The 56337-nt window shown below is 69.4% G+C and carries 53 protein-coding genes and 5 pseudogenes (1 of these 58 only partly in view); 20 read left to right on the forward strand and 38 right to left on the reverse strand.

The genetic code is table 11. The features are described 5' to 3' along the window. Window positions 1-34 precede the first annotated feature (34 nt). Window positions 35-457 carry an ATP-binding protein gene (locus RMT89_RS26465; protein WP_315886290.1) on the reverse strand — a complete coding sequence of 141 codons (423 nt, stop codon included), beginning with the start codon at window positions 455-457 and terminating at the stop codon, window positions 35-37. A 143-nt stretch (window positions 458-600) separates the two neighbouring features. Here RMT89_RS26465 and RMT89_RS26470 point away from each other — a divergent pair, with 143 nt between their 5' ends. Further along, on the forward strand, window positions 601-1404 hold the full coding sequence (locus RMT89_RS26470) for a helix-turn-helix transcriptional regulator (protein ID WP_315886291.1): 804 nt from the start codon (window positions 601-603) through the stop codon (window positions 1402-1404). After that, window positions 1401-1670, forward strand: coding sequence for a DUF397 domain-containing protein (locus tag RMT89_RS26475; protein WP_315886292.1), 270 nt, complete (start codon window positions 1401-1403; stop codon window positions 1668-1670). The genes RMT89_RS26470 and RMT89_RS26475 overlap by 4 nt, the downstream gene beginning before the upstream one ends. Here RMT89_RS26475 and RMT89_RS26480 read toward each other — a convergent pair. Genes RMT89_RS26480 through RMT89_RS26490 form a run of 3 tightly spaced genes read right to left on the reverse strand, consistent with a single transcriptional unit; the run spans window position 1634 to window position 4464 of the window. Beyond that, a complete protein-coding gene (locus RMT89_RS26480) occupies window positions 1634-2146 on the reverse strand; it encodes a VCBS repeat-containing protein (protein ID WP_315886293.1) in 513 nt (170 codons plus the stop codon). The two genes, RMT89_RS26475 and RMT89_RS26480, sit on opposite strands and share 37 nt — an antisense overlap. After that, the gene (locus tag RMT89_RS26485) at window positions 2089-2496 is read right to left on the reverse strand and encodes a hypothetical protein (RefSeq protein WP_315886294.1); all 408 of its coding nucleotides are present in this window, start codon (window positions 2494-2496) and stop codon (window positions 2089-2091) included. The genes RMT89_RS26480 and RMT89_RS26485 overlap by 58 nt, the downstream gene beginning before the upstream one ends. Window positions 2497-2535: 39 nt before the next feature. Continuing rightward, window positions 2536-4464: a long-chain fatty acid--CoA ligase gene (locus tag RMT89_RS26490; RefSeq protein ID WP_315886295.1), complete on the reverse strand. Its 1929-nt coding sequence runs from the start codon at window positions 4462-4464 to the stop codon at window positions 2536-2538. Window positions 4465-4708: 244 nt separating this feature from the next. Here RMT89_RS26490 and RMT89_RS26495 point away from each other — a divergent pair, with 244 nt between their 5' ends. Beyond that, window positions 4709-5500: a MaoC/PaaZ C-terminal domain-containing protein gene (locus RMT89_RS26495; protein ID WP_315886296.1), complete on the forward strand. Its 792-nt coding sequence runs from the start codon at window positions 4709-4711 to the stop codon at window positions 5498-5500. Here RMT89_RS26495 and RMT89_RS26500 read toward each other — a convergent pair. The 4 genes and pseudogenes from RMT89_RS26500 to RMT89_RS26515 form a co-directional block, all read right to left on the reverse strand. Then, entirely contained in the window at window positions 5474-6127 is a 654-nt protein-coding gene (locus tag RMT89_RS26500) for a TetR/AcrR family transcriptional regulator (protein WP_315886297.1), read from the reverse strand. The two genes, RMT89_RS26495 and RMT89_RS26500, sit on opposite strands and share 27 nt — an antisense overlap. A gap of 403 nt (window positions 6128-6530) precedes the next feature. Further along, on the reverse strand, window positions 6531-6830 hold the full coding sequence (locus tag RMT89_RS26505) for a DUF4229 domain-containing protein (RefSeq protein ID WP_315886298.1): 300 nt from the start codon (window positions 6828-6830) through the stop codon (window positions 6531-6533). Between the two features lie 86 nt (window positions 6831-6916). Beyond that, window positions 6917-7027: pseudogene (locus RMT89_RS26510) on the reverse strand (GNAT family N-acetyltransferase); the annotation flags it as partial. A 435-nt stretch (window positions 7028-7462) separates the two neighbouring features. Continuing rightward, entirely contained in the window at window positions 7463-8290 is an 828-nt protein-coding gene (locus tag RMT89_RS26515) for a glycoside hydrolase domain-containing protein (RefSeq protein ID WP_315886299.1), read from the reverse strand. 457 nt (window positions 8291-8747) lie between these two features. On the opposite strand from RMT89_RS26515, the gene RMT89_RS26520 reads away from it, so the two are divergent. The 3 genes from RMT89_RS26520 (at window position 8748) to RMT89_RS26530 (ending at window position 16125) form a co-directional block, all read left to right on the forward strand. Beyond that, window positions 8748-15002 carry a DNRLRE domain-containing protein gene (locus RMT89_RS26520; protein ID WP_399498488.1) on the forward strand — a complete coding sequence of 2085 codons (6255 nt, stop codon included), beginning with the start codon at window positions 8748-8750 and terminating at the stop codon, window positions 15000-15002. Window positions 15003-15034: 32 nt separating this feature from the next. Beyond that, window positions 15035-15349: a hypothetical protein gene (locus tag RMT89_RS26525; protein ID WP_315886300.1), complete on the forward strand. Its 315-nt coding sequence runs from the start codon at window positions 15035-15037 to the stop codon at window positions 15347-15349. Between the two features lie 65 nt (window positions 15350-15414). After that, the gene (locus tag RMT89_RS26530; RefSeq protein ID WP_315886301.1) at window positions 15415-16125 is read left to right on the forward strand and encodes a hypothetical protein; all 711 of its coding nucleotides are present in this window, start codon (window positions 15415-15417) and stop codon (window positions 16123-16125) included. A 45-nt stretch (window positions 16126-16170) separates the two neighbouring features. Here RMT89_RS26530 and RMT89_RS26535 read toward each other — a convergent pair. The 8 genes and pseudogenes from RMT89_RS26535 to RMT89_RS26570 form a co-directional block, all read right to left on the reverse strand. Continuing rightward, window positions 16171-16512, reverse strand: a pseudogene (locus tag RMT89_RS26535) (Tn3 family transposase); the annotation flags it as partial. Window positions 16513-16716: 204 nt separating this feature from the next. Next, a pseudogene (locus RMT89_RS26540) lies at window positions 16717-16869 on the reverse strand (GNAT family N-acetyltransferase); the annotation flags it as partial. Window positions 16870-16885: 16 nt separating this feature from the next. Continuing rightward, window positions 16886-17545, reverse strand: a complete 660-nt coding sequence (locus tag RMT89_RS26545) for a UdgX family uracil-DNA binding protein (protein WP_315886302.1) — start codon at window positions 17543-17545, stop codon at window positions 16886-16888. Between the two features lie 81 nt (window positions 17546-17626). Continuing rightward, window positions 17627-18790, reverse strand: a complete 1164-nt coding sequence (mqnE, locus tag RMT89_RS26550; protein WP_315886303.1) for an aminofutalosine synthase MqnE — start codon at window positions 18788-18790, stop codon at window positions 17627-17629. Window positions 18791-18870: 80 nt separating this feature from the next. Continuing rightward, window positions 18871-19326 (reverse strand): Lrp/AsnC family transcriptional regulator, encoded by a 456-nt coding sequence (locus RMT89_RS26555; RefSeq protein ID WP_315886304.1) that lies wholly within the window; start codon window positions 19324-19326, stop codon window positions 18871-18873. Window positions 19327-19385: 59 nt separating this feature from the next. Next, on the reverse strand, window positions 19386-20033 hold the full coding sequence (locus RMT89_RS26560) for a UbiX family flavin prenyltransferase (RefSeq protein ID WP_315886305.1): 648 nt from the start codon (window positions 20031-20033) through the stop codon (window positions 19386-19388). Between the two features lie 52 nt (window positions 20034-20085). After that, complete coding sequence (gene mqnP, locus RMT89_RS26565; RefSeq protein ID WP_315886306.1) at window positions 20086-20988, reverse strand: menaquinone biosynthesis prenyltransferase MqnP; 903 nt, start codon at window positions 20986-20988, stop codon at window positions 20086-20088. After that, window positions 20985-22442: a menaquinone biosynthesis decarboxylase gene (locus RMT89_RS26570; protein WP_315886307.1), complete on the reverse strand. Its 1458-nt coding sequence runs from the start codon at window positions 22440-22442 to the stop codon at window positions 20985-20987. The genes mqnP and RMT89_RS26570 overlap by 4 nt, the downstream gene beginning before the upstream one ends. Before the next feature lie 86 nt (window positions 22443-22528). Between RMT89_RS26570 and RMT89_RS26575 the strand changes: the two genes are divergently transcribed. After that, window positions 22529-22834 (forward strand): PLD nuclease N-terminal domain-containing protein, encoded by a 306-nt coding sequence (locus tag RMT89_RS26575; protein WP_315886308.1) that lies wholly within the window; start codon window positions 22529-22531, stop codon window positions 22832-22834. 1 nt (window position 22835) lies between these two features. Beyond that, window positions 22836-23342, forward strand: coding sequence for a LysR family transcriptional regulator (locus RMT89_RS26580; RefSeq protein WP_315886309.1), 507 nt, complete (start codon window positions 22836-22838; stop codon window positions 23340-23342). On the opposite strand, the gene RMT89_RS26585 is transcribed toward RMT89_RS26580, so the two are convergent. From RMT89_RS26585 to hemL, 11 genes are all read right to left on the reverse strand, one after another. Further along, complete coding sequence (locus tag RMT89_RS26585) at window positions 23272-23670, reverse strand: DUF6281 family protein (RefSeq protein WP_315886310.1); 399 nt, start codon at window positions 23668-23670, stop codon at window positions 23272-23274. The genes RMT89_RS26580 and RMT89_RS26585 overlap by 71 nt on opposite strands. 58 nt (window positions 23671-23728) lie before the next feature. Next, window positions 23729-24019, reverse strand: a complete 291-nt coding sequence (locus RMT89_RS26590; RefSeq protein WP_315886311.1) for an SCO0607 family lipoprotein — start codon at window positions 24017-24019, stop codon at window positions 23729-23731. A gap of 84 nt (window positions 24020-24103) precedes the next feature. Beyond that, entirely contained in the window at window positions 24104-24922 is an 819-nt protein-coding gene (locus RMT89_RS26595) for a hypothetical protein (protein ID WP_315886312.1), read from the reverse strand. Window positions 24923-25301: 379 nt separating this feature from the next. Then, window positions 25302-25703, reverse strand: a complete 402-nt coding sequence (locus RMT89_RS26600; protein ID WP_315886313.1) for an SRPBCC domain-containing protein — start codon at window positions 25701-25703, stop codon at window positions 25302-25304. 48 nt (window positions 25704-25751) lie between these two features. After that, window positions 25752-26861: a c-type cytochrome biogenesis protein CcsB gene (ccsB, locus tag RMT89_RS26605; protein WP_315886314.1), complete on the reverse strand. Its 1110-nt coding sequence runs from the start codon at window positions 26859-26861 to the stop codon at window positions 25752-25754. Further along, window positions 26858-28549, reverse strand: coding sequence for a cytochrome c biogenesis protein ResB (locus RMT89_RS26610; protein ID WP_315886315.1), 1692 nt, complete (start codon window positions 28547-28549; stop codon window positions 26858-26860). Before RMT89_RS26610 ends, ccsB begins: the two co-directional genes overlap by 4 nt. Before the next feature lie 3 nt (window positions 28550-28552). Further along, window positions 28553-29326: a cytochrome c biogenesis protein CcdA gene (locus tag RMT89_RS26615; RefSeq protein WP_315886316.1), complete on the reverse strand. Its 774-nt coding sequence runs from the start codon at window positions 29324-29326 to the stop codon at window positions 28553-28555. 1 nt (window position 29327) lies between these two features. Continuing rightward, window positions 29328-29918: a TlpA disulfide reductase family protein gene (locus RMT89_RS26620; RefSeq protein ID WP_315886317.1), complete on the reverse strand. Its 591-nt coding sequence runs from the start codon at window positions 29916-29918 to the stop codon at window positions 29328-29330. A 66-nt stretch (window positions 29919-29984) separates the two neighbouring features. After that, window positions 29985-31223: a hypothetical protein gene (locus RMT89_RS26625; RefSeq protein ID WP_315886318.1), complete on the reverse strand. Its 1239-nt coding sequence runs from the start codon at window positions 31221-31223 to the stop codon at window positions 29985-29987. Window positions 31224-31343: 120 nt separating this feature from the next. Further along, window positions 31344-32033 (reverse strand): histidine phosphatase family protein, encoded by a 690-nt coding sequence (locus tag RMT89_RS26630; RefSeq protein WP_315886319.1) that lies wholly within the window; start codon window positions 32031-32033, stop codon window positions 31344-31346. Beyond that, a complete protein-coding gene (gene hemL, locus RMT89_RS26635; RefSeq protein ID WP_315886320.1) occupies window positions 32030-33346 on the reverse strand; it encodes a glutamate-1-semialdehyde 2,1-aminomutase in 1317 nt (438 codons plus the stop codon). Before hemL ends, RMT89_RS26630 begins: the two co-directional genes overlap by 4 nt. 282 nt (window positions 33347-33628) lie before the next feature. On the opposite strand from hemL, the gene RMT89_RS26640 reads away from it, so the two are divergent. Continuing rightward, window positions 33629-34237, forward strand: a complete 609-nt coding sequence (locus RMT89_RS26640; protein WP_315886321.1) for a hypothetical protein — start codon at window positions 33629-33631, stop codon at window positions 34235-34237. A 17-nt stretch (window positions 34238-34254) separates the two neighbouring features. On the opposite strand, the gene RMT89_RS26645 is transcribed toward RMT89_RS26640, so the two are convergent. Continuing rightward, complete coding sequence (locus RMT89_RS26645; RefSeq protein ID WP_315886322.1) at window positions 34255-36075, reverse strand: glycoside hydrolase family 15 protein; 1821 nt, start codon at window positions 36073-36075, stop codon at window positions 34255-34257. Between the two features lie 212 nt (window positions 36076-36287). Here RMT89_RS26645 and RMT89_RS26650 point away from each other — a divergent pair, with 212 nt between their 5' ends. The 3 genes from RMT89_RS26650 to RMT89_RS26660 all read left to right on the forward strand — a co-directional run bounded on the left by RMT89_RS26650 (window position 36288) and on the right by RMT89_RS26660 (window position 39580). Beyond that, entirely contained in the window at window positions 36288-36773 is a 486-nt protein-coding gene (locus tag RMT89_RS26650; protein WP_315886323.1) for an FxLYD domain-containing protein, read from the forward strand. 51 nt (window positions 36774-36824) lie between these two features. Beyond that, on the forward strand, window positions 36825-37667 hold the full coding sequence (locus tag RMT89_RS26655; RefSeq protein WP_315886324.1) for a YhjD/YihY/BrkB family envelope integrity protein: 843 nt from the start codon (window positions 36825-36827) through the stop codon (window positions 37665-37667). A 347-nt stretch (window positions 37668-38014) separates the two neighbouring features. Next, window positions 38015-39580, forward strand: a complete 1566-nt coding sequence (locus RMT89_RS26660) for a carbohydrate-binding protein (RefSeq protein ID WP_315886325.1) — start codon at window positions 38015-38017, stop codon at window positions 39578-39580. Window positions 39581-39622: 42 nt separating this feature from the next. On the opposite strand, the gene RMT89_RS26665 is transcribed toward RMT89_RS26660, so the two are convergent. The 5 genes and pseudogenes from RMT89_RS26665 to RMT89_RS26685 all read right to left on the reverse strand — a co-directional run bounded on the left by RMT89_RS26665 (window position 39623) and on the right by RMT89_RS26685 (window position 44575). After that, complete coding sequence (locus RMT89_RS26665; protein ID WP_315886326.1) at window positions 39623-40885, reverse strand: ArgE/DapE family deacylase; 1263 nt, start codon at window positions 40883-40885, stop codon at window positions 39623-39625. 104 nt (window positions 40886-40989) lie between these two features. After that, entirely contained in the window at window positions 40990-42402 is a 1413-nt protein-coding gene (locus RMT89_RS26670; protein ID WP_315886327.1) for a HAMP domain-containing sensor histidine kinase, read from the reverse strand. Then, complete coding sequence (locus tag RMT89_RS26675) at window positions 42403-43128, reverse strand: response regulator transcription factor (RefSeq protein WP_315886328.1); 726 nt, start codon at window positions 43126-43128, stop codon at window positions 42403-42405. Window positions 43129-43270: 142 nt separating this feature from the next. Then, window positions 43271-43519 (reverse strand): annotated as a pseudogene (locus RMT89_RS26680) (oxidoreductase); the annotation flags it as partial. A gap of 171 nt (window positions 43520-43690) precedes the next feature. Further along, window positions 43691-44575 carry an NADP-dependent oxidoreductase gene (locus tag RMT89_RS26685; RefSeq protein ID WP_315886329.1) on the reverse strand — a complete coding sequence of 295 codons (885 nt, stop codon included), beginning with the start codon at window positions 44573-44575 and terminating at the stop codon, window positions 43691-43693. A 125-nt stretch (window positions 44576-44700) separates the two neighbouring features. Here RMT89_RS26685 and RMT89_RS26690 point away from each other — a divergent pair, with 125 nt between their 5' ends. Then, on the forward strand, window positions 44701-45099 hold the full coding sequence (locus tag RMT89_RS26690; RefSeq protein WP_315886330.1) for a helix-turn-helix domain-containing protein: 399 nt from the start codon (window positions 44701-44703) through the stop codon (window positions 45097-45099). Here the strand turns inward: RMT89_RS26690 and RMT89_RS26695 are convergent. Further along, window positions 45096-45575, reverse strand: coding sequence for a MarR family winged helix-turn-helix transcriptional regulator (locus RMT89_RS26695; protein WP_315886331.1), 480 nt, complete (start codon window positions 45573-45575; stop codon window positions 45096-45098). The genes RMT89_RS26690 and RMT89_RS26695 overlap by 4 nt on opposite strands. 218 nt (window positions 45576-45793) lie before the next feature. After that, on the reverse strand, window positions 45794-46264 hold the full coding sequence (locus RMT89_RS26700) for a hypothetical protein (RefSeq protein WP_315886332.1): 471 nt from the start codon (window positions 46262-46264) through the stop codon (window positions 45794-45796). A gap of 129 nt (window positions 46265-46393) precedes the next feature. Between RMT89_RS26700 and RMT89_RS26705 the strand changes: the two genes are divergently transcribed. Then, entirely contained in the window at window positions 46394-46726 is a 333-nt protein-coding gene (locus RMT89_RS26705; protein WP_315886359.1) for a YnfA family protein, read from the forward strand. A gap of 9 nt (window positions 46727-46735) precedes the next feature. Here the strand turns inward: RMT89_RS26705 and RMT89_RS26710 are convergent, their stop codons facing one another. Further along, on the reverse strand, window positions 46736-47164 hold the full coding sequence (locus tag RMT89_RS26710) for a nuclear transport factor 2 family protein (RefSeq protein WP_315886333.1): 429 nt from the start codon (window positions 47162-47164) through the stop codon (window positions 46736-46738). Window positions 47165-47672: 508 nt separating this feature from the next. Here RMT89_RS26710 and RMT89_RS26715 point away from each other — a divergent pair. Then, complete coding sequence (locus RMT89_RS26715; RefSeq protein WP_315886334.1) at window positions 47673-48449, forward strand: SDR family NAD(P)-dependent oxidoreductase; 777 nt, start codon at window positions 47673-47675, stop codon at window positions 48447-48449. Between the two features lie 142 nt (window positions 48450-48591). Beyond that, window positions 48592-49320, forward strand: a pseudogene (locus RMT89_RS26720) (tyrosine-protein phosphatase); the annotation flags it as partial. 45 nt (window positions 49321-49365) lie between these two features. On the opposite strand, the gene RMT89_RS26725 reads toward RMT89_RS26720, so the two are convergent. Next, window positions 49366-50559, reverse strand: a complete 1194-nt coding sequence (locus RMT89_RS26725) for an RtcB family protein (protein WP_315886360.1) — start codon at window positions 50557-50559, stop codon at window positions 49366-49368. A gap of 170 nt (window positions 50560-50729) precedes the next feature. Between RMT89_RS26725 and RMT89_RS26730 the strand changes: the two genes are divergently transcribed. From RMT89_RS26730 to RMT89_RS26740, 3 genes are all read left to right on the forward strand, one after another. Continuing rightward, entirely contained in the window at window positions 50730-51542 is an 813-nt protein-coding gene (locus RMT89_RS26730; RefSeq protein WP_315886335.1) for a DUF3558 domain-containing protein, read from the forward strand. A gap of 107 nt (window positions 51543-51649) precedes the next feature. Further along, window positions 51650-52501 carry a DUF3558 family protein gene (locus RMT89_RS26735; protein ID WP_315886336.1) on the forward strand — a complete coding sequence of 284 codons (852 nt, stop codon included), beginning with the start codon at window positions 51650-51652 and terminating at the stop codon, window positions 52499-52501. An 87-nt stretch (window positions 52502-52588) separates the two neighbouring features. Next, on the forward strand, window positions 52589-53827 hold the full coding sequence (locus tag RMT89_RS26740) for a DUF2637 domain-containing protein (RefSeq protein WP_315886337.1): 1239 nt from the start codon (window positions 52589-52591) through the stop codon (window positions 53825-53827). A gap of 60 nt (window positions 53828-53887) precedes the next feature. On the opposite strand, the gene lysS is transcribed toward RMT89_RS26740, so the two are convergent. Then, window positions 53888-55633 (reverse strand): lysine--tRNA ligase, encoded by a 1746-nt coding sequence (gene lysS, locus RMT89_RS26745; RefSeq protein WP_315886338.1) that lies wholly within the window; start codon window positions 55631-55633, stop codon window positions 53888-53890. Between the two features lie 127 nt (window positions 55634-55760). Here lysS and argS point away from each other — a divergent pair, with 127 nt between their 5' ends. Further along, window positions 55761-56337, forward strand: partial view of an arginine--tRNA ligase gene (gene argS / locus RMT89_RS26750; protein WP_315886339.1) — the start only. It continues 1178 nt past the right edge of the window; 577 of the gene's 1755 nt are visible here — the first part of the coding sequence; it begins with the start codon at window positions 55761-55763; its stop codon lies off the right edge, out of view.

The raw sequence follows: 56337 nt of genomic DNA on the forward strand, positions 1-56337 counted from the left end.
TCTCCGAATTCCTCCCGGCTCAGCCGGGAATACATCAAGGCGCCTCCATGGCGCACTCCGCCCACACCGTCTTGCCGACGTCCCGTTCGGCCACGCCCCACGTCTTCGCCAGCAAGGTCACCAGGATCAGGCCCCGGCCGCCCTCGCTCTCCGGCTCCGTCACGTACCGCAGTTTCCGGTCGCCTCGCGCATCGCTCACCTCGATACGGAGAGTGTCCTCCGGGAGCAGGAGCAGGCGGAGTTCGAAGGACCGGCCGGGGACGCGGCCGTGCGTGACGGCGTTGGCGGCCAGCTCCGCCACCAGGTGCTGCGCCGTCTCGCTGACCTCGCTGTCCTGGGGGTACCCCCAGACAGCCAGCTGTTGCGAGGCCAGATGACGGGCCAGCCGCGCTCCGCGCGGAGTGGCTCTGATGCGCTGGGCCAATTCAGCAGTGGGGGTGGTGATTTCGGCGTTCACGTCACCGAGAGTGGCGGGTTCTCTCTACCCTGACCAGGAGTGACAGGCCGACGCTGGGTATCTGTACGGCGACGCTGAGTTCGGCGTGCGGATCGTCGTGACGGGAGGGTGCGGGCGAGAGCGGGAACGAGGGCACGACGGGGTTGTTCATCGCACTCGGCAAGCAGGTGAAGCTCCTGCGGGAGCGGAAGGGGCTGACACAGAAGGAGTTCGGGGGGCTCGTCGGGTACGGCCCCGACGCCATCTCCGCGATGGAGCGCGGCGTACGCACGCCACAGCCCGAGCTGCTGGAGAAGGCCGACGAACTCCTGGATGCCGGGGGTCTGTTGAAGGATGTCATTCCCGAGGTCAGGGAGGCGATGTCGACGGCTCGGACGCGGCATCCGGAGTGGTACCGGAACTATGCGGGGTTGGAGGCGGAGGCGGTTGAGCTGCACTTCTACGCCAACCATGGCGTGCCGGGGCTGTTGCAGACCGAGGATCACGCACGGGCGGTGTTCGCCAAGAGGCGGCCGTTTCTCGACGAGGAGACGATCGAGAGGCGGGTGGCGGATCGCCTCTCCCGTCAGCAGGTCTTCGAGCGTTCGCCCTCTCCGATCGTGAGCTACGTCCTCGAAGAGGTCCTGCTGGACCGGCCGATCGGGGGCCGGCGCGTGCACGCGGACCAGCTTCGTCGCATGCTGCATGTGGGGCAGATGCAGAACGTCGAGATCCAGGTGATGCCGAGTCGTGTGGAGGAACACCCCAACCTGGGCAGCGCGTTCAATCTGCTGACACCCAAGGGCCACGGGCAGGTGGCGTACACGGAGGCGCAAGGGCACCCCCGGCTGATCACCGATCCTGAAGAGGTCCGGAAGATCGCAGATCGCTATGGGATCATGCGAGCAATGGCACTCTCCCCCGCGGAGTCCCGGAAGTTGATCGAGCAGAAGCTGGAGGAGCTATGAACAACGAGCAGCTCACCTGGTTCAAGTCCAGCTACAGCGACGGCGAAGGCGGCGAATGCCTGGAAGTTGCATACACCTGGCGTAAGTCCAGCTACAGCGACGGCGAGGGCGGCGATTGTCTGGAGGTAGCCGTAACCCCCTCCGACATCCGCCTCCGCGACTCCAAGAACCCCACCGGCCCTCAGGTCACCCTCGCCCCCGCCGCCTGGTCCGCCTTCCTCGCCTCGGACTACGTCGGGAACGCCGCCACGATGCCCAGTTCCTGAGCACCGGTCCCCGTAATGGCCGACCCCGTCCCCGGGAGCAGGACAGCCGGGCTGTAGTAGTCGCTCGACACCAGTACGTCCTTGTCCCCGTCGTCGGTCGCGCTGTCCTTGGTGACCTTGCCCGCGACCAGGCCGGCGGGTTCCAGCAGGGCGTTCGGGACGTGCTTGGTGACCGAACCCGTCGTACCGGTCTTGGAGAAGCCGCCGCGGTAGATGCGTACCGCCTCGATGCCGTCGGCGACGGCCAGGTCGGTCTTGCCGTCGCCGTTGAAGTCACCGGCCTCGATCTGCTTGCCGAAGCCGCGGTGGGAACTCGCGGTGATCTTCAGGCGGATGGCGCCCGTACCGGTGAGGCCGGACTGCGAGCCCCACACGAGCGTGACCGCGCCGGCGCTGGCCTTGTCGCCGGCCTTCTCGCTCAAGTCGGCGACGGCGAGGTCGGCGTAACCGTCACGGTTGAAGTCGGCGGCGGCCACGTCCTCGCCGAACGTGTCGGCGTACCCGCTCGCGTCACCGGCCGTGCCCGGGATGCCCGACGTGGACTGGGTGAAGGTCTTGGTGACGGTGCCGGTGCCGGGACCGTGGCCGTCCCGTACGTGACGGTGAACTGGCCGCCGAGTCCGGCGGCGGCGTAGTCGCGGTAGCCGTCGCCGTTGAAGTCGTCGGCGTACTTCGCCGGGGTGGCCGCGGTCGCGGCGCTCACGGAGAGGGTGAGCAGTCCGCCGGTGAGGGACACGGCCGTGGCCGTGGCGAGCGCACGGCGGAGGTGCTGCGCGTGGACATGGGTCTCCTGCGATGAGCCGGGATCAGCAAGCAGGAGACCCACGACAGTACTTGATGGTCGTACGCCTCTCCGGCCCTGTGTTCAGCGCTCGTACAACTCCTCGATCTCCCCCGCGAAGTCCTTCATGACCGCCGCCCGCCGCAGCTTCATCGACGGGGTCAGATGCCCGGCCGTCTCGGTGAAGTCGGTCGGCAGGATCGCGAAGCGGCGGATGGACTCGGGACGGGAGACCAGCTTGTTCGCGTCGTCCACCGCGCGCCGGATGATCGCCCGCAACTCCTCGTCGTGGACCAGGAGTTCGGCGGGTACCGGATGGCGGCCGTTCATCCGGCGCCAGTGGGTGATGCCGTCCATGTCGAGGGTGATCAGCGCGGTGACGTAGGGGCGGCGGTCGCCGAGGACCATGGCCTGGGAGATCAGCGGGTGGGAGCGGAGCCAGTTCTCCAGCGGCGCCGGGGCCACGCTCTTGCCGCCGGCCGTGATCAGCAGCTCCTTCTTGCGTCCGGTGATGGTCAGATAGCCCTCGTCGTCCAGCTCGCCGATGTCACCGGTGGCGAGCCAGCCGTCCACGGCCGCCGGGACCACTCCCCCGGCCGCCGGGTCCCAGTAGCCGCGCAGCACCTGCTCCCCGGCGATCAGGATCTCGCCGTCGGCGGCGATCCGGACCCGGGTGCCGGGCAGCGGCCAGCCCACGGTGCCCAGACGGGGTTTGAGCGGCGGGGTGACGGTGGCGGCGGCGGTCGTCTCGGTCAGGCCGTACCCCTCGTAGACCTCGATGCCGGCACCGGCGTAGAAGGCGGCGAGGCGGCGGCCGAGCGGTGAGCCGCCGCAGATCAGGTAGCGGACCCGGCCGCCCATGGCGTTGCGGATACGGCGGTAGACGAGCGGGTCGTAGAAGGCGCGGGCCATGCTCAGGGCGCGGCCGGGCCCGGATCCGGTGCCGTGCTGCCTGGCCTCCATGGCCTCGCCCCAGCGCCCGGCGACGGCGGCGGCCCGGTCGAACATGGTCAGCCGGCCGCCCTCCTCCGCCTTGGCGCGGGCGGAGTTGTAGACCTTCTCCAGCATGTAGGGGATGGCCAGCAGGCAGGTCGGGCGGAAGGCGGCGAGGTCGGCGAGGAGGTCCTCGGACTGGAGGCTGGGCGCGTGGCCGAGCCGGACCCGGGCGCGGACGCAGGCCACCGCCACCATGCGGCCGAAGACATGGGACATCGGCAGGAAGAGGAGGACCGAGACCTCCTCGCTCGACCTCGACTTGAAGACGGGGTAGAGGAGTTCGATGGCGTTGTCGACCTCGGCGAAGAAGTTGCCGTGGGTCAGCGCGCAGCCCTTGGGGCGTCCTGTGGTGCCCGAGGTGTAGATCAGCGTGGCCAGGGTGCTCGGGCCGAGCATGCCACGGCGGACCTCGACCTCCTGGTCCGGTATCGGGGCCCCGGCCTCCGCGAGCCGCTCCACATGGTCCTTCTCCATGACCCACAGGTGCCGCAGATCGGGGATGCGTTCGAGCTCGGGGCCGAGGGCGGCGGCCTGCGCGACGGTCTCGGTGACCAGGGCGACCGCGCCGGAGTCCTGGAGGATCCAGCGGGTCTGGAAGACGGAGGAGGTCGGATAGACCGGGACGGTCACCAGGCCCGCGGCCCAGGCGGCGAAGTCGAGGAGCGTCCACTCGTACGTGGTCCGCGCCATGACCGCGATCCGGTCGCCCGGCATCAGCCCCTCGGCGATCAGCCCCTTGGCCACGGCGAGCACCTGCGCGGCGAACCGCGTCGCGGTGACATCCGCCCAGCTCCCGTTCTCCGTCTTACGGCTGAGCAGCACCTTGTCCGGCACCGCGAGGGCGTTGTCGAACGGCAGATCGCCCAGCGAGCCGTGCGAGACGGGCGGCGCGAAGGGCGGGACGTACGCCTCCCGGACGACACCGTCAAGACGCCGGGTCTCGGGCTCCACCAGGGTGGGCGCGGGGGCGTCGTCGAAGGCGGCGGACGCGGCGAAGGAAGGGAGTGGCGTGGACACGGGCGGCTCCTGGCACGGCGTTCACGGACGGGTCCCCACGTGCGGAAAGGGGTTACCGCCGGTTAGGTAGGGGATCGTACGGGGCTTACGTGTGGGGGCTGTGCGTGTTCGGGGAGGGCTCGGGAGGGGGGCTGTGCAACCTCGGGGGTTACGTGAGGGTCACTCGGATTTCGTGCCGTACAGATGCGCTTACCTCCGGTAACCTTACTCCGAAGTAAGCAACTGTCACGAGGTGGAGGCTGCCATGACCGTCGCCCTCGGCGCCCTGCTGTCGCCGTTCAAACGGCCCCGCGCCGACGCGGACTTCCCCCGCACGCCCCTGGTCGTCCCCGGGGTGCGGGTGGACCTGGCGCGGCTCGCGGCCTACGAGCGGACATGCGGCTTCCCGACCGGGCAGGACGCGCTGCCGGTGACGTACCCGCATGTGCTGGGCTTCCCGTCGGCCATGCGGCTGATGAGCGCCCGGGACTTTCCGCTGCCGCTGCTCGGTCTGGTGCACACGTCGATCGAGATCACCCGGCGGGAGCGGCTCGGGGCGCTCGGGGAGTACGAACTCACCGTGTACGCCGACGGGTTGGCACCGCACCGGCGCGGCACGGAGGCGAGCGTCGTGACGGAACTCCGGGCCGGCGGGGACGTCGTATGGGAGTCGCGGAGCACGTATCTGGCGCGGCACGGGTCAGCGGGCGAGGGCGCTGCCCGGACGGTGGGGCAGCCGGCCCTTCCCACGGTCGCCGAGTGGCGGCTCGGTGGGGATGTCGGGCGGCGGTACGCGGCCGCGTCCGGGGACCGCAACCCGATCCACCTCCACCCGCTCACCGCCCGGCTGTTCGGCTTTCCTCGCGCCATCGCGCACGGCATGTGGACGGTGGCGCGCTGTCTCGCGGCGCACGGCGTGCCGGACGCGGCACGGGTGCGGGCGGAGTTCCGGGCGCCGGTGCTGCTGCCGGGGACGGTGACGTACGGGGCGGAGCGGGGGCGGTTCGAGCTGCGCGGCGGTGACGGTCGCCTACACCTGGCGGGGTCCGTCGGCTGACCAGGTCCGGCCCTCCATGAGGCTGCCGAGGCCTGCCCAGGCGAAGTTCATCATGGTCGCGGCGGCCTGGCGGGCGGTGACGGCAGGGGTGGCGTTGGCCCAGTCGGCGAGCGACTCGGCGGCGCCCACGAGGGCCTCGGCGAGCCCGGCGACCTCGTGCTCGGGGAGGTCGGGGTCGCGGTGGGCGGAGCGGGCGGCGGCGAGGATCAGCTGGGTGACGAACGCGACGATCTCCTCGCGCATCGCGGTCACCTCGGCGGCGAACGCGGGGCCGTGGGTGCGTGCCTGGAGATGCAGCACGGCCCAGCCGTCCGGGTGCTTGGCGGTGTGCGTGAAGAACGCCCCCAGGCCGTCCCAGAGTTGGCGGTCGGGGGGCGCGTCGGTCCGGACACCGGAGCGGACGGCGGCGGTGAGCGCCCGCGCCTCACGGCGTATGCAGGCGCTGAAGAGGTCTTCCTTGGAATTCAGGTACAGATAGACCAACGGCTTGGAGACACCGGCGAGTTCGGCGATCTCGTCCATCGAGGCGGCCATGTACCCACGGCGCCCGAAGGTCCGCACGGCAGCGTCCAGCATCTGCTGTTCACGGACGGCACGCGGCATCCGCTTGGTCTTCACGGCACCCATGGGGGCAAGACTAGGGGGTGTTTTGAAAGTCCTGTGCGGTGCCCGCGGTGTTCGGTGCGTGCCCTCGGCGTGCCGGACGAAGGCCCTCGTACTGGACGTACTTGGGTCTTTGGCCGGTGCGGCGAGGGTGCGTGCCGGGCGCCGTGGGTGCTGTGCGGGACTTTCAAAACACCCCCTAGGGCCTGTCTGACAATTCCCGTCGTCCGCCCGCAGGGCGGGCCGGGCGGCGGCGACGGGGGTGCCCCCGCGCGAGCGTGTTGAGCGTGGGGGAGCGTGCGATCGCAAGGCGCCGGAGCGCCCTCGTGGCGGAGCCACGTGGGTGGTTCGGCAACGCGGCTGGGGGTCCCCTCTGGGGGAGTGCGTGCCAGACGCCGCGCGGCAGACGGGAATTGTCAGACAGGCCCTACGACGTCTGCCCCTGTGCCCGTGCGGTGTCGTCGGCTACGTCTTCCTGGCCGCGGTTCGCCTCCAGGTTGGCCTTCACCTTGTCGACCTTCTCGACGATCTGCACGGAGGCGCGGTCGCGCTCCTTGCGCAGGACGACGAAGCTGATCGGGGCGGAGATCAGCAGGGCGAGCAGGACGACCCACATGCCGTTGGAGTCGCCGAGGCCGCGCGGGGCGAGACCGGAGTAGACGAGGCCCCAGACGACCACGAAGCAGCCCACGAAGATCCCGAGGCGCATCAGCGTGTAGCGGAGCATCTCAATCCAGTCTTCCGATTCCGACAAAGTCCCAAAGGTGCGACATCCAGTGAAGCATGCCCGCGAGGCGATCTTGAGGGCGGGGCTCAGTCGAGCGGCAGGAGCATGATCACGTCGTCGCGGAGGCCGTCGGGGGCGACCTGGATGGCGTCCGGTATCCGGCCGACCTCCTTGTAGCCGCAGGAGCCGTAGAAGCGCACGGCGGGTGGTGCGGCCCGAACAGGCGCAGGTCCTTCGTCCACCACTGCGGGCCACGCTCGTGGGGCTCCCCGAGCCGGGCTTCGGCTGTTTCGTCGCGGTGGTAGAGCGTCCAGGCCGGGGTGCCCTCGGCGAACAGCACGTGCGGGATGCGGGTGTCCGGGCGCATGAACCACACGTCGCGTACGCCGACGGCGGCGTAGTCGCGGTGCCGGGCCTGCCACAGTTCGTCGGTGATCAGCTCACGCTGGGCCTCCAGAGGATTGCAACGAGCACTGACAGTCCCTGCCCTGAGTGAGAACGGGTTCTGAGAACGAATCCGGGATCGGCGGGGGTCTCGCGGCCGGTGGTTGATCTTGCTCGCGCACAGGACCGTTTGTGAGAGTGGCCGCGCGTGCGGCGGAGGGGTTGAGCCTGCCTGCGGGAGGCGGCTCTTATCCGGTGATGGCGACCGGGGCGTCCCAGGCGTTGCGGTCGACGGTGATCGTGTGGCCGCCGCGGGTCTCCTTGCTGTTGACCATGTACTGGTGGGCGCGGCTGTGGTTGGTGTACAGCTTGGGGTCCCAGGGCCAGTCGGCGGTGGTGGTGTTCTTTTTGTTCCACAGCGCGTACCAGAGGTTGCCGGGGAGGTCGGTCCGGTCGGTGGCGGTGGCGATGGCCGTGGCGCTGGAGCCGGCGAAGCCGTAGTACCCGGCGCGGTATGTCTTGGCTCGCAGGGTCTTCGTGAAGGCGCGTACGTATGTGAGGGTGGCGTCGTTGCATGCCTTGTTCGTGATGTCGTACGACTCCATGTTGAGGTAGATGGGGCTGCCGGGCATGATGCCGAGTGCGGACGCCTTGGTGACGGCGTCGTTGGCGTTGCTCGCTCCGAGGGAGGCTGCCGTGGAGGCGGTGAACCTCTCCGGGTTCCTGCTGGTCTGGCAGGGCGGCTGGGCGCCGACGTAGAGGGGGATCAGCTTCCAGCCGGCGGTGCTGACGGACTTGACCCAGGAGGCGGTGAGGTTGGGCTGGGCGCAGCCGCGGTTCTTGCCGCCGATGTAGATCGCGGCGGCTCCGTAGAAGCCGGTGTTCCAGGCCTTCATCGCGGCGAGGGAGGGTGCCGTGCAGGTGTCGAACGCGCGGCCCGTGTACGTCTTCTGCGCCGGCCAGCTCGTGGCGGCCATGGAGGTCTGTGCCGCGATCCCGGCACCGGCGACCACGACGACACCTGTCGTGGCCCACGCGATGTAACGGCCTCTTCGGGACAGTCGGTGACTGGACATTTCCCACCCCATTTCGGATCGCGGCCTGCGGCCGCACTGGTGCACCGGCGAAGGCCAGCGAGCGCAGTGTCACACGACGGGACGAGCTGCAGCCCTCGGGGCTTTCCCTGGCGGCGCGGTTCAGCCCCGGCAGCGCCGGAGTGCTCCGCACCTTACCCAAGATCTACGGGCAGGTTCACGCCCCGGGGAGAGAACCGCACCCCGGTTTCAAACCCGTCCTGCCTGTGGCGCAGTTCACAGGCGGCAAGGAGACCCGGACTGCCGATCTTGCGTGGGCTCGCTGCGATTTTGGGTCTTTTCCTCCCGGCTACTTTCACGTCGGGATCACAAATGTGAGGCCTGAGGATGCGTCAGAAACCGAGGGACAACGGTGTTTGATAGACCCGCTCCTGAGGAGCGCGGGCAGATATGGTCGGGGAGGAGTCTCCGCTGCATAGCGGGAAGTCTCGTCCTGGCCTTGTCCGTCACCCTGATCGACGGGGTCGATCCGGCGTTCGCCGCCGATCGCGGCCAGCGGTCCGTCGAAGGTCCGAAGAAGGCGGCGGTCAGGCAGGCCGCCGACATTCCTTCCGCACGCGTAGCGGCCCGGTTGTCGGGCAAGCGTGTCGAGGCGTTGTCGGAGCGTACGGAGACGTCGACGACGTGGGTGAACAAGGACGGTTCGCTCACGACCGAGATGACCGCGGGCCCGGTCCGCTTCCGTGACGATGCCACGGGGAACTGGCGGGACGTCGATCTGGATCTTGTTGGCGGTAGCGGTGGCTCGGTGGAGCCGAAGGCGCACCCACGCGGTCTGAAGCTTGCTGGCAAGACCGGTGTCCCGGCCCGCTCGTTGAAGGCCGCGCAGGCCGCCAGGGCCACGGATCTGGTGACGCTCGGCGAGGGCGATCAGCAGATCACGCTGGGGTGGAAGGGCGGCCTGCCCGCCCCGAAGCTGGACGGCACCCGCGCCACCTACACCAACGCCGTGCCCGGCGCCGACGTGGTGGTCGAGGCGACCCGTACCGGCTTCGAGCAGTACGTCAGTATCAAGCAGCGTCCGACGGCCGGCGGCTACACCTACACGCTGCCGCTCAGCACCAAGGGCCTGAAGGTCAAGCAGCGGGCCGACGGCAGCCTGCTGTTCGCTGACAAGAAGAACAAGAACCGGGCGGTCATGCCGGCCCCGGTGATGTGGGACGCCACGGTCGACAAGGTCTCCGGTGAGAACACGAACCGGGCCAACGTGGCCATGAAGGTGGTCCAGCGCAAGGGCTCGGTCGACCTGGTCCTCAGCCCGGACGCGAAGTTCCTGGCCGACCCCAACACCAGGTATCCGGTCACCGTGGACCCGTCCACCGCCTCGCTGGGCAACGTCTTCGACACCTACGTCCAGCAGGGCGAGACCGTCGACTGGTCCGCCGACACCGAGCTCGACCTCGGCAACCCCGGCACCACCAACGCCGACGGCACCCCGCGTACCGCCAGGTCGTTCATCACGTGGAACACCGCGCCGATCTCCGACGCGCTCGTGTCCGACGCGAAGCTGAGCCTGTGGAACTTCCATTCCGGCAACACCGCGTGTACCGCCCAGCCCTGGGAAGTGTGGTCGGCCGGCAAGGCGTCCACCGCCTCGCGCTGGACCGCGCAGCCGGCCTGGACGGCGAAGAAGGCCACCTCCACCGAGACCAAGGGCAACCCGGCCTGCACCTCGGCTCCCGATGGCTGGATCAACGCCGATGTGACCACCCTGGTGCAGGAGTGGGCCTCGGCGAAGAACGCCACTTCCGGCATGGGCCTGCGCGCCACCAGCGAGACGGTGACCGCGCAGTGGAAGCGCGTCAACTCCGCCAACGCCGCCTCGAATCCGCCGAAGCTGGTCGTCACCTACAACTACCGGCCGCGCACCGGAACGAAGCAGGAAGCCGGTCCGCCGTACTTCTCCTACAGCGGCGCCTACACCGTGAACACCGTGACACCGACGCTGCGCGACACGTTCGTCGACGCCGACGGTGACAAGGTCAACGGCACCTTCCAGATCTTCGACAACGCCACCAACACCCAGGTCGGCGACGTCATCGTCTCGCCGTACGTGCCCTCCGGGCAGGTCGCCTCGGTCAAGGTCCCCGCCGGGGTCCTGGCCAACGGCAAGACGTACAAGTTCCGCACCTCGCCGTACGACGGGGCGAGCTACAACACCGGCTGGTCGGCGTGGAAGACCTTCACCGTCGACACAAGCGCCCCCTCCGCCCCCAGCAAGATCGTCTCCACGGACTACCCGAGCGGTCAGTGGGTCAAGGGCGCCGGGCAGGCCGGCACGTTCACCGTCACCCCGCCCGCAGCCGACCAGCAGTGGCTGGAGTGGTCGCTGGACGGCGTGACCTGGACCAAGGTCACCACCAACGGTGCCACCGCGGACAAGCCGATCTCCATCGCGCCCGCCCGCGACGGCACCCACACCCTGCAGGTGCGCTCGGTGGACAAGGCGGACAACAAGTCCGAGCCGATCGAGTACACGTTCAACGCCGGGCCCGGCGGCTTCATCCAGCCCTCCGAGGGCGAGCGCACCGCACGGCGCCTGCCGCTGATCGCTGAGGCCGACGCGGCCAAGTACGACAAGGTGTCCTTCTCCTGGCGGCGCTCCGAGGCCGACCCGTGGGTGCAGATCCCCGCCGGTGACGTCACCTCCGGCGGCACCCCGCTGACCGGCTGGCCCGTGCCGCTCACCGCCGGCAAGAACGCCGCCCTGGTCTGGAACGCCACCACCACCGTCGACCCCGACGGCACCGTCCAGATCAAGGCCGACTTCACCGGCCCCAACTCCGCCGTGGCCAGCACCCAGCCTCTTACGGTCGTTGTCGACCGTAAGGCCGACGGCGCGGCGTCCGAAGACATTGGCCCTGGCTCGCTCAACCTGCTCACAGGTGACTACACGCTCTCCGAGAGCGACGTTTCGTACCTCGGCCTCACCGTGAACCGTACGGCGTCCTCCAGGACCCCCGATGCCGGAGCGAAGCAGGAGGGGCAGGTCGCCATCTTTGGAAAGGAGTGGACGACCGGCACGGCGGCTGAACTGACCGACTCCGACTACAGCCACCTGCGCCAGGTGTCTGCGACTGCCGTCGCCGTGGTGACAGCCGACGGCAGCGAACTGTACTTCACGGCTAACGCCGCCAAGGCGGGGTGGATCCCCGAACCTGGCGCCGAGGACCTCACGCTCAAGGGCGATGTGGGAGGTACGTTCACGCTCTCCGACACCGACGGGGCGGTGACCACTTTCACCAAGCCAGACGACGCCGCCACCGCCTGGCAGGTCACCTCCACGCTGTTGGACGGTCTGGCCAACTCCACCACCACGGTGGTCTCTGAGGCCGTCAACGTCAACGGCAGAGTGCTGGCCCGTCCCAAGCGGGTCATCGCCCCGACGTCCGCTGCCACAGCCGCCGCCTGCACTGCAGATCCGGCCACGAGGGGTTGCCGTGCTCTGGAGTTCATCTACGCCACCGGGACCACCGCGACCAGCAGCGCCTTCGGCGACTTCACCGGACAGGTGAAGGAGATCCGGCTATGGTCCACCGCTCCCGGTGCGGCTACGGCGACCAGCAAAGCGGTCAGGGCATACCTCTACGACGAGTCGGGCCGACTCCGCCAGTCGTGGCATCCGCAGATCTCCCCTCCGCTGAAGACGGAGTACGCCTACGACGGTGCTGGCCGCGTCGCGCAGGTCACGGCTCCCGGTGAACTGCCGTGGAACTTCGCCTACGGCAAGGCCGGCTCCAGCAGCGCCGCCGGTGAGGGCATGCTCCTCAAAGCATCCCGCCCAGGTCTGAAGCAGGGCACCGCCGACGTCGTCGAGGGCGAGGGTGTCACCACAGTCGTCTACGACGTCCCGCTGACCGGAGCCAATGCCCCGTACCAGATGGGTGCTGCGACCGTTGCCACTTGGGGTCAGACGGATGTTCCCACCGACGCCACTGCCGTCTTCCCGGCTGACGCGACGCCGACCAGCAACTCCGGTGACAGTCTTGGCGCCGGCTCCTACACCCGGGCGGGGGTGACCTACATGGGCCTGTCGGGCCGCGAGGTCAACAGCGTCGCGCCCGGTGGACACGTCACCACGAGCGAATCCGACCGCTACGGCAACACCGTTCGCGAGCTATCGGCTGCCAACCGCTCTGTCGCGCTCGGCATCACTCCCGCAGACCGGGGTACCCAAGCCGAACTCGGCATCGGACAGCTGACGTCGGCGGAACGCGCGGAACTGCTGTCCACCCGATCGGTCTACAACGCGGACGGCACACGGGAACTGGAAGAGTTCGGCCCTCTGCGCCGGACCGAACTGACCTCGGATCTCAAGTCCGGCTCCACCATTTTGGTTGCTGCTGGGAGCCCGGTGACCGCTCGCACCTGGACCGTCAACGAATACGATGCCGGACGCCCGACCGACGGCACTGCCACGGTCAAGGATCAGGTCACCAAAGTCACGACAGGGGCGCAGATACGCGAGCACCCGGGTGTGCAAGGGGAGACCCGGGTCACACAGACCGAATACGACTGGGCCAAGGGCGTAGCCACGAAGACAGTCCAGGACCCGGCAGGCCTGGCGATCACCACGAGGACCGAGTACGACGCCCAGAGCCGAGTCTCCAAGGAGATCTCGCCTGGCTCCAGCGGTACTGACGCAGCCTCCCGCGTGACCACCTACTGGTCCGCCACGGGCACCGGCGCCTGCGCGGGACGGCCCGAATGGGCCGACCTCGTCTGTTCCGTCGGACCTGCCGGCACGATTACCGGCGGGGGAACCAACCCCACCGAACTGCCCACCACCACCACCGAGTACGACTGGTGGGGCAACCCGACCAGGGTGACCGACACCGCCAACGGCGTCACCCGGACCACCTCGACCACATACGACGCTGCCGGCCGTCCGGTCAAGGTCAGTGTCACCGGAGGCCTGGGCCAAGCCGTACCCGACAGCACCACCGAGTACGACCCGGCGAGCGGCAAGACCGTCAAGACCACCTCGCCGACCGGCGGGACGATCACCGAAGCGTTCGACAAACTCGGTCGGCAGATCTCCTACACGGACGCCGACGGCGGAACGACCACCACCGAGTACGACCTGCTCGACCGGCCGACGAAGGTCGCCGACAACTCACCGTCCACCGTCACCTACACCTACGACCACAGCGTCGAGCCACGCGGTCTGGCGACGAAGACCACCGATTCCGTCGCAGGAGTCTTCACCGCCACCTACGATGCGGACGGCTCGGTCAGCAGCGAGACCCTCCCCGGGGGATACACCCTCGCACAGACCGAGGACACCAGCGGGTCGGCAACCCGCCGCACCTACACGCGCGACAGCGACGGCACCCTCGTCTACTCCGACTCGGTGACCGAGTCTGTGCACGGCCAAGTCACCAGCCACGCCGGATGGTCCGACCAGAGATACGAGTACGACGCGGTCGGTCGGCTCACCGCGGTCGACGACACCGTCGAGACCGTCTGCACGCGCCGCACCTACGGGTTCGATCAGCGCACGAACCGGATCTCCTTCGGCACCGCCGCCGCAACGCCGGGGACGGACTGCCCCACCACCGGGGGCACCACCACGACATCCACCTACGACAGTGCCGACCGCATCACCGGCGCCGGCTACAGCTACGACGCATTCGGGCGCACCACCGCTCTGCCTACACACGGGACCGTCGGCTACTTCACCAACGACCTCGTGTACCAGCAGACGGCGAACGGCAAGCGGCAGACCTGGCAGCTCGACGCCGCCAGCCGCTTCCGCTCCTGGAAGGTCGAATCCGGTAGCGGCACGACCTGGACGCAGACGGCGTCCAAGGTGAACCACTACGACGGCGACGGCGACAGCCCTCGATGGATCGTCGAGGACACGGCCACCGGCGCGCTCACCCGCAACGTCGACTCGGTTTCCGGCGACCTAGCGGCGACCACCAGCGGGACCGGGGACGTCGTCCTGCAGCTCACCAACATCCATGGTGACGTCGCTCTCCAACTGCCCGTGGACAGCTCCAAAGCACCTGTCGCTCTCGACAGCGACGAGTACGGCAACCCCCGCAGCGGGCAAGCTGCTGCCCGCTACAGCTGGCTCGGCGGCAAACAGCGGTCTGCCGAAACCCTCACCGGACTCACCTTGATGGGGGTGCGGCTCTACAACCCGGCGACCGGGCGCTTCCTGTCCACCGACCCGGTCTACGGCGGAAACGCCAATGCCTACGACTACGCGCACGCCGACCCGGTCAACCGCTTCGATCTGGACGGGAAGTGGAGCTGGCGCAAGGCATGGAATAGGACGAAGCGATTCGTCAAAAAGTACAAGTGGGACATCGCGCTGACTGCGGTCAGCTTCGTCCCGGGACTGGGCGCGGCGGCCTGGGCCTATCGCGCCTACCGGGTGGTACGCGTGGCACGCATGGCCCAGAAGCTCAACTACGCCGGCGGTAGCCTCAGGAGCACGCGAGCCACTGCCTGGCTTGCGGGCCGCATGTGGGTCGGCCGTGGCGCCGTACGAGGGACGGCGAAAAACGGGGCCAGGATGTGGTCGAGGGGTCAGTACGCCTACCGGGCATCCGCCAAGAAGGGCAAGTTCGGCCGGTCCTCGAACCTCACCTATGGCACGAAGGGCCACAGCTCGAACGGCAAGAGCAGCTACTTCAACTTCCACATCAACCATGTAAGGATCCGGCAGTGGGGTCGATACTGATAGACCGCTCGTCCTGGCCGGAGGACGGCAGGGTGGGCCGCATCACCGCGGGTGAGTACGCAGGGTCATACCTGCTCCTCGCCGTGGAGATCAATGACTCGTGGGCCTTCTACATCAGCGAAGACCCGAGAACCGGAAAGGCCGACGAGCTCAAAGCCGACGACTTCTGGGCCAGTGACGAGGACGCTCCTCGCCTCGTCGAGGAAATGGCGGTCGTCTGGGCGGAGGAGTCGCACGACGCGGCACTGGAGAGGGAGATCTTCGACATCCGTGGTGAGTGGCACAAGCGGCGCCGTAGAAACTCTCTGATCCGATCATTGTTCCGGCGTCCGGGACAGCGGGACTGATCACGTGGGGCCACTGGCCGGAGCGCTCCTCCAGCCGGTGGCCCCGCCTGCGGAACCGGCCGACCATGTCGCCGCCGACAGCGGTTCCACGGGACCCGCTGAACCTGTCCCCGAAGGGGCACCAGGGCATCGGCGGCGTCAGCCGCCCGGCACAGACACTACAACCGGCGCGTGTCCGCCAGGCCGATCGTCTCGACCGCTTGTACGTATATGGCAGCACTGCCTACGCGGCAGTAGACAGGATTGATATGCAAGTCCGCCCGCAGAGCAGAGGCATCCCTGATCTGGCTACCTCTGGCGATGCGCTCGCGGCATGGCTTTTCGACCGGATCGGCGACCGGTTCTACGGGCCTGCCGAACAGCCGGGCACGGAAGAACTGGCGGCGGCGTGGAAACGGGTCAGGTCGAAGCCGGGACGACTGTCGACCAAGACAAGCGACGAATGGGCCCGGATCGAGTCATTCACGGGTTTCAGCGGCTTCGGCTGGTTCCTGCTCACCACGCTTGTCGGTGTGCTGTTCCTGATCCTCCCCGTCACCGGGTGGGCCGGCACGCTGGTGCACGCCCTGATCCTGATCACTGTGTCGCTGACCGCGGGGCTCGCTGCGACACGCCTGGCCGTGCACTACGCAGCCAGCGCGGCGATCTCCCGCAGTTACGCATCGAACCGCCGCATCCGTAGTGTCACTCTCCTGCTCCGCACCCGGGCCGTCCTCGCTGTCGCCGCGGTAGTCGCGGCCGTCCTGTACCTCTCCTTCGGGCTGCAACGCTCCTGATGAGCAGGGCCTCGGTCCTCATGATGCCTGACCGCCCGCGGCCGGTCAGGCGGCCTGGCCGAAGCCGGCGGCGGCCTGGTGCTGGTTGTGCAGAGGGGTGAAGTCGACGTCGAGCTTCGGGTCGTACGCCTCCGGCTGGATGCCCAGCTCGTGCGTGCTGTACTCGCCGAACCGGTTGATGTGCTCGGTCAGGTGCGGCGAGATGTGCGCCAGGTCCTCCGGCTCGATCGTCCAGCCCTCCTCCAGCAGCTGGCGGACGATCTCGGCGATGTCCAGGGCATTGTGGAAGATCACCGCGTTCGTGAGCAGCGCGTTGAACTTCATCGCCTTCTCCTGCTCGACCGGGTCGTTGTCGGCGATGACGCCACGGTTGCCGAACCTGACCCACTGGGAGAAACCGGTTGAACGACTCGACCTTGTTCGTCGCCGCGGTCACCCGCCGCCGCAGCGGCGCGTCGGTGATGCGCTGATACGACTTCAGCATCAGTAGCAGGGCCAGCAGATGCTCATCACAGTCCGTGGCATCGGACGCCCACTGAAGCTCATCGCGCGTCGGCGCGAGGAACTGATGCAGCGCGTGCGCGGTGATCAGTGCCTGACCAGTTCCGGGCGTATCGCCTCCCGCGTCACCGGGGGTACGAAACCGACGGAGCCACCGGTGTTCGTCACATCCGTCCACAGGTCGAGGACGCCGTCGCGGAGGGTGGGGTCGACGGCGGGATCGAGAGTGAAAGTAAGGGCCACGAATGCATAGTAGCCATTACTTCATTGCCCGCGCCGCCACTTTCAGATCCGAGACCAGCCCTCGGTACGCGGCCTCGCGATCGTCCGCACGCAGCACGGACGAAGGGTGAACAGTCGGAACCAGCCGCTCCGGATGCCCGTGGATCTCCTCCTCCAGAACCGTCCCGCGCACCTGCGTGACCCGGAACGACGACCCGAGCAGCGCCTTCCCCGCGGTCGCCCCGAGCACGACGATCAGCTCCGGCTCCACGGCGGCGAGCTCGGCGGCCAGCCAGGGGCCGCAGGCCGTCATCTCGCGGAGGGTGGGCGCCTTGTGGATACGGCGCTTCTTCGGCTCGGCCTGGGTGAACTTGAAGTGCTTGACCGCGTTGGTCACGTAGGTGTCGGACGGATCGATCCCGGCCTCGGCGAGAGCGCGGTCGAGCAGCTTCCCGGCGGGTCCGACGAACGGCTTGCCCTGCCGGTCCTCCTGATCCCCGGGCTGCTCCCCGACGAGCATGACACTGGCGTGCGCGTTCCCGGCACCGAAGACGGTCTGGGTGGCGTCCCGGTGCAGGGGACAACCACGACACTCGGCGGCGGCCCGGCGCAGGGCGGTCAGAGTCGCTTTCCCGGGCTTCTCCGGGAGGAAGGGCTCGGCGGTGTAGGCGTCTTCAGGGGCCTTCGTGCTGACCATGCCCGGTCGAGTACCCACCCAGGGGCGCGGGGAACTGCGCGACCAGCCCCCACACGCCCGCAGCCGAAGTACGACCCGACTTCACACCCGCATCGGCTGAGGGGACTCGCGGCGCTCCGGGTCCGGGCCCTCGTACTCGCGGATGATCTCGTACCGCGTGTTCCGCTCCACCGGCCGGAAGCCCGCGTCCCGGATCAGGTCCAGCAGATCCTCACGCGTGAGCTTGTTCGGCGTGCCGTAGTTGTCCGCGTCGTGGGTGATCTTGTACTCGACCACCGAACCGTCCATGTCGTCGGCGCCGTGCTGAAGCGCGAGCTGGGCCGTCTGGACGCCGTGCATGACCCAGAAGACCTTGACGTGCGGGACGTTGTCGAACAACAACCTCGACACCGCGAAGGTCTTCAGCGCTTCCGCCCCCGTCGCCATCTGCGTGCGCGCCTGGAGCCGGTTGCGGACCTTGCCGTCCTGCATGTCCACGAAGTCGTGCTGGTAGCGCAGCGGGATGAAGACCTGGAAGCCGTTCGTCTCGTCCTGGAGCTCACGCAGGCGCAGGACGTGGTCGACGCGGTGCTTCGGCTCCTCGATGTGGCCGTACAGCATGGTGCACGGGGTCTTCAGACCCTTCTCGTGCGCCAGACGGTGGATGCGCGACCAGTCCTCCCAGTGCGTCCGGTGGTCCACGATGTGCTGACGGACCTCCCAGTCGAAGATCTCCGCGCCACCGCCGGTCAGGGATTCCAACCCCGCGTCGATCAGCTCGTCGAGGATCTCCGAGGCCGACAGACCGCTGATCGTCTCGAAGTGGTGGATCTCCGTCGCCGTGAAGGCCTTCAGGGACACATGAGGGAGCGCCGCCTTCAGCTCCCGCAGCGAGCGCGGGTAGTAGCGCCACGGCAGGTTCGGGTGCAGCCCGTTGACGATGTGCAGCTCGGTGAGGTTCTCCGACTCCATCGCCTTGGCGAGCTTCACCGCCTCCTCGATGCGCATCGTGTACGCGTCCTTCTCCCCCGGCTTGCGCTGGAAGGAGCAGTAGGCGCAGGACGCCGTGCACACGTTGGTCATGTTGAGGTGACGGTTGACGTTGAAGTGGACCACGTCGCCGTTCTTGCGGGTCCGCACCTCGTGGGCGAGCCCGCCGAGCCAGGCCAGGTCGTCCGACTCGTACAGCGCGATGCCGTCCTCGCGGGTCAGCCGCTCACCGGCCCTGACCTTCTGCTCCAGCTCGCGCTTGAGCCCGACGTCCATGCGTAAACCTCTCCTCGACCGACTGGATAAACCGTACTCCCCCACTCTTCGGGCGGGGGGACCCCCATACGGCCTGCGGCCTACGCCTCTTCCGGCAGTTCCCCGACCCGGTTCTCCCACTTCGTGGAGAGCACGATGGTCGTACGGGTCCGGGACACGCCCTTCGTCCCGCTGAGCCGCCGGATGATCTTCTCCAGGCCGTCCACGTCGTTCGCCCGCACCTTGAGCATGAACGAGTCGTCGCCGGCGATGAACCAGCAGTCCTCGATCTCGGTGAGCTCCTTCATCCGCTGCGCCACGTCCTCGTGGTCGGCCGCGTCGGAGAGCGAGATGCCGATCAGGGCGGTGACCCCGAGGCCGAGGGAGGCGGCGTCGACGGTGGCGCGGTAGCCGGTGATGACCCCGGCCGCCTCCAGCCGGTTGATGCGGTCGGTGACACTGGGTCCCGACAGGCCGACGAGGCGCCCCAGCTCCGCGTAGGAGGCCCGGCCGTTCTCCCTCAGGGCCTGGATGAGCTGCCTGTCCACCGCGTCCATGCGATTCGAAGCCTTCCGCTGAAACGATCTGAAAAGGTCGATGAGTCCTGAAGTGGTGCTCAGGTGGTGCGTGCGCCGCCGAGGTCGCCCTTCCAGCGGCGGTAGAGCCGGTGCTCCACGCCCGCCGCGTCGAGAACGCGTCCGGCGACGAAGTCCACCAGGTCCTGGATGTGGGTGGCCCCGGCGTAGAAGGCGGGCGAGGCGGGTACGACGGTGGCTCCCGCGTCGTCGAGGGTGACCAGATGCCGCAGCGTCTGGCCGTTCAAAGGGGTCTCCCGAACGGCGACGACCAGCTTGCGGCCCTCCTTCAGGGTCACGCTCGCGGTCCGCTGCAGCAGGTCCTTGGACAGCCCGAGCGCGACGCCCGCGACCGCGGCGGTGGACGCCGGCACGATGAGCATGCCCTTCGTGGGATACGAGCCGGAGGACGGCCCGGCCGCGAGATCCCCGGCACTCCAGTGCCGTACCCCCTCGGTGTCCACATCGAAGGTGCCCGGCTTTCCGTCCGCCCCCCGGGACAGCCATTCCCGCAGGTCGTCCTCCCAGTGCGCGTCCCGGAAGGAGATCCCGGTCTCGTCGAGCAGGGTGAGCCGCGAGGCCCTGCTCACCACCAGGTCGACGCTCTCCCCCGCCGCCAGCAGAGCACGCAGCACAGCAGCCGCGTACGGCGTCCCGGAAGCTCCGGACACCCCCACGATCCAAGGCACGCGCTGCGATTCTCCTGCGTTCACATCTTGAGCGTACCGGTGGACGGGACGGTCAGACGGTCAGCCCCCGCACCAGGAGGTCCAGCAGCGCGCAGCCGAACAGGGCGATGCCGATAAAGCCGTTGACGCTGAAGAACGCCCTGTTGAGGCGGGACAGGTCGTGCGGGCGGACGATGTTGTGCTCGTAGACGAAGGCGCCCGCGACGATCATCAGGCCGAGCCAGAAGAACGCGCCCGCGTCGGTCGCCACCGCGTACCAGATGAGCAGGGCTGTCGTCAGCGCGTGGCAGACCCTCGCGCCCTGGATCGCCGCCGGGATGCCGAAGCGGGCGGGGACCGACATGACGCCGGTCTCCCGGTCGGCCTCCACGTCCTGGCAGGCGTAGATCAGATCGAAGCCGCCGATCCAGATGCCCACCGCCAGGCCCAGGATCACCGCGTCCCAGGACCACTCGCCGGTGATCGCCAGCCAGCCGCCCACCGGGCCCATCGCCTGGGCGAGACCGAGGATGGCCTGCGGGTAGTTCGTGAACCGCTTGCCGTAGGGGTAGATCACCATCGGGATCACGGCCACCGGGGCCAGGGCCAGGCAGAGCGGGTTCAGTGCCGCTGCCGAGCCCAGGAAGATCACCACCGCGATCAGCGCGCCCGTCCAGGCGTGCTTCACCGACATCGCGCCGGTCACCAGCTCGCGGTGGGCCGTCCGGGGGTTACGGGCGTCGATCTCGCGGTCGATGATCCGGTTCACGGCCATGGCGAAGGTGCGCAGGCCGACCATGCAGACGGTGACGAGCAGCAGCCGGCCCCAGTGGATGTTCTTGTCCCACTGGAACATCGCGGTGAGGGCGGCGATGTAGGCGAAGGGCAGGGCGAAGACGGAGTGCTCGATCATGACCAGGCGCAGAAACGCCTTGGTGCGTCCCGGCTGCGGGAGAGCGGCTGACGCGCTGCTCACAGTCCGTACTCCTTCCAGCGGCGGTCGACCGTCGCCGCCGTCTCCGGATCCGACTCCACCATGTCCGGCCAGCCCCCGTCGCGTGTGTAGCCCTCCTCGGGCCACTTCTCCGTCGCGTCGATGCCCGCCTTGCCGCCCCAGAACTGCTGGTAGGAGGCGTGGTCGAGATGGTCGACGGGACCTTCCACGACGCTGAGGTCACGGGCGTAGTCGGTGTTGCCGAGGGCCCGCCAGGCGACCTCGTGCAGATCGTGGACATCGCAGTCGGCGTCGACGATCACGATCAGCTTGGTCAGCGACATCATGTGCGCCCCCCAGATCGCGTGCATCACCTTCTGCGCGTGCTTGGGGTACTTCTTGTCGATCGAGACGATCGCGCAGTTGTGAAAGCCGCCGGCCTCGGGCAGGTGGTAGTCCACGATGTCCGGGACGATGATCTTCAGCAGGGGGAGGAAGAAGCGCTCCGTCGCACGACCCAGGGGTCCGTCCTCCGTCGGAGGGCGGCCTACGACGATCGACTGGAGCAGCGGACGCTTCCGCATCGTCACACAGTCGATCTTCAGGGCGGGGAACGGCTCCTGCGGGGTGTAGAACCCGGTGTGGTCGCCGAAGGGGCCCTCCGGCAGCATCTCGCCGGGCTCAAGCCAGCCCTCGATCACGACCTCCGCCTGCGCCGGGACCTGGAGCGGGACCGTCTTGCAGTCGACCATCTCGATCCGCTTGCCCGCGAGGAACCCGGCGAACAGGTACTCGTCGATGTCACCGGGCAGCGGGGCGGTGGAGGCGTAGGTGACGGCCGGGGGACAGCCGAAGGCGATGGCGACCGGCAGCCGCTCGCCCCTGCGCGCGGCGACCTGGTAGTGGTTCCGGCTGTCCTTGTGGATCTGCCAGTGCATCCCGATCGTGCGCTTGTCGTGGCGCTGGAGCCGGTACAGACCGAGGTTGCGGACCCCGGACTCCGGGTCCTTGGTGTGGGTGAGCCCCAGGTTGAAGAAGGAGCCGCCGTCCTTGGGCCAGGTGAACAGGGCGGGAAGCCGGTCGAGATCCACGTCGTCCCCGGTGAGGACTACCTCCTGCACCGGCGCGTCACCGGACTTGACCTTCTTCGGCGGTACGTGGGCCATCGCGCCGAGCTTGCCGAAGGCCTCCCGCACACCGACGAAGCCGTGCGGCAGCTCGGGCCTGAGCAGCCCGCCGATCTTCTCGCTGATCTCGCCGTACGACTTCAGGCCGAGGGCCTTCAGCAGCCGGCGGTCGGTGCCGAAGACGTTCATCGCGAGGGGCATCGAGGAGCCCTTCACGTTCTCGAAGAGCAGTGCCGGGCCACCCGCCTTCTGCACCCGGTCGACGATCTCCCCGACCTCCAGATACGGATCGACCTCAGCCTTGACGCGCTTGAGGTCGCCTTCGCGTTCCAGTGCCCTGAGCAGGGAACGAAGATCGTCGTAAGCCATGGGGTCAAGTATCCCCGAGCGGCTACCCTGGCCCTGTACCTGGGGGCTGTGATCGCGGCCCCGACCACCATCTCGCGGGAGGGACCATGCTCCGGGTGCTGTTTTTCCTCGTACCTCTGGCGTTGAGCATCTACGCGTTCATCGACTGCATCAGCACCAAGGACGAGGACATCCGTCACATCCCCAAGCCGCTGTGGGCGATCCTCGTGCTGCTCTTCCCGCTCGTCGGGTCGATCTCGTGGCTGATCGCGGGCAAGAAGCGGGCGCCTGCGGCGGAGGGCTGGTCGGGGGTACGGACGAACCGGTCCCGTCACTGGGTCGCCCCCGACGACAACCCCGAGTTCCTGAAGTCCCTGGACGACGACGACAAGAACAAGCGGGACGAGCCCTGACATGGAGCTGCGGCTGCTCGTCACCTTCGAGAAGGTCGCGACCGTCCTCAGCTTCACCCGGGCGGCGGCCGAGCCGGCGTACGCGCAGTCCAGTGTCACCAGTCAGATCCGCGCCCTGGAATCCTCCCTCGGCACCGAGCTGTTCGACCGGCTCGGCGGCCGGATCCGGCTGACGCAGGCGGGTGAGCGGCTGCTGCCGTACGCCCGGCAGATCATCGAGCTCGCCGAGGAGGCACGGGCCGCGGTGACGGCGGCGGAGGAGCCGACGGGCTCGCTCGTCGTCGGCACCATGGAGTCGCTGACCTCTTACCGGCTGCCCCCGCTGCTGGAGCTCTTCCACCACCGCTGTCGGCGGCCCCGGCGATCCAGATCCGGTGCTTCATGTCCCCCTCCATTCCTGCGCGTCAGCACTGTGACGCCGGAGGGGGCTCGGACGTTCACTTCGACCGCGCGAGTCGTTCCACCTCGGGCGGCAGTTCACCGTTCGGACGGGTGGCGACGAAGATGAGGTCGTCCGGGGCGTCCCCCACCGCGATGGCCACATCGGGGTCCAGGCCCTCGATCCGGTACGCCGTGGTCTCCTGCACGGGAGAGCCGTCGTCGCCGTCGCCCGGGGTGTCGTCGCACGGCGGCTGGGTCGCCGTGCCCAGCTCCTCCCCCCGCTTGTAGTCGATGTTGGCCACGTCCGTGTAGCTGCGGCCGTCGTAGTCGATGACGTAAGCGCAGGACGCCGCCGCTCCCCCGGACTCCGGCTCCCCGCCCCCGTCCGACGCGGTGCACCCGACTGCTCCCAGGGCCACCACCGTCATCCCGGCCAGCACAACTACCGATCTCATCGGTCCCCTTCCTCATGATTCCGATGACTCAGACGTGGCGGTCACCATTTTCGTTCGGTCAGGGGGCGTCGATGATGTCGCCGTTCTTGTCGAGGGTGTGGGTGCGCCAGTACACGTCCCACTTGTCGTCGACCTGCTTGGGGACCTTGCCCTCGGGGTAGCGCACATAGCCCGCGGGGGGCTCGTCGCCGTTCGCGACGCAGGCCGAACCCGTGCCGTTCACCGTCATCACGGGGTACTCGCCACTGCTGCAGATGTCCTCCCGGTACTCCCATCCGGAGCATCCGGTGAGCGCCAGGGCCGCGGCCACCCCGGCGGCGACTGCGAGGGCCTGGAACCTGCGGGGCATGGACACGATGGTCTCCTGTGGGTCGGTTTTCCGGTCTGCCCCCACTCTCGCCACCGGCGACCGCCGCGCCCTGAGCACGCGTACTCAGAAGCACGCGCTCCGATGCTCAACTCCTGGGTCGCACTCCTCGCAGTTCATCGGCCAGGGGTCGCAGAAGCTCCAGTTGCCGTAGCCGCCGAGCTTCCAGCCGGGGGCGACGGCCAGGCCCGACTGGTAGTCGTACGGGCTGCCCTCCTCCCAGGTGAGGATGCGCTGGTGGAGGTCCTCGTCGAGCTCGTGCCTGGCCGGGTACTCGACCGCCGGCTCCGGAGGCAGCAGACACGGCTCGGGCAGATACCCGTCCTCGCTCACCACGGGCGGCCACTGCTCGTCATGCACCTCCCCCACGTCGGCGGCCGTCCGCCGGCGCAACTGGACACCCGGCATGCAGTCCTCGCCGTGCTCGAAGGAGCACCACAGCACCTGGAGCAGATCGGTGCCCTCCGGGCGGGGCAGGGACGGGACGTCACGGGCGTAGAGCTGGAGGACGGGGAGAGCAGGGGGGACCTGGCCGTCCAGGGGCTTGCGTACGCCCGTGTAGCCGAGGCCCTGGACAAAGGCCCGCTCCTCTGGGGTGAGGAAGTCCTTCCCCTTGAAGCGCGGGCGGGCCCAGCCCTCGGTCAGGATCCGGCGCTGTCGGCGCAGGTCGCCTGGGTCGTAGCCGACCAGCCAGGGGCCCGTCTGCTCCGGACAGGTGGGCCAGGATTCGTCGGCCGGCCACAGCAGGGGTCCGCCGACCGAGCTGTCCGCCACCGTGGGCTCGGCGGGACGCGGATGCAGCCGGACGCAGGTGCGGGCGAGCGGCGCCAACTCCGGGAAGACGGCGGCTATGTCGGCCGGAGGGGGAGGTGTCGTACGGGTCATGGCGCGAGGCCAACGTCGCATTTCAGGTCGTGCGCCGACACTTTCGTATCGCAACGGACGCCACGCGATCCAGTCCGCACCAACTCCCCCTTCTTACCCTGGCGTTGACAGACCTCACGCGTGAACAGCAGCGGTGGAAGCACGGGCGGATCGACGGGGACCGCGCCAGGGGATATGCGGTGGGCAGAGTTTTGCATGGGCGCGGAGCACTGTTCGGCACCGATCCGGCCGGGCTCGCTGGATCTGCCTGGACGTGCACGGCAACCCGTACGACAAGGCCGTACCGATCGTGGAGCTCACGCCCGAGGGCCACGCCCGGTTCGTGAGGACAGCCCGGCCGGAGGGGAAGCCGCCGGGGAAGGAGTGCCTGCCGAACGTCCTAGGCGCCGCCGAGAAGGTCGATCAATCGTTCGAATCGAGCCCGCCAGCGCTCCTCCGGCTCTTCCTCGCCCTCGAACTCATGGGTGAAGCGGAGGGCGCTGCCCTCGTCGCCGTCGCGCTCCAGATGGAAGCGGATCCGGCCGCCGCCCTCGACCGTGTACTCGGCGACCCGGTCCACATCCCAGGCCGTGACCTGCCCGGCTCCCAGGCCACGCAGCGCGACGATCCCGCCGAGCCGGGGTTCGAGAACATCGACGCCGGTGAACCACCCGGCCAGCCCCTCCGGGGTCGCGAGCGCCGGCCAGACCGTCTCCATGGGCCTCGGGAGGCGCACCAGAAAGTGCAGGATGTGCCTGGTCCCATGGGTCTGGCTGGTGCCCTGTTCGATGGATCCGGTCATGACACCAGCCTGACCCTTGGGGGGAGCTTCCGCACGCGGTTACGGACCTCAGAAGCCGACGGACTGGAGCGCCCCCAGGCCCACGTCGGCGTAGGAGTGCTTGCCGGAGACGAAGATGTTGACGCCGTAGTAGTTGAACAGCCAGCAGCCGAAGGCGACCAGGGCCAGGTAGGCGGCCTTGCGGCCCTTCCAGCCGGCCGTGGCGCGGGCGTGCAGGTAGCACGCGTAGGCGACCCAGGTGATGAACGACCAGGTCTCCTTGGGGTCCCAGCCCCAGTAGCGGCCCCAGGCGTCGCCCGCCCAGATCGCGCCCGCGATGATCGTGAACGTCCACAGCGGGAAGACGGCGGCATTGACGCGGTAGGAGAACTTGTCGAGGGAGGCCGCGGCGGGCAGCCGGTCCAGGACGGAGTTCGCGAAGCGGCCGGGGGTGCCGCCGTTGGCGAGCTTGTCCTCGTAGGAGTCCTTGAAGAGGTACAGCAGCGTGGAGACCGCGCCGAGGTAGAAGACCGCGCCGCACAGGATCGCCGTGGAGACGTGGATGTACAGCCAGTACGAGTGAAGGGCGGGAACCAACTGGTCACTGGCGGTGTACAAGACAGTGACGGCAAGACCGAGATCGAGGAGGACCGAAGTGGTCAGGAACAGCCCGAGCCAGCGCACGTTCTTCTTCAGCGCGAGCAGCGTGAGGTACACACCGACGGCGACCGTGGAGAAGGTGAGGTTGAACTCGTACATGTTGCCCCACGGCGCCCGCTGCACCGACAGGGCCCGGGTGAGCACACCGCCGAACTCGATGAGAAAGGCGAGCACCGTGAGCGACACGGCGATACGGCCGTAGAGGTCGCCCCGCTCGTCCCCGCCGTGCGCGCCGGGACCGTCGGGCACATCGCGGGTGCCGGTCGCGGCCCGGACGACGACCTTCGGCCGCTCCAGTACGGCGGTGCCGCCGGCCTTCTTCACCGTGACCGCGGGAGCGGCGGCGGCCTTCTTCGCCGTGGTGAGCGCGGCGGCGGTGCGACCGACCTTGCTGCGGCTGCCGAAGAGCCATTCGGCGATGTACGCGAAGAAGGCCAGGGTGTAGACGGCCATCGCGGAGTAGATCAGCGTATTGCTGAGACTCGCGAGGCTTTCGTTGGTTGCGGCGGCGAGAGTCACTTCTCAGCCCCTTCGGCAGGTACAGCGGGGTCGGGTTCGGGGTCGGGTTCGGGCGCACCGGGCGCCGCATGTTCGTACAGGATCCCGGCGAGGTCGCCGAGTTCCTCGGGCACCTTGGCGGACTCGCTGCGGCCGAGCCCGGCCATCTCCACGACGGTCACCCCGTCGGCGCCCTTGACCGCCCGCACCCACACCCGGCGGCGCTGGATGAACAGGGAGGCGGCGAGGCCGAAGATCGCGACGAGGGAACCGGCCAGTGCCCAGCCGCTCGCGGGCTGCTGGGTGATCTGGAAGTTCGCCCACTCCTTGGTGCCCTCGTAGGTGATCGAGCCGGCACCGTTCGGCAGCTTCATGGTCTCCCCGGGGCGCAGGTTCTCCCGCAGCTGCTTGCCCTTGGAGTTCTTGAAGCCCTTCATGTTCTTCTTGTCGAGCTGGTACACGCTCTGCGGGATGCCCGAGTTGACACCGAGGTCGCCGTAGTACGGCTCCAGGTTCAGCACCGGGTTGATCAGCGCGGGGAAGCTGGACGAGACCTCGCTGCCGGCGGTGTAGGTGGGCAGGAAGAAGGCCTTGAAGGCGAGCTGTTCGCTCACTCCCTTGGCGTTCTTGTAGCCGTCGTAGACCTTGACCACACCGGAGGAGGTGACATAGGAGTCGAGCGGCAGCAGCGGTACGGCGTCGCTGAAGACGACCTTGCCCTTGCCGTCCCGGACGGTGACGACGGGGGCGTAGCCGTGGGCGGTGAGGTAGACCTTCGAGTCGTCGATCTCCAGCGGCTCGTTGACCTTGACGATCGTCGGCTTGTCCTTGCCGTAGGCGCCCTTGGCATAGGTGAGGGAAGCCTGGAAGGTGCGCGGCGTGCCCCTGCTGGGGCCGGTGGGCTCGTAGGTGCCCGTGAAGGCCTTCAGGTTGAAGGAGAACGGCGTCAGTTCGTCGGTGCTGAAGAGGGTGCCGGACTTGAAGTCGTCGTACTGGGTGAGGGTGTTGGAGAAGCCGTCGCCCTCGACGATCAGCTTGTTGCCCTCCATCTTGAACAGCTGGCCCCAGGCGAAGGCGATCAGCATCACGATGAGCGCGACATGGAAGAGGAGGTTGCCGACCTCGCGCAGATAGCCCTTCTCGGCGGCGACCGCGTCACCGGCGACATGCGCGCGGAAGCGCTTCTTCTTCAGCAGGGCGAGGGCCGCCTCGCGGACCTGCTCGGGCTCGGCCTCGGTGCGCCAGGTCGTGTACGCGGGCAGCCGGGTCAGCCGCCTCGGCGCACCCGGCGGGCGGCCGCGCAGCTGGCCCACGAACTGCCAGGTGCGGGGCACGATGCAGCCGATGAGGGAGATGAACAGCAGGATGTAGACCGCGGAGAACCACACCGAGCTGTAGACGTTGAAGAGGCCGAGCTTGTCGTAGATCGGCGCGAGGATCTCGTGCTTGTCGCGGAAGTTGGCGACCTTCCTCTCGTCGTTGCCGGTCTGCGGGATGAGCGAGCCGGGGATCGCGCCGAGCGCGAGGAGCAGCAGAAGCAGCAGGGCGACCCGCATCGAGGTCAGCTGGCGCCAGAACCAGCGGGCCCAGCCGATGACGCCCATGGTGGGGAGGCCGCCGGACAGCTCCTCCTTGGGGGCGGTGGAGAGCTGGGAGCCGGCGGCGCCGAGGTCCTGCTCGTCGGCGCGGTCGGTTGTCATGTTGCTCATCGGTCAGATCCCCACAGTGAAGCCGTTGGACCAGCTCTGCATCTGCGACACCATGCTGTCCCAGGCGCCGGTCAGCAGCAGCAGACCGGTCACGATCATCATGGTGCCGCCGATCCGCATCACCCAGACATAGTGGCGCTTGACCCAGGCGAAGGCACCGAGCGCCTTGCGGAAGGCGACCGCGGCGACCACGAAGGGCAGACCGAGGCCGAGGCAGTAGGCGACGGTCAGTATGGCGCCCCGGCCCGCGCTCGCCTCGTTGTAGGACAGGGCGATCACAGAAGTCAGGGTCGGGCCGATGCAGGGCGTCCAGCCGATACCGAACAGCGCGCCGAGGAAGGGGGCGCCGGCCAGACCGGTGACGGGCCGCTTGTGGACGCGGAACTCACGCTGGGTCATCCACGGCATCAGGCCCATGAAGAAGACACCCATGGCGATCATGAGGACGCCGAGCACCTTGGACAGGACGGCCTTGTGCTCCTGGAGGGTGTCGCCGAAGTAGCCGAACAGGGCGCCGCCGGAGACGAAGACGGCGGTGAAGCCGACCACGAAGAGCGAGGCGCCCGCGATCAGCCGGCCGCGGCGGGCCGCGGCGAGGTCGGTGCCGGCGACGCCGGTGACGTACGACAGATAACCGGGGACGAGCGGCAGGACGCACGGGGAGAAGAACGAGACGAGACCGCCGAGCATGGCGATGGGCAGGGCGATCAGCAGTGCGCCGCTCATCACCGTCTGGTTGGGGTCGGTGGCCGCGGCGAGTGTCGTGAGGGCGCTCACGTCACTTCTCCGCGAGGACCGGGTCGATCATCTTGCGCAGCTTCTCCTCGCTGAGTGCGGCCAGCGAGCGGGCCGCGATGTTTCCCTCCCGGTCGAGGACGAGCGTGGAGGGGATCGCCTGCGGGTTGAGCGTGCCCTTCTCGAAGCGGAGCATCAGCTTGCCGGTCGGGTCGTACAGGCTCGGGTACGTGACGCCGTACTCCTTCTCGAAGGCGAGGGCGTTCTTGGTGCTGGTGTCCCGGGTGTTGATGCCGACGAACTGCACACCCTCCGCCTTCAGGTCCTGGTAGACCTTCTCCAAGTTCGGCGCCTCCGCGCGGCAGGGGGCGCACCAGGAGCCCCAGACGTTCAGTACGACGACCTTGCCGTCGTAGGTGGAGACATCGAGCTGCTTGCCGTCAACGGTGTCGCCGGACAGGTCGGGGGCCGCGTCCCGCTCCCCCCGCTTGACGGTCGCGATGCCGTCCTCGCCCATGACGAACCCGGTGTCTCCCGAACCCCCGGACTTACCGCCCGCGGTGCACGCTGACAGCAGCAGCGCGGTGACGACGGCACCGGCGATGGTCAGGGGGGCGCGACTGGCTGCACTCATGTGAAAAGTTTCGCATGTCCGTTCCGAGGATCTTGCGCGCCCCCCTTGCACGTGAGAACCCGCATTTCAGAAGCGCTTCCAGCCTTCTGCGGGCGCCTGTCCGACCTCCAGCGTGCGCAGCTTGTCGAGCACCTCCGGCGACTGCACGTCCAGCCAGTCCACGAACTGCCGGAAGGAGACCAGCCGTACGTCCTCGCCCTTCTCCTTCTCCCGCGCGATGTGCTTCAGCGCCTCCTCGACGGCGTCCATGTAGATACCGCCGTTCCACTGCTCGAAGTGGTTGCCGACGAAGAAGGGTGCACGATTTGTCTCGTACACCCGCTTGAAGCCTGATATGTAGGCCTGTGCCGACTGTTCGCGCCAGGCCGGGTAGTTGTGGGCGGGGGCGTTCGTGGAGTTGATGGACTGGTTGGCGAGCATGTTGTAGTCCATCGACAGGACCTCGAAGCTGCGGCCGGGGAAAGGTATCTGCTGGAGCGGCAGGTCCCACAGGCCCCCCTTCTTCGTGGGCCAGACCTGGCGGCCGCCGGGCGAGGAGGCGTCGTAGCGCCAGCCGAGGTCGCGGGCGACGGGCAGCAGGTTCTCCTGGCCGAGCAGACAGGGGGTACGGCCGCCGACGAGCTCCTTGTCGTAGTCGAAGGGCAGCGACGGCAGATCGGTCCAGCCGGTGTTCGTCCGCCACTCCTTCACGAACGACTTCGCCTGGTCGATCTCGCTGCGCCACTGCTGCGGGGTCCAGTTGCCGACCGAGCCGGAACCGGCGCAGAAGTGGCCGTTGAAGTGGGTGCCGATCTCGTGCCCGTCGAGCCAGGCGCGGTGGACGTTCTTCAGCGTGTCCTTGATGTGCGCGTCGGTGAGGTAGCCGATGTCGGAGGCGCCGCGCAGGTTGTTCGGGGGGTCGTAGAGCCGCTTCTTGCTCTCCGGCAGCAGATAGACCCCGGAGAGGAAGAAGGTCATGTGCGCGCCGTGCTCCTCGGCGAGGTCGAGGAAGCGCGGGAAGAGGCCGTTGCCGACCTCACCCGCGCCGTCCCAGGAGAAGACGACGAACTGGGGCGGGGTCTGGCCGGGTTCCAGCGGTACGGGCCTGGCGGGCTGCTCCGGCTGCTTGCCGGTGTACGAGGTGGAGCCGTCGCCGATCAGGCGGGCCCGCGGCTTCGGCTGGGCACCGGCGGGGCGGTGATCCGCGGAACCCCCGGAGGGGGCCGACCCGTCTGACGGGTCGAGGTTGCCGCAGCCGGCGAGTCCGACCGCGGCGGCCCCGGCGACGCCGAGTCCGAGTGCTCCCCTTCGGGTAAGAGTGCGCATTGCATCCCCGTTCGTCACGTTCTCTGGTGGTCACCCAGTCAGAGGACGTGACGGAAGGGGAGGTTCCTGTGAATCACATGTGTTTCGCGACAAATGTCGTGAAACCGTACGAGGGTTGGCTTATGCCCCGAATGCCTTGTCCTTGCCCTTCACCGGCTTCGCCCCCGCACGGAGATGGGCGGGCACCAGGTCGATCGCGGGCTCGGAGTAGCCGACCGACACGATCTTGTCGCCCTGGTACGTGAACGACGTCAGGGACGCCAAGGTGCACTCGCGGCGACGCGGATCGTGCCACAGGCGGCGCTTCTCGACGTAGGACCGCACGATCCAGATCGGCAGCTGATGGCTGACCAGCACCGCCTCGTGACCACGGGCGCGGTCCTTGGCGGCGTCGAGCGCCGCCATCATCCGTACGACCTGCTCGAAGTACGGCTCACCCCAGGACGGCTTGAAGGGGTTGATGAGGTGCTTCCAGTTGGCGGGCTGACGCAGCGCCCCGTCGCCGACGCCGAAGGTCTTGCCCTGGAAGACGTTGTCGGCCTCGATGAGCCGCTCGTCGGTGGCGATGTCCAGGCCGTGCGCCTTGGCGATCGGCGTGGCGGTCTCCTGCGCCCGCTCCAGCGGGGAGGAGACCACGTAGGTGACGTCCCGGGGCGCGAGGTGCTCGGCGACCCGGTCGGCCATCTGCCGTCCGAGCTCGGAGAGGTGGTAGCCGGGCAGCCGGCCGTACAGGACGCCGTCCGGGTTGGCGACCTCGCCGTGCCGCATCAGGTGGACGACGGTGATGTCGGCGCTGTTCACGACGCTCATGCCTGCGCCTCCGCCGCCGCACGGGCCGCCGCCGGAAGGGCGTCGGCGATCTGCTGCACGGCCCGCTCGTCATGGGCGGTGGAGACGAACCAGGACTCGAAGGAGGACGGCGGCAGATAGACGCCGTTCGCCAGCAGCGAGTGGAAGAAGGCGGTGAAGCGGAAGGACTCCTGCGCCTTGGCGTCCTCGTAGTTGCGCACGGGCCGGTCCGTGAAGAACACCGAGAACATGTTGGAGGCGGTCTGCAGCCGGTGCGCGACGCCCTCCTTGGTGAGCGCCTCGGTGACCAGGGTCTGGATCTGCTCCGAGACCGCGTTCACCTTGTCGTAGGCGGCGGCGTCGAGGAGCCGGAGCTGGGCGAGACCGGCGGCCGTCGCGACCGGGTTCCCGGAGAGGGTGCCGGCCTGGTAGACGGGCCCGGCGGGGGCGAGGTGCGCCATGACGTCCGCGCGTCCGCCGAAGGCCGCGGCCGGGAAGCCGCCGCCCATGACCTTGCCGAAGGTCATGAGATCGGGCACGACACCGTCGACACCGAACCAGCCGGCGCGGCTGGTGCGGAAGCCGGTCATGACCTCGTCCGAGATGTAGAGGGCGCCATTGGCCTGGCAGGCGTCCTTCAGCCCCTGGTTGAAGCCGGGCTGCGGCGGTACGACGCCCATGTTGCCCGGCGAGGCCTCGGTGATCACGCAGGCGACCTCCCCGGGGTGCCGGTGGAAGGCCTCCTGCACGGCTTCGAGGTCGTTGTACGGCAGCACGATGGTGTCGCCGGCCTGGGCTCCCGTGACGCCCGGAGTGTCGGGCAACGCGAAGGTGGCGACGCCGGAGCCGGCGGCGGCCAGCAGCGAGTCGACATGGCCGTGGTAGCAGCCGGCGAACTTGATCACCTTGGTGCGCCGGGTGAAACCGCGGGCGAGCCGGATGGCCGACATGGTCGCCTCGGTGCCGCTGGAGACGAGCCGCACCTGCTCAAGGGGGTCGATCCGGGCGACCATCTCCTCGGCGAGGGCCACCTCCCCCTCCCCCGGCGTACCGAAGGAGGTGCCGCGCGAGACGGCGTCCTGTACCGCGGCGATGACCTGCGGGTGGGAGTGCCCGAGGATCATGGGACCCCAGGAGCAGACGAGGTCGACGTACTCGCGTCCGTCGGCGTCGGTCAGATACGCACCCTTGCCGGACACCATGAACCGGGGCGTTCCGCCCACGGCGCGGAAGGCGCGCACCGGGGAGTTCACGCCGCCGGGCGTGACGGCCGCCGCACGGTCGAACAGAGCCTGCGACCCAGGCGCATCGTATGAATAAGGCAGTGAGCTCATGTCCTGCGACTTCTCCGACCTTCTCCGACTGCTCGGACTCCGGTTGTCTGTGACCTCCTCAGGGTAGGCCAGGGGGCCCTCGGGCCCGTGAGCCCGCTCTCTACTGACCCGGCATCCAGTCCCTTCCCCCGGGCGATCTGCGAAACTGGGGGCTGGTACAAGATCCTGCGGACAGGTGTTTCAGCGCACGTTTCGGCGAGCGGCCGTGGGGGAGGTCACTGACACGATGATCGGGTTGCGCGGCGGGGGCCGCGCGTCCTAGAAAAGCAGTCGGGTGGAGATATGCATCGCGGTGGCGGACTGGGCGAGGGGACTGATGACCTGGGTCCTCGACGTGCCCGGCGGGGAAGGCACCGGCGCGACGCGGAGGAAACGGCAGAAGCACGGCAGGCACAGAGCGGCGGACAGACGGATCCGGAGCGGATCCGGGCGGCGAGCAGGAATGGTGGTCGGGTGGGGGTGACGTACAAGTACTTCGGCGCGCCGGACGGCGCGACCGCGGCCCGCGTCCCGATCTCGATGCGCCCCGAGGAACTCGGCGGCGACGAGCTCGGCATGAACGGCATGTTCACCAAGATCAAGCCGGAGACGATGGCCGCGATGGTACTGACGGGCATCGAGGGCGTCCCCCTGCACAAGGTGCCCCCGCTCGAACTGGTCGTCCTGCACCCCGACTACGCGGTCGTGAAACTCCCCATGACGGTCGTCGACCCGCTCCGCGGCATCGGCGAGGAGGCGGTCGGCGCGGCAGCCTTCATCTGGTCGACGGTCCCGGACCGCGGGGGTCCACGGGACGCGTTCAATGTGTATCAACTGCTGCATGAGTGGCAGGACTTCAGTCATCGGCTGCATGAGGCGGGGCATCAGCCGTACTGCCTGGTGTGGCCCTAGGGGCATCCCGGAGGTACTCAGGAACTGCGGTCGAGTTCCTCGTCCAGGGCCAGGGCCGCCGTGATCAGGGCGAGGTGGGTGAACGCCTGGGGGAAGTTGCCCAGTTGTTCGCCGGTGGGGCCCACCTCCTCGGCGAACAGGCCCACGTGGTTGGCGTAGGTCAGCATCTTGTCGAAGGCATAGCGGCCCTGGCCGAGGCGGCCGGAGCGGGCGAGGGCGTCGACGTAGAGGAAGCTGCACAGCGAGAAGGTGCCCTCGCTGCCGCGCAGTCCGTCGGGGGACGCGGCGGGGTCGTAGCGGTAGACCAGGCTGTCGGAGACCAGTTCGGTGTCCATCGTGTCGAGGGTGGACAGCCAGCGCGGATCGCGGGGTGTGATGAAGCCGACGGCCGGCATGAGGAGCAGCGAGGCGTCCAGGACCTCACTGCCGTAGTGCTGGACGAAGGCCTGACGGCGCTCGCTCCAGCCGCGGTCCATGATCTGCCCGAAGATCGCGTCGCGGGCGGTGGTCCAGGAGGGGATGTCGGCGGGGCGGGCCATCTCGCGGGCCACGCGGATGCCGCGGTCGAAGGCCGTCCAGCACATCAGCCGGCTGTACGTGAAGTCCTGTCGGCCGCCCCGGGTCTCCCAGATGCCCTCGTCGGGACGGTCCCAGTTCTCCGTCAGCCAGTCGAGCATGCGGGTCAGGCCCAGCCAGCCCTCGTACCCCATGTGGTGGGCGAGATCCTCGCTGTGGGTGAGGGCGTGCACCGCCTCGCCGTAGATGTCGAGCTGGAGCTGGTCGGCGGCGCCGTTGCCGATCCGGACGGGCGCGGAGCCGCGGTAACCCTCCAGGTGGCCGAGGGTCTCCTCGGCGAGATGGGGGTCGCCGTCGATGCGGTACATGATCTGCAGCGGCTCACCGGTGACCGTACGGCCCTCGCGCAGCCGGTCGCCGAGCCAGCGCCGGAAGGCACGGGCCTCGTCGGTGAAGCCGAGGCCGAACAGGGCGTGCAGGGAGAGGGACGCGTCCCGGATCCAGGTGTAGCGGTAGTCCCAGTTGCGTTCGCCGCCGAGCTGCTCGGGCAGGCCCGCCGTCGCGGCGGCGACGGGGGCGCCGGTGGGGGCGTAGGTGAGCAGCTTCAGGGTGATCGCGGACCGGTTGACCGTCTCCAGCCAGCGGCCCCGGTAGCGGCTGCGGCGGACCCAGCGGTGCCAGAAGGAGTACGTCTCCTCGAACTGGGCGCGGACGCTGTCGGCCGTCGGCGACGGTGGTGGTTCGCCGCCCGCCGCGCACACCGTGAGGAGCGTCGCCGCCAACTGTCCCTGGTCCAGCTCCACGAAGGCGCGTACGTCCCGGCCGTCCGGTTGCAGGGACACCGGTCCCGCCGTCCGGAGGTAGGCCTCGGTGCCGGGTCCGGAGAAGTGGGCCGTGTCCTCGCGCAGGGTGAGGCGGTGGTCGGCGCGGGCGTAGTCGAAGCGGGGGCGGCAGGTGAGCGAGAAGCGGATCCGGCCCCGGGTCACCCGCATCACCCTGACCAGCTGGTGGCGGTCGGTTGCCGTCTCGGGTCGGTCGACGGGCATGAAGTCGACGACTTCGCCGACTCCGTCGGGCGTGAGGAAACGGGTGATGAGGACGGCGGTGTCGGCCAGGTAGAGCTGGCGGGCCGTCACGTCCTCGCCTTCCACGGTGATCGCGAAGTGTCCGCCGCGGTCATGGTCGACCAGGGACGCGAAGAGGCTGGGCGAGTCGAAGCGCGGTGCGCAGAACCAGTCGACGACGCCGTCGGAGGAGACGAGGGCGGCGGTCTGGAGGTCGCCGATCATTCCGTGGTCCGCGATGGGCGGGTAGCGCCGCATGGTGTGCCCCTCCGCTACGTCCTCTCGGCTCCGTACGTCTCGACCCTCCGCGCTGTGCCGGGGGCGGGCCATGGGGCCGGGCCGTTCGGGTGAGGTGCGCCGCGGGGGCCGTTGGTGTGAATCACCGGCACCCCGGGTCGCCCGGGCGTGCGGCCGCTGCCCGGCGGCCCTTCACTGAGATGACGGCCGACCCGGAACAGGCAGGAGACGGCATGGCTGGACAGGTGACGCGAGCCGCGGCGGCCGCTCTGGTGGCGGCGGTGCTCGCCGCGGGTGCGAGCGGCTGCTCGGACGACGACAACGGCGCCGCGTCGGACGCCGCGAGCAAGGCGGCCTCCGCGGCCTCCTCCCTCGCCTCCCGGGGGTCCGACGCCGTGGCCTCGGCCACCGCGAAGGCCGGGGAGGCACTGGACTCGATCAAGGGCGGCATCGACGCCAAGGACGAGGTGGAGCTGGGGAAGCCGGGCACGGACGACGGACGCACCACGGTCACCGTGACGGCTCGGAACACCTCGGACGACACGCAGTCCTTCGCCGTACAGGTCGAGTTCCGGGACGAGGACGGGAAGCTGGTCGATGTGGTCGTGGTGACCGTCTCCGACGTGGCCGCCAACTCCTCCGGCACCGGGACGGCCCGCAGCACACATGAACTCTCCGGCAGCGTGAAGGCGGAGGTCGGGACGGCTCTGCGGTACTGAACGGGCCGATTCGAGCGGCCTCGACGGCGCGGCGCACCAGCGGGAGGCGGCATGGCGTGGACGGCGCGGATCCAGCGCCTGCGCGCCCGTGCCGAGGAACGCTTTCCCGTCGTCAGCGAAGTGACGAGCCGGCTGTTGTCCGCGAACCTCCTGGACGCGGGGACCCGGCTCGCCGCCCAGGCGTTCCTGGCCGCCGTACCGCTGCTGTTCGCCGTCGCCGCCTTCACCCCGCCCGGCGTGCGCGAGCAGCTGAGGGAGTCGCTGCAGGCGATGTTCGGGCTGAGCGGGCAGGCCGACCTGGAGTTGCAGCAGGTGCTGGGGGGTTCCGTCGACGAGACCGTACGCGAGACCAGCGGAGCCGTCGGTGTGGTGGTGGCGCTGGTCTCCGCCACCAGCTTCAGCCGTGTCATGGCCCGGGTCTGCGAACGGGCCTGGCGGCTGCCGAGGGCGAGCACCCGGATCGCGGCGTGGCGGTGGGTGGTGTGGCTCCTCGTACTGCTGATCTTCGTGCTGTTGCAGGCCCCCATCCGCGACGGCTTCGGCGTCGGCCTGTGGCTGGGCACGCCCGTGCTCTTCCTGGTGAGCACGGGCGTGTGGCTGTGGACGCAGCGCCTGCTGCTGGCCGGCCGCGTCGGCTGGCTGCCGCTGCTGCCCGGCGCGATCCTGACCGCGGCCGCCACCAGCGCCCTCGCCCTGACCGCCCGGCTCTACGTCCCCAACGCGCTCAACCGCGCCCTGGGCGAGTACGGCTCCCTCGGCCTGGTCCTCACCCTGTTGTCGTGGCTGATCGTGGTGTGCGCCGCGGCCACCTTCTCGGTGACCATCGGCGCGGTCCTGGCGGAGGAGCCGCCGCTGAACCGGTTCCTGACGAGGGACCGCGCCACCGACGCGTAGGGTGCCGGAGACTCCGGCTTCACGCCGGCGAAGCCCACCCCGGCGGCCAGCGCCCACGCGGGCACATGGCTGCCGGACATCAGGACGTGGCCCAGGGCGGCGAGCAGCACGCAGACGGCCGCGAACACCGCGGCCCTGATCGTGCGAGTACGCCACCCTGCTGTCATGGCGCCCCATCCTCGCATCCGGGCATGGTCCGTCAGGCGTGGGTACGAGTTCCGCCTCCGATCAGTTCACGCGTTCATGTCCATGAATAAAAATCAAGTACGCGGATATTGACGCGCACACAACACCACACACAAGCTTCCCGGAGAAAGCGCTTACCCCCAAGGCTCTGGAGGCACCCGATGCACCTGAGACCCGCCCTCGCGTGCGCCGCACTGCTGGCCGGTGCGCTGGCCGCGCTGTCCGGCAACCCGGCGCAGGCCGCGACGACCCGGTACGAGGCCGAGGCCGCCGTCTGCACCGGCACCATCGACACCGACTGGGCCGGGTACTCCGGCAGCGGCTTCTGCAACGGCACCAACGCCAGTGGCGCGTACGCCCAGTTCACCGTGAACGCGGCCACCGCCGGCACCGCGACCCTGAACATCCGCTTCGCCAACGGCACCACCACCGCCCGCCCGGCGAGCCTGGTCGTCAACGGCACCACCGTGCAGACCCCGTCCTTCGAGGGCACCGGCGCCTGGTCGACCTGGGTCACCAAGACGCTGACGGTCACCCTGAACGCGGGCAGCAACACCATCCGCCTCAGCCCGACCACCGCGGCCGGCCTGCCCAACCTCGACTACCTGGACGTCGTGACCGGCGACACCCCGCCGCCGACCGGCAGCGCGCTCTACGTCGCCCCGAACGGCACGGACAGCGCGGCCGGTACCCAGTCGGCGCCGACGACGCTCACCTCGGCGATCAGCCGTATCTCCGCGGGCGGCACCATCTACCTGCGCGGAGGGACGTACAACCAGGCCTCGACGGTCACCATCCCGGCCGGCAACAACGGCACCGCGAGTGCCCGCACCACCCTGGCCGCCTACCCGGGCGAGACCCCGGTGCTCAACTTCTCGGCCCAGACCGAGAGTTCGTCCAACCGCGGGCTCCAGCTCAACGCCTCGTACTGGCACATCAAGGGTCTGATCGTCGAACGGGCCGGGGACAACGGCATCTTCGTCGGCGGCAGCAACAATGTCATCGAGCGCACGGTGACCCGCTTCAACCGCGACACCGGGCTGCAGCTCGGGCGGATGACCTCCACCACGCCGACCGCCCAGTGGCCGTCCAACAACCTGATCCTGAGCGCCGAGTCGCACGACAACGCCGACTCGGACGGCGAGGACGCGGACGGCTTCGCCGCGAAGCTCACCACCGGCACCGGCAACGTCTTCCGGTACGCCGTCTCCCACAACAACATCGACGACGGCTGGGACCTCTACAGCTACGCCGACGAGGACCCCATCGGCCCGGTGACCATCGAGGACTCCCTCTCCTACGAGAACGGCACCCTCAGCGACGGCTCCCAGGCCGGCAACGGCGACCGCAACGGCTACAAGCTGGGCGGTGAGGACGTGCCGGTCAACCACATCGTGCGGCGCAGCATCGCCGTCGACAACGGCAAGCACGGGTTCACCTACAACAGCAACCCGGGCACGATGACGATCTCCAACAACGTCAGCGTCGACAACACCGAGCGCAACTTCAACTTCGACGCGGGCACGTCGGTGTTCCGGAACAACACGTCCTGCCGCAGCGGCAGTGGCACGAACGACCGGATCATCGGCAACTCCGACAGCACCAACCAGTTCTGGTCCGGCACGAACGGCTCCCGGTGCACCTCCTACGACGGCGCCCTGGGCTGGTCCTTCGCCTCGGACGGCCGCCTGCTGGTGACGTTCGGGGGCACGGTGGTCACGCCGTAACCCGACAGCGCCGGCGCCCGACCCGCTCGCGGGCGCCGGTGCTCACCTCGTCCCGACGGACCGCAGGATCACCGGCACCAACGTCCGCGCCGCGTCCACGACTTCGCGCACCGACACATGCTCCCGCGCACTGTGCGCGACCTGGATGTCGCCGGGCCCGAACTGCAGCGTGGGGATCCCGGCACCGGCGTACAGCCGCAGATCGCTCCCGTACGTCGCCCCGCGCACCGGCGGCTTCCCGTCACCGACGGCATCGGCCCTCGCGTCCCGCACCACGTCCGCCAGCGGATGCCCGTCCGGCAATGCACCGCTGGCGAACTGCCCGCCGGGCCAGGTCACTTGAGCGGGATGCTCCCGCAGCCAGGGATCCTCGGCACACGCCTGCGCAACACACCGCTCGAACTCTTCGCGCGCGTCGGCCGGTTCCTCCCCCAGCCGCACCCCGAGCCGCCCCTCGGCCACCAGCAGATCGGGCACGCTGCTCGCCCAGTCACCGGCGCGCAGGGTGCCGACGGAGAGGCCGTACGGGATCGGGTACTCGGCCATCAGCGGCGCCGGGTCCCTGTTCCGCTCGGCCTCCAGGCGGGCCAGCGCCCGGTGCAAGGGCAGGTACGCTTCGATCGCGCTCACCCCCTGCTCCCGCGAACTGCCGTGCGCGGACTTCCCCGGCACCGCGATCCGGAAGGTCAGCGCACCGGCGTTGGCGGTGATGACACTCCCGCCGGTCGGCTCGGTGATGACACAGGCGGCACCGCGGTACCCGCGCCGCAGGGTCCCGAAGGCGCCGATCCCGCCGTCCTCCTCCCCCACGACGAAGTGCACGGCGACCCGCCCGCGCAGCCGGACCCCGGCCGCCCGTATCGCGGCGAGCGCGGCGAGGTGCGCGACCAGCCCGGCCTTCATGTCACAGGCACCGCGGCCGTGCACGACATGACCGGTGACCCGGGGGACGAAGGGATCACCGTGCCAGGTGGCGAGGTCTCCGGGGGGCACGACATCGACGTGGCCCTGGAGTATGAGGGTCGGTCCATCACCCTCGGGGGTCTCGCCGACCAGGCCCCAGGCCTCGTCGCGGGGGGCCTCGGAGCCGGGGAAGTCGGGGTCGGCGCGGAGGGCGTCGAGGTCCATCGACCACAAGTCGACGTCGAGGTCGAGGAGTTCGAGCCTGCGGGCCAAGTGGTGCTGGATCTCGGACTCGGCAGCACTGCCGGTCACGCTGGGGATGGCGATGAGTTCCCGCAGCGTACGGGCGATGTCGGCGTCATCGATCTCCGCAAGCGCGAGCGCTTCTTCACGGCTCAACATAACGCCGGATGCTAAAGCTCCCTCAGGGGCGCGGGACAGTGTCGATGTGCGGCTCCGCCGCGTGGGCGCGACCAGCCCCACCGACCCGCACCCGGCCACGCGACTCAGCCACCTCCCACCGTGAACCCGATGACAGACCCACCCCCCGGCCGCCGCGCGGCGAACGTCGCACCCCCATGCGCCAGGGCCACCTCCCGCACGATCGAAAGCCCCAGCCCCGACCCCGGCAGGGACCGCGCATCCGCAGCCCGGTAGAACCGGTCGAACACATGCGCGAGGTCGTGGTCCGTGATCCCGGGCCCCCGGTCCAGCACCTCGACCCGAACAGTCCCGTGCACGGCAGGCCCGGCCACGTTGATCTCGATCGGCGCCGACCCGCCCCGGTCGAACTTCGCCGCGTTCTCCACAAGGTTCGACAGCGCCCGCTGAAGCATCCCCGGCCGCGCGTCCGTCGTCGTATCGCCACTGGCCCGCACCACGACCCACCGCCCGGTGCGCCGCTGCGCCAGCCCCGCCACGTCCTTCGCGATATCGGCGAGATCCACCCGCTGCGGCGGCTCCGAGTCGGACTGCCCCGCCGCCAGATCCACCAGCTCATTGACGAGGTCGGTCAGTTCACGGGCCTCCTGGGCGAGGTCGGCGACCAGCTCCTCCCGGGTCCCGGGCGGGAACTCGTCGATACGGCGCAGCAGCGAGATGTTCGTCCGCAGGGACGTCAGCGGGGTACGCAGCTCGTGCCCCGCGTCCTGCACCAGCCGCCGCTGGTCCTCCTCGGACTGGGCGAGCCGCCCCAGCATGCGGTCGAAGGCACGGCCGAGGCGTCCCACCTCGTCGTACCCGGTCACCGGCACCTGGATGCCGAGCCGGCGCGTCCGCGCGACATCCTCCGCGGCGGAGGTGAGGACGATCAGCCGCCGGGTGATCCTTCGGGCCAGCCACCACCCGAAGAGCCCGGCCCCGACCACCACCGCGGACATGAGGATCAGCGTCCGCTGCTGCAGCGCCCGCAGCAGATCCTCGGTGTCGCTGAACTCCTGCGCGATCTGCACCGCCCCCCGTCCGCCGCCGAAGGAGACGGTGGCGACGCGGTAGACGTCGTTGCCGACGTCGACGTCCGCGTGCACGACCGTGCGCCCGGAGTCCTGCTGGGCGGCGATCCGCCGGTCGGAGTCGGTGACCGGCAGACCAGGGCGGCCGGGGTCGTAGATGGAGCCGTCCGGGCCGAGTACCTGCACATCCGTCCGGGCGGGGCGCACCAGGTCGTGGCCCGGCGCGGTGGAGGAGAAGTCGACGGGGTCCATCCGCCGGTTGCTGACCTCGTCCCGTACGTCCTGGACGACCTCGTCGAACACGGACTGCTGGTCCACCCGCACCAGCCGGGCGGCGGCGCTGTAGGACAGGATGCCGACGAGGACGGTGACCGCGGCGGTCACGGCGGCGAAGGACACCGCGAACGTGGTGCGCAGGGAGACCAGTCGCGGCCGCGGGCGCCGCAGCAGCCGCCCGACGCGGCCCACTCAGTCCTCCCGGAGCACGTAACCCACGCCGCGCACCGTGTGGATCAGCGGCGGGGCGCCGGGCTCGTCGAGCTTGCGGCGCAGATAGCCGACGTAGACGGCGAGGTTCTTGGAGCCGGGGCCGAAGTCGTAGCCCCAGATGCGGTCGTAGATGGTGGCGTGGTCGAGGACGATCCCGGCGTTGCGCACGAGCAGTTCCAGCAGCTCGAACTCGGTGCGGGTGAGCTCCAGCTCGCGCCCGCCGCGCCAGGCCCGGCGCGCCTGCGGGTCCATCCGCACCCCGGCCGCCTCCAGGGCCCGCTCGGGCTCGGGCTCGGGCTCCGAGGGCGCCTGCTTCGATACGTCGACGATCTCGCCCTGCCCGGTGCGGCGCAGCAGGGCCCGCAGCCGGGCGAAGACCTCCTCGACGTCGAAGGGCTTCACGACATAGTCGTCGGCGCCCGCGTCCAGACCCGCGATGCGGTCCTGGGTCTCCACGAGCGCTGTCAGCATCAGGATGGGGGTGCGGTCGCCCTCGGCGCGCAGCACCCGGCAGACCTGGAGGCCGTCGATGCCGGGCATCATCACGTCGAGGACGAGCACGTCCGGCGGTGACGTGTGGGCCTGCGCCAGCGCCTCCACGCCGTCGGCGACCGCGGTGACCCGGTAGCCCTCCAGGGTCAGGGCACGCTCCAGGGCATGCCGGATGGCGCGGTCGTCTTCGGCGAGAAGCACGGTCTGAGGCACGCCCTCAGTGTGCCAAGGCCGCCGGCGGTTCAGCTGTGTGAGCGAGCTTGCCGTCACCCTTCTTACTGGCCTCTCACCGTCACACGGCCGCCGGGGGCTGCCGCCCCCGCGCCCCCGCTTCGGCCCGGAACGGGCCTCGTCCTCAAACGCCGGACGGGCTGGAAATCGCCGCCAGTTGCTCTGCGAACGGCACCACAGCGAGGTCGTCCTTCGCCGGTCGCGCCGAGGCCAGCCCGCTCATCAGCGCGGCCAGCTCCCCCGCCGCCCGCTCGATCCGCCCGTCCAGACCCTCCGCGCCCCAGTCCTCCGAAGCGGCGTACACGCCGGTCGGGACGACCACGGCCTTCAGGTAGGCGAAGAGCGGGCGCAGGGCGTGTTCCAGGACGAGGGAGATCGCGTCCCTGGCCTGCGGCCTCGCCCCGGGCCCGGAGTTCCTGGTGATCGCCCGGCTCGCCCAGGGCGCGTTCGGCGCGCTGGTCATCCCGCAGGGCTTCGGGATCATCGGCGCGACCTGGCCCCGGGAGCAGACCGGCGCCCCTTCAGGGCGCCGGCCGACAGCGGGTCACGGTACGAGCACCAGCCGCCCCCGCAGCCCGCCCTCCGCGAGCCGGGCGTGGGCCTTCGCCGCGTCGTCCAGGGTGTAGGTCTCGGCCACGCGGAGCGTCAGCACGCCCTCGTCGACCAGCCGGACCAGTTCGGCGAGCCGCGCGCCGTCGGCGCTCACCTCGATTTCGCTGGTCCGCACCCCGCGCTCGGGGGCCGGCGAGGCCCCCGGGATGACGCCGACGTAGGCACCGCCGTCGCGCACCCGCTCAAGGGCCGGCGCGCCGAGGACGGCCGCGTCGAGCACGGCGTCGAAACCACCCTCGTCGCCGTCGGCCAAGCGGTCGGCGCCCAGGGACCGTACGAGGTCCTCGTCCGTCGGCCGGGCCAGCGCGGTCACCGAGATGCCGCGGTGGGCGGCGAGCCGGACGGCGTATCCGCCGAGCGCCCCCGCGGCCCCGGTGATCAGCAGGGACTGACCCGGCGTCACCTCCAGCAGATCCAGGGCCTGTACGGCGGCCAGGGCGTTCAGCGGAAGCGTGGCCGCGTGGACGGCGTCGACGCCCGCCGGTGCCTTGGCCACCGCGTCCGCGTCCACGACGACGTACTCGGCGTGCGTGCCCAGCGGCTTCACCGGACCGTAGAGCAGCGCCACCACCTCCTCGCCGACCGTCCAGGCGGCGGCCTCGCCGGTCGCGTCCACCGTCCCGGCGACGTCCCAGCCAAGACCGATCCGCTCGCCCGCACCCCCGAAGACGCCCGCCCGCACCCCGGCGTCCACCGGGTTCAACGTGGCCGCCGCCACCTTGATCCGTACCTGCCGCGCCCCCGGCTCCGGCACCTCGGTCTCCACGACCTCCACGGCCTCGGGCCCGCCGAACGTCGTCACCACCACAGCACGCATGACTGACAGCTCCTCGATCGCTGTTGAAAGCCTCGGTATCTCCTCGGCCACAGCAACCCTAGGAAGAGCTACTATCTATTCGTAAGTAGTTACCTGAAGGTGCGTACATCACCCGGAGGTGAGCGATGGCGACCCGGACCGCGGCCCAGCGACGCGAACAGGCCCGCATCGAGTACGACGCGTTCCTGCGCGACTGCCCCACCAACCAGCTCCTGGACCGCATCAGCGACAAGTGGGTCAGCCTGGTCGTGGCCGCCCTCGCCGCCGGACCCATGCGCTACAGCGACCTCGGCCGCAAGATCGCGGGCGTCAGCCCCAAGATGCTGACGCAGACGCTGCGTTCACTGGAGCGCGACGGCATCCTCAGCCGCACGGTCACCCCGTCCGTGCCGGTCCGCGTCGACTACGAACTCACCCCGCTCGGCCACAGCCTGGCCATGCTGCTGACCGCGGTGAAGGACTGGGCGGAGACCAACATCGAGCAGGTCCACGACGCGCGGGAGCGGTACGACGGCGACAACTAGGCCTTCTCGGCGCGCAGTCGGGCCACCTGCTCCCCGCTGAACTCCACCGTGCGCCTCATGTGCCGGATGATCAGGGCGAGTTCGGCCTCGTCCAGATCGTCGAAGAGCGCCGACCAGCCGCCACCCAGCCGCTGCCACATCCGCCCGAACTCGGCGGCCTTCTCCGGCACGGTCGCCACCAGCACCCGCCGCCGGTCCTCCGCGTCCCGCTCCCGGACCACGTACCCGGCCCGCTCCAGCCGGTCCACCAGCCGCGTCGCGGAGCCCGTGGTCAGCCCCGTCAGCTCCGCGACCCGGCCCGTGGTCACCGGGCCGCCCTCCAGCGTGAGCAGATTCAGGCACTGAAGGTCGGTCGGGTGCAGGCCGATCCGGTCGGCGACGGCCTGGTTGAACAGCGCGTAGGAGGCCATGTACCGGCGGGACACCGCGGACAGCTCGTCGAGCAGCCGCTCCCGTGCGTTTCCGCTCTCCGACATGCCCGCTCCCCGTCATCTGCGTCGTGCAGCGATCGTACGACGCAGCGCTTCTAGACCCGTACTTCGCAGGTCACCCGATCGTGAAGACCAAGCGGTCGTAGCTGATCGCTCGCCGGTCGGAACCGCAGCAGCGATGGCCGTCTCGGTCCGGCCCGGTCGAGATCGGACGCCGTGAGGCCGATGCGGAGAACCTTTTCGGCGACCTGCGAAGTACGGGTCTAGAAGTAGTACGCGTCCCCCGTGTCCAGGATCAGCACACGCTGGCGGTCGTTGTCCGGATTGCGGTCCACCGCCCCGCTGCTCCACACCGTGTCGATCTCCAGCCGCACCTCGGACGGCTCCTTCCGCAGCTGGACGCGGAGCGCGATCCGCTCCCCCGCCTCGTCCGCCGCCAGCGCCCCCACCCGGCACAGCACCGCCCTCGCCCCCGACCGGGCACACCCGCCCGGCAGCTCCTGCCGGACGGCGAGCGGCTCGGACCAGCGCAGCCGTACCGTCGCGTCCGGCACGGCCGACGGACCGTGGTTGCGCGGGGTGAACCGCAGATCGACCTGACCGGAGGTCAGGGACGCGGCACCGTGATAGGCCAGGTCGGCCTCCGGCTCCTGGGCGGCGCCGGCCCCCGCCGCCCCGCCCGCCACCAGCAGCACCGCCGCGACCGCGGCCCCGAGCACCCGCACACTCCGCATACCGTCCACTCCTCAGTGGTCACACACCGTCAGTCGGCTCGTCGTACGGATGTATCCCACGTGGAGCGAGCCGCAGGCGCCGTCCATCAGGTGACGGGCCGCGGACGGCCGTATGCGAGTGCTGCCCGCATGCTCGCCGCCCGCTCCGCCGCCTTGTTCGTCGTCGCCGCGGTGTTCGAGATCGGCGGCGCCTGGCTGGTCCGGCAGGGCGTACGGGAACACCACGGCTGGCTGTGGATCGGCGGCGTCCTCGCGCTCGGCGCCTACGGATTTGTGGCCACCCTCCAGCCCGACGCCCACTTCGGCCGCATCCTCGCCGCGTACAGCGGGGTCTTCGTGGCCGGCTCCCCCGCCTGGGGCATGGACGCGGACGGCTACCGGCCCGACCGGTGGGACCTGGCGGGCGCGCTGATCTGCCTCGCGGGGATGGCCGTGATCATGTACGCCCCGCGGGTCAGCTGAGTTCAGGGGTCAGCTCGGTGGCAGCAGCCCCAGCTGGTCGAGGAACTCCATCTCGTCGAAGTAGAGCCGGTAGTCGACGATGTGGCCGCTGTCGTCGACGGTGGCGAAGTCCACCCCGCGGATCCGGATCTCCTTCTGCGTCGGGGGCAGCGTCTCCCCGGTGGGCAGCTGGATCGGCCCGGTGTTGCGGCCTCTGAAGAACCCCTCGTCGATGGCCGTGTCGCCGACCTCGTACGAGCGCACCGACTCGTACGTGCCCTCGGGCACCGCCTCCGTCATCTGGCGCCAGTACGCGACGATGTCGTCCCGGCCGTGCAGCTCGCCGCCGTCGGGCGTGACGGCGACCGCGTCCTGCGCGTAGAGCTCGCCGATCGTCTTCTGGTCCGCCGTGGTGATGGCTTCCGTGAGCCGGTCCATGACCTCACGCGCCTGTCCCATGATCCACCTCCCGTTGTGGAGGATCACCCAGCTCATTTTCCCACCGGAGCCGCCCGCCCACCCCTCGCGGGCGGGATCCGGAGACAGGCCCCAGACCGCCGTCGGGCTGAGATCCGGAGCCACGCCCCAGACCGCCGTCGGGCTGAGATCCGGAGCCACGCCCCAGACCGCCGTCGGGCTGAGATCCCGAGCCACGCCCCAGACCGCCGTCGGGCTGAGATCCCGAGCCGCCCCCGCCCATCGCCCACACGCTGAGCCCCCCAACCGCCCCCGCGGACCGACCGCAGACTGAGCCCTCAACCGCCCCCACCCACCAACCGCAGACTGAGCCCTCAACCGCCCCCACCCACCAACCGCAGACTGAGCCCTCAACCGCCCCCACCCACCGACCGCAGACTCAGATCCCGAACCGTCCCCGCGGACCGCCCGCCTATCCTGGCCGGACAGCCTTTCGACCTCCGACCTCCGACCTCCGACCTTCGACCGGTCCGTCCCGAGGAGCAGCCCCATGGCCACCGCCGCACCCTCCGCCGCCTCCCGCATCGCCGTCGTCACAGGTGCGAGCAGCGGAATCGGCGCCGCCACCGCGCGGCAGCTCGCGGCGGCGGGGTACCGGGTCGTCCTGACGGCCCGCCGCAAGGACCGTATCGAGGAGCTGGCGGAGGAGATCACCGCGGCGGGCCACTCGGCGGCGGCGTACCAGCTGGACGTGACGGACCGCGCGGCGGTCGACGAGTTCGCCACCGCCTTCCAGACGATCGGCGTCCTCGTCAACAACGCCGGCGGAGCGCTCGGCGCCGACCCGGTGGCCACCGGCGACCCGGACGACTGGCGCACGATGTACGAGACGAACGTCCTCGGCACCCTCAACCTCACCCAGGCCCTGCTCCCGAAGCTGGAGGCGAGCGGCGACGGAACAGTGGTCGTCGTCTCCTCCACCGCGGGCCACGGCACCTACGAGGGCGGCGCGGGCTATGTCGCCGCCAAGCACGGCGCCCACGTCCTGGCGGAAACCCTCCGCCTGGAGATCGTCGGCCGCCCGGTCCGCGTCATCGAGGTCGCGCCCGGCATGGTGAAGACGGACGAGTTCGCGCTCACCCGCTTCGGCGGCGACGAGGACAAGGCGGCGAAGGTCTACCAGGGGGTCGCCGAGCCCCTCACCGCCGACGACGTGGCCGACACCATCACCTGGGCGGTGACCCGCCCGAGCCACGTCAACATCGACCTGCTGGTCGTCCGCCCGCGCGCACAGGCGTCGAACACCAAGGTCCACAGGGATCTGTGATGGCGGACAAGAACCCCGGGCCCCAGGGGAGCACCACAACGAACGCCAGATGTGGTGGTGGCTCGGCATCCACATCGTGGCGTTCGTCATGATCTACGCGTTCACGCACGCGCCGAAGTAAAAGCCGACGTAGAACGAGGGCGTGGACAGACACATACGCTTCGACGCCCTGCACAACTTCCGCGACCTGGGCGGCTACCGGACGACGGACGGCCGCCGTGTCCGCCCCGGCCGCCTCTACCGCTCGGACTCCCTCGGCAAGCTCACCGAGGGCACCGAGGACTGGTCCCGCTTCCTCGCACTGGGCGTCCGCACGGTGATCGACCTGCGCTACCCGTGGGAGATCGAGTCCCGAGGCCGGATCCCGGACCACGCCTCCCTGACCTACCGCAACCTCGGCATCGAGCACCGCCCTTACGACCAGGCAGCGTTGACCCCGGACATCCACGCGGGCCCCTACCTGGCGGAACGCTTCCTGGAGGTCGCCGAGGACGGCACCGAGGAAATCCGCCAGGCACTGGAACTGATAGCGAAGTCGGCGGAGTCGGACGAACCCCTGGTCTTCCACTGCGCCTCGGGCAAGGACCGCACGGGCGAACTGGCGGCCCTGGTCCTGTCCCTGCTCGGCGTGGACGAAGCAACGATCACCGAGGACTTCAGCCTCACGGAACTGGCCACGCAGGCCCTGCTGGAGGAGTGGCCGGCGAGGAACTACGGCCGCTCCCCGCGGTGGCCGGACTTCGCCCGGGCGCCGGAATCGGTGATGCGCCTGTTCCTGAAGGCACTGAAGGAGCGATACGGCTCGGTGGAAGGCTACGTATCGAAGGCCCTGTCCCTGGACGCGGAAGCACTCACCCACACCCTGCGAACGGCCCTCCTGGAACAACCCCCCACCACCCACCCGGGGGCTCTCGCATCAGCCCTTCACACAGATGACCTGCTTCAGCTTCGCGACAACCTCCACGAGGTCCCGCTGCTGATCGATGACCTGCTCGATCGGCTTGTACGCACCCGGGATCTCGTCCACGACGCCGGAGTCCTTACGGCACTCCACGCCCCGCGTCTGCTCCTCCAGGTCCTTCGTCGAGAAACGCTTCTTCGCCGCGTTGCGGCTCATGCGCCGGCCCGCGCCGTGCGAGGCCGAGTTGAAGGACAGCGGATTTCCGAGGCCCTTCACGATGTACGAACCCGTGCCCATGGAGCCCGGGATGATGCCGTACTCGCCGGAGCCGGCCCGGATCGCACCCTTGCGGGTCACGAGCAGGTCCATGCCCTCGTACCGCTCCTCCGCCACGTAGTTGTGATGGCAGGAAATCTCCGGCTCGAAGGTCGGCCTTGCCTTCTTGAACTCCTTGCGGAGCACGTCCTTGAAGAGCGCCATCATGATCGCGCGGTTGTAGCGCGCGTACTCCTGCGCCCAGTAAAGGTCGTTGCGGTACGCGACCATCTGCGGGGTGTCCGAGACGAACACGGCAAGGTCGCGGTCGACCAGTCCCTGGTTGTGCGGCAGCTTCTGTGCAACACCGATGTGGTACTCCGCCAACTCCTTGCCGATGTTCCGCGAGCCGGAGTGCAGCAAAAGCCACACCGACCCAGAATCGCAAACGTTCACTTCTGCAAAGTGATTTCCGCCGCCAAGCGTTCCCATTTGCTTCCCGGCACGCTCCCGACGGAATTTCACCGCGTCCGCGATCCTGTCAAAGCGGCCCCAGAAGTCACCCCAGGGAGCCGTTGAGAAGCCGTGCAGCCGGGCCGGGTCCACCGGATCGTCATGCATCGCGAAACCCACCGGAATGGCCTGCTCGATCTTCGACCGCAGCCGCGACAGATCCCCCGGAAGGTCGTTCACCGTCAGAGACGTCTTCACCGCCGACATCCCGCACCCGATGTCGACGCCCACCGCCGCAGGGCACACCGCCCCCTGCATCGCGATGACCGACCCCACCGTCGCGCCCTTGCCATAGTGAACGTCCGGCATGACCGCCAGACCCTTGATCCACGGCAGGGTCGCCACATTCCGCAGCTGCTGGAGGGCCACGTCCTCCACCGTCGCGGGGTCGGTCCACATCCGGATCGGAACCTTCGCACCGGGCATTTCCACGTACGACATATCGTCCTCATTCCCCCGATAAGCAACACAAGTCTCACATCGCAAAACCGGCGCCAAGGTCAACGAAAGGGACAACGGACCGGCGTTCACGGCAGTGCGTGCGATACACATTGTCTCCAGGGGCCACCCCCACCCCGCAAACCATTAACCCGCAGCGAGAGGAGCCGACCGTGCAGCGGAAGGCGTACGTATCCGGCGCCGCCGCGCTCCTCGCGGCGCTGCTGGCCGGCTGCACCGGCAGCTCCGCGGACGGCGGCCCGACGGACGGCTCCAACCCGGGCGACTCCGGTACGGCGACGGCGGCGGCCGAGCCCGGCCGCTACCGCACCCTCCCCGAACCCTGCGGCGCGGTCAGCGACGACACCCTCGACGCCCTGCTGCCCGGCATCCCGCAGATCGCGGACCAGAACCAGCGCGAGAAGGCCTACGAGGGCACCGCGACCCTCACCTACGACACCGACCGCAAGGTCGGCTGCCGCTGGAAGGTGGAGTCGGCGGACGCCACCGACCACCTGTTCGTCGACTTCGAGCGCGTGGTGTCCTACGACAACACCGTCAGCGACGACAGCCAGGCCGAGCAGGTCTTCGCGACCAAGGAGGCGGCGGCCGACCTCCCGGAGCCGACCGTCACGGAGTCCGCCACCGCGACCCCCACCGTGACCCCGAGCGACTCCGCGTCCGCGTCGGTGACCCCCTCGGACTCCGCCTCCGCCTCCTCCTCGCCGTCCACCACCCCCACCGATCTGCAGCCCCGCGTCCTCGACGACGTGGGCGACGAGGCGTTCCTGGACGATGTGTTGAGCAGCGCCGGTTCGACGGCCCAGCAGCGCACCGTGACTGTGGCGTTCCGCACGTCCAACGTCATCGTGACCATCCAGTACGAGGAGCAGCCCGCCACCGTCGGCACCGTCCCGGACAGCAGGGAAATGCAGGACAGGGCGCGGAAACTGGCCGCCGAGCTGGCCGACGCGCTGGCGGGCTGAGCCCCGTTCGGGGCCGATGGTGAAGACGGCGAAACAGAAACGCACGGCTTGCTCACCGCGTACCGTGGCCCCTCGGACCCGATCCGACGGCAGGAACCACGAGTCTCATGAGTGAAGGAACCATGCAGCGAGCAGCCCAGCGTGACCCGAGCCACCAGCGAGCCAGGCGCCTTTCCCGCGCTGTTGTCGGTGCGGCCGCCGTCCCCGTGATGCTGATCGCCGCCGGCTGCTCTTCGGACTCCGGCTCGGACGACGCGAGCAAGGACTCCGCGAGCGCCTCGGCCTCGGCGAGCCCGTCGCCCACGGTGCAGGCGGCCGCGTACGGCAAGCTGCCCGAGGCGTGCGACGTGCTCTCGAAGGACGCGCTGGCCGATCTCGTACCGAAGGCCGGCAAGTCGGGCAAGGAGGGCGCGTCCAACGACACCGCGACGCGCGCCAGCTGCTCCTGGAACAGCCTGGACAACAACGGCGTGAAGGGCTCGCAGTTCCGCTGGCTGAGCGTCTCGCTGCTGCGCTTCGAATCCGATGTCACCCGCGGCGAGGGCGACAAGCTGGCGCGGGAGTACTACGCGGAGCAGGTCGAGGACGCCCAGGCGGTGGACGGCGCGAAGAACGTCAAGTCCGAGCCGGTCACCGGGACGGGCGACGAGGCGACGGCCGTGCGCTACGACCTGAAGAAGAAGGAGGGCTCCTTCAAGCAGCAGACGATCGTGGCCCGCGTCGAGAACGTCGTCATCACCCTCGACTACAACGGCGCCGGTCTCGCCGGTGAGAGGACGCCGAGCGCGGACACCCTCACCGCGCTGGCGAAGAAGGCCGCCAAGGAGGCGGTGGCCGCGGTGACGAAGGCGAACGGCAGCGCCGCGTCGGCCTCCAAGTCGCCCTCGGACAAGGCGACTTCGTCGACCTCGAAGTCGCCGTCCAAGTCCTCGTCCAAGTCGCCGACGAAGAAAAGCTGACGCCCTCGTTCCGGACCGGCAACCCGTGCGCCGCACACATGTGCCACCCTGTTGCGCGCAACGACAGGTAAGGGGAGGGGAGTACGGGTGGCCGCGCCAATACAGCTGACCCGGATGCACCGCGTTCTCATCGGCGTGGTCGTGTTCGGCGCCGTGATCATCGCCGGCATCGGCTTCGCGGGGTCCTACGCCGCCGTCCGCGAACTGGCCCTCAAGAAGGGCTTCGGGAACTTCTCGTACGTCTTCCCGATCGGCATCGACGCGGGCATCTGCGTCCTGCTCGCCCTGGACCTGCTTCTGACGTGGATCCGCATCCCGTTCCCGCTGCTGCGCCAGACGGCCTGGCTGCTGACGGCGGCCACCATCGCCTTCAACGGCGCGGCGGCCTGGCCGGACCCGTTGGGCGTCGGCATGCACTCGGTGATCCCGATCCTGTTCGTGGTCGCGGTGGAAGCCGCCCGGCACGCGGTCGGCCGTATCGCGGACATCACGGCCGACAAGCACATGGAGGGCGTACGTCTGACCCGCTGGCTCCTGAGCCCGGTCCCGACGTTCCTGCTGTGGCGCCGCATGAAGCTCTGGGAGCTCCGCTCCTACGAGCAGGTCATCAAGCTGGAGCAGGAACGCCTGGTCTACCAGGCCCGCCTGCGCTCCCGCTTCGGCCGGGCCTGGCGCCGCAAGGCCCCGGTGGAGTCCCTGATGCCTCTGCGCCTGGCGAGGTACGGGGTGCCGCTGGCGGAGACGGCCCCGGCGGGGCTGGCGGCGGCGGGCATAGAACCGGCGCTGCTGCCGCCTGCGCCCCGGCCGGAGCCGGCTACGGCCGGCCGGGCTGACGCGGCGGCGGTGCCTGCCCGCGAGCAGCGTCCCGAGCTGCCCGGCGACCCGCACCCCGAGTACTTCGACTACGAACCCGAGCCGGAAGAAAGCCCTTGGCTGCACGCCAGGCACCCGGAACAGATCGAGTACCACGGCGGCTACGACCCCACGTACGACCCGGGCTTCGACGAGTGGCACCAGGAAGAACCCCCCGCCCCGGAACCCTCCATGGAGGAAACCGGCAGCTTCCCCATCCCGGTGGCCCCCGGCCGCACCCGCGAGCTCGGCGAGGGCGGCGGCACCCCACCCGTCGAGCCGGACGAGGACGCCTACTACCAGGTCTTCCGTGAGTCGATAAAGAGCGGCAACGGAGCCCCCACTCCCCGCGGCTTCATGGCCGACGTAGAGGCGACGTACGGCGTCAGGCTCCCGGAGGCGGAGGCCAAGCGCATGGTGAACCGTTTCTCGAACCGCCTCAACGCGGAACTGGCGGACGAGCACATCGCGTAAGCCCGCGAAGCGAGCCCATGAAAAAGGGGCCCTCCACCGAGGGCCCCTTTCCCGTGCCGCTTACTCCCCGAGCAGCGCCCGCACCCGCTCCTGCCCCACGGCCAGCAGCAGCGTAGGCAGCCGGGGCCCGGTGTCCCGCCCGACGAGCAGGTGGTACAGCAGCGCGAAGAACGTCCGCTGAGCGGTCTTGATCTCCGGCGGCAGCTCCTTGGGCGTGGCGTCGGCCGAGAACCCGGCCTGCACCTTGGGGACGCCGTAGACGAGATGCGTCAGCCCGTCGAGCGACCAGTGCGAGGCCAGCCCGTCGAGCAGCAGCCGCAGCGACTGCTGGGACGCCTCGTCAAGAGACTTCAGCAGCTCGGCATCGGGCTCGGACCGCACGATGGTCCGCTGGTCGGCGGGCACATGCGTGTTGATCCACGCCTCGGCCTTGTCGTACCGCGGCCGGACCTCGTCCAGCGACCCGAGCGGGTTCGAGGGGTCCAGCTCTGACAGGATCCGCAGCGCCTGGTCCTCGTGCCCGGCGGTGATGTCGGCGACGGACGCGAGCGTCCGGTACGGCATCGGCCGGGCCGTACGAGCCAGCTCCCCGCCCGCGGTGCGCACCGCACGCGCGTGCGCGGCGACGTCCGCCGGCAGGGCCGACCCGTCGGCGACCCTGGCGTCGAGCTTGTCCCACTCGTCGTACAGCCGCTGGATCTCCTGGTCGAAGGCGATCTTGAAGGACTGGTTGGGCCGGCGGCGGGCGTACAGCCAGCGCAGCAGCTGCGGCTCCATGATCTGGAGGGCGTCCGCGGGCGTGGGCACGCCACCGCGCGAGGACGACATCTTCGCCATCCCGGAGATGCCGACAAAGGCGTACATCGGCCCGATGGGCTGCTTGCCGCCGAAGATCCCGACGATCTGCCCGCCGACCTGGAAGGAGGAGCCCGGGGAGGAGTGGTCGACACCGCTCGGCTCGAACACGACACCCTCGTAGGCCCAGCGCATGGGCCAGTCGACCTTCCAGACCAGCTTGCCGCGGTTGAACTCGCTCAGCCGCACGGTCTCGGCGAAGCCGCACTCGTTGCAGGTGTACGACAGCTCGGTGGTCTCTTCCTCGTAGGAGATGACCGTGGTCAGGTCCTTCTCGCAGTTGCCGCAGTACGGCTTGTACGGGAAGTACCCGGCCGCGCCCAGGGAACCGTCGTCCTCGCTCGCCGCCCCCGATCCCTCGGCGGCCTCCAGCTCGGCCTCGTCGAGGGGCTTCTGCTGCTGCTTCTTCGCCGGGGCCTTCTTGGTCCGGTACTGGTCGAGGATCGCGTCGATGTCCCCGCGGTGCTTCATGGCGTGCAGGATCTGCTCGCGGTACACCCCGGAGGTGTACTGCGCGGTCTGGCTGATCCCGTCGAACTCCACGCCCAGCTCGGCCAGCGAGTCGATCATCGCGGCCTTGAAGTGCTCGGCCCAGTTCGGGTACGCGGACCCCTTCGGCGCCGGCACCGAGGTGAGCGGCTTGCCGATGTGCTCCTTCCAGGCCTCCTCGTCGACCCCGGCGATGCCCTTGGGCACCTTGCGGTAGCGGTCGTAGTCGTCCCAGGAGATCAGGTGCCGGACCTGATACCCACGCCGCCGGATCTCGTCGGCGACCAGGTGGGGCGTCATGACCTCGCGGAGGTTGCCCAGGTGGATGGGGCCGGAGGGAGAGAGTCCGGACGCGACGACGACCGGTTTGCCCGGGGCCCGACGCTCCGACTCCTCGATGACCTCATCCGCGAAACGGGAGACCCAGTCGGTGGTCTCGGTGCTCTGAGCCACGATCGGCACGTCCTTCTTTCTGAACGGGTGAGGCTCCATTGTCACAGACCTGCGTGCGGCCGGAAAAACGGCTTTACCCCCCATGGGATACTGAGCGTGTCTATCGATCCCCACGAGGAGAACGGCACCCACTCCTATGGCTCCGGTCACGTCCCTCAGCGACTCCGTCGAACAGCGGCTCACCGCCGCGATCTCCGCCGCTCTGCCGGAGACCTCCGCGGACCCCCTGCTGCGACGCAGTGACCGGGCCGACTTCCAGGCGAACGGTGTCCTCGCGCTGGCCAAGCAGGCGAAGGCGAACCCCCGGGAGCTGGCGACGCAGGTCGTCGGCAACATCGTCACCGGTGATGTGATCAAGGACGTCGAGGTCTCGGGCCCCGGCTTCCTCAACATCACGATCACCGACAAGGCGATCATCGGGAACCTCGCGGAGCGGTACGCCGACAGCGACCGCCTCGGCGTGGCGCCGAAGGACAACCCCGGCGTCACCGTCATCGACTACGCCCAGCCGAACGTCGCCAAGGAAATGCACGTCGGCCACCTCCGCTCCGCGGTGATCGGCGACGCCCTGCGCGGCATGCTCGACTTCACCGGCGAGAAGACGATCGGCCGGCACCACATCGGCGACTGGGGCACCCAGTTCGGCATGCTCATCCAGTACCTGATCGAGAACCCGGGCGAGCTGGCCCCGCCGTCCGAGGTCGACGGCGAGC

This window comes from Streptomyces sp. P17 (assembly GCF_032436805.1).
Lineage (GTDB): Bacteria > Actinomycetota > Actinomycetes > Streptomycetales > Streptomycetaceae > Streptomyces.

Bases quoted from the DNA above. Each gene is read 5' to 3' on its own strand.
- RMT89_RS26475 (WP_315886292.1), top strand. From the start codon at position 1,401: ATGAACAACGAGCAGCTCACCTGGTTCAAGTCCAGCTACAGCGACGGC.
- RMT89_RS26705 (WP_315886359.1), top strand. From the start codon at position 46,394: ATGCTCGCCGCCCGCTCCGCCGCCTTGTTCGTCGTCGCCGCGGTGTTC.
- hemL (WP_315886320.1), bottom strand. From the start codon at position 33,346: ATGAGCTCACTGCCTTATTCATACGATGCGCCTGGGTCGCAGGCTCTG.
- RMT89_RS26640 (WP_315886321.1), top strand. From the start codon at position 33,629: ATGCATCGCGGTGGCGGACTGGGCGAGGGGACTGATGACCTGGGTCCT.
- RMT89_RS26715 (WP_315886334.1), top strand. From the start codon at position 47,673: ATGGCCACCGCCGCACCCTCCGCCGCCTCCCGCATCGCCGTCGTCACA.
- RMT89_RS26585 (WP_315886310.1), bottom strand. From the start codon at position 23,670: ATGAGATCGGTAGTTGTGCTGGCCGGGATGACGGTGGTGGCCCTGGGA.
- RMT89_RS26665 (WP_315886326.1), bottom strand. From the start codon at position 40,885: ATGTTGAGCCGTGAAGAAGCGCTCGCGCTTGCGGAGATCGATGACGCC.
- RMT89_RS26575 (WP_315886308.1), top strand. From the start codon at position 22,529: ATGCTCCGGGTGCTGTTTTTCCTCGTACCTCTGGCGTTGAGCATCTAC.
- RMT89_RS26600 (WP_315886313.1), bottom strand. From the start codon at position 25,703: ATGACCGGATCCATCGAACAGGGCACCAGCCAGACCCATGGGACCAGG.
- RMT89_RS26555 (WP_315886304.1), bottom strand. From the start codon at position 19,326: ATGGACGCGGTGGACAGGCAGCTCATCCAGGCCCTGAGGGAGAACGGC.
- RMT89_RS26515 (WP_315886299.1), bottom strand. From the start codon at position 8,290: ATGTCCAGTCACCGACTGTCCCGAAGAGGCCGTTACATCGCGTGGGCC.
- RMT89_RS26660 (WP_315886325.1), top strand. From the start codon at position 38,015: ATGCACCTGAGACCCGCCCTCGCGTGCGCCGCACTGCTGGCCGGTGCG.
- RMT89_RS26545 (WP_315886302.1), bottom strand. From the start codon at position 17,545: ATGGTCAGCACGAAGGCCCCTGAAGACGCCTACACCGCCGAGCCCTTC.
- mqnE (WP_315886303.1), bottom strand. From the start codon at position 18,790: ATGGACGTCGGGCTCAAGCGCGAGCTGGAGCAGAAGGTCAGGGCCGGT.
- RMT89_RS26500 (WP_315886297.1), bottom strand. From the start codon at position 6,127: ATGGGTGCCGTGAAGACCAAGCGGATGCCGCGTGCCGTCCGTGAACAG.
- RMT89_RS26580 (WP_315886309.1), top strand. From the start codon at position 22,836: ATGGAGCTGCGGCTGCTCGTCACCTTCGAGAAGGTCGCGACCGTCCTC.
- RMT89_RS26620 (WP_315886317.1), bottom strand. From the start codon at position 29,918: ATGAGTGCAGCCAGTCGCGCCCCCCTGACCATCGCCGGTGCCGTCGTC.
- RMT89_RS26595 (WP_315886312.1), bottom strand. From the start codon at position 24,922: ATGACCCGTACGACACCTCCCCCTCCGGCCGACATAGCCGCCGTCTTC.
- RMT89_RS26645 (WP_315886322.1), bottom strand. From the start codon at position 36,075: ATGCGGCGCTACCCGCCCATCGCGGACCACGGAATGATCGGCGACCTC.
- RMT89_RS26690 (WP_315886330.1), top strand. From the start codon at position 44,701: ATGGCGACCCGGACCGCGGCCCAGCGACGCGAACAGGCCCGCATCGAG.
- RMT89_RS26630 (WP_315886319.1), bottom strand. From the start codon at position 32,033: ATGAGCGTCGTGAACAGCGCCGACATCACCGTCGTCCACCTGATGCGG.
- RMT89_RS26695 (WP_315886331.1), bottom strand. From the start codon at position 45,575: ATGTCGGAGAGCGGAAACGCACGGGAGCGGCTGCTCGACGAGCTGTCC.
- RMT89_RS26685 (WP_315886329.1), bottom strand. From the start codon at position 44,575: ATGCGTGCTGTGGTGGTGACGACGTTCGGCGGGCCCGAGGCCGTGGAG.
- RMT89_RS26650 (WP_315886323.1), top strand. From the start codon at position 36,288: ATGGCTGGACAGGTGACGCGAGCCGCGGCGGCCGCTCTGGTGGCGGCG.
- RMT89_RS26655 (WP_315886324.1), top strand. From the start codon at position 36,825: ATGGCGTGGACGGCGCGGATCCAGCGCCTGCGCGCCCGTGCCGAGGAA.
- RMT89_RS26700 (WP_315886332.1), bottom strand. From the start codon at position 46,264: ATGCGGAGTGTGCGGGTGCTCGGGGCCGCGGTCGCGGCGGTGCTGCTG.
- RMT89_RS26570 (WP_315886307.1), bottom strand. From the start codon at position 22,442: ATGGCTTACGACGATCTTCGTTCCCTGCTCAGGGCACTGGAACGCGAA.
- RMT89_RS26495 (WP_315886296.1), top strand. From the start codon at position 4,709: ATGACCGTCGCCCTCGGCGCCCTGCTGTCGCCGTTCAAACGGCCCCGC.
- RMT89_RS26610 (WP_315886315.1), bottom strand. From the start codon at position 28,549: ATGAGCAACATGACAACCGACCGCGCCGACGAGCAGGACCTCGGCGCC.
- RMT89_RS26530 (WP_315886301.1), top strand. From the start codon at position 15,415: ATGTCGCCGCCGACAGCGGTTCCACGGGACCCGCTGAACCTGTCCCCG.
- RMT89_RS26735 (WP_315886336.1), top strand. From the start codon at position 51,650: ATGAGTGAAGGAACCATGCAGCGAGCAGCCCAGCGTGACCCGAGCCAC.
- RMT89_RS26625 (WP_315886318.1), bottom strand. From the start codon at position 31,223: ATGCGCACTCTTACCCGAAGGGGAGCACTCGGACTCGGCGTCGCCGGG.
- RMT89_RS26590 (WP_315886311.1), bottom strand. From the start codon at position 24,019: ATGCCCCGCAGGTTCCAGGCCCTCGCAGTCGCCGCCGGGGTGGCCGCG.
- RMT89_RS26725 (WP_315886360.1), bottom strand. From the start codon at position 50,559: ATGTCGTACGTGGAAATGCCCGGTGCGAAGGTTCCGATCCGGATGTGG.
- RMT89_RS26710 (WP_315886333.1), bottom strand. From the start codon at position 47,164: ATGGGACAGGCGCGTGAGGTCATGGACCGGCTCACGGAAGCCATCACC.
- RMT89_RS26505 (WP_315886298.1), bottom strand. From the start codon at position 6,830: ATGCTCCGCTACACGCTGATGCGCCTCGGGATCTTCGTGGGCTGCTTC.